Raw genomic sequence first — 56,809 nt, forward strand, 5'->3', positions numbered from 1 at the left:
TTGCCGCATCGACATCCCCGCCAATGAGGGGTGCTAGCGTCCTGAGTATGAGCACGTTACCCACAGACACATCGCTGACAAGCGCCCAGGCCCCGATCGCCGTCGTCGCCGGGGCATCGGGGTTCATCGGCGGAGAGCTGCTCGATGCGCTCAGCGCTTGGGGGTATGCGACGCGGACGATCGGCCGCTCCCCTGACTCCGCCGACGCCACCTGGGACCGTCCCGACCGAATCGCCGAACTCATCGACGGTGCCGACCTGCTTATCAACCTCGCCGGCCGGAGCGTCGGATGTCGGTACACGGATGCCAATCGACAGGTCATCTGGGATTCCCGAGTCGATACGACCCGCGCCCTCAATACGGCGGTGGCAGCCGCCTCGGTGCCGCCGCGTCTGTGGATCAATTCGAGCACGGCCACCATCTACCGTCACTCGATGGACCGACCGCAGACCGAGGACGACGGCGACATCGGCGAAGGGTTCTCAGTCGACATCGCCAAAGCCTGGGAGAAGGAGTTCTTCGCCGGGGACCTGCCCGCGACCAGACGAGTCGCGCTGCGGATGGCGATCGTGCTCGGTGACGGAGCGGCGTTGAACATGTTGGCCACCGCGGCCAGATTCGGCGTGGGAGGAGCACAGCATGAAGGGCGCTGGTTCCCGCACCGGCGCTATCGCGGGATCGGCCCGGCGGCTTCCGGGCCGACGGTCTGGCGAGGACACCCGCCGACTCACGGACGACAGCGGTTCAGCTGGGTCCATATCGACGACGTGCTCCGGGCAATCCGGTTCATCGACGAACATGAGGAGCTGAGTGGCCCGATCAACGTCTCGAACCCACAGGTCTCGGACAATCGCTCACTGATGAAAGCGCTGCGCAAGGCGGTGCGTATGCCAGTGGGGATTCCTGCACCCAGGTGGCTGCTCGAGATCGGGATGGTCGTCCTGCGGCAGGAGTCAGAACTCGTGCTCAAAAGTCGGTGGGTGCTGCCGGAACGACTCGAAGCGGCCGGATTCGACTTCAGGTGGACCGACATCGAGGCGGCGACGAAGCACCTGCTGCGCTGAAGTGTCGGTACGGCACTCCCCCACCTCGGGGGAACGCCGCCCCCACCACCGGGGAACGGCAGGATCGCACGCTCAGCCGACTGCCGCCTCGGCGGGGATTCCCTGCTCGACGCAGTCGGCGCAATAGGGCTGCAGACCCTTGTCCGTGCAATCGGCGCACCGCAGGTACTGTCTGCGGCACTCGAGGTTCGCACAGTTGACGAACTCCGGCGTCTTCCTGTCGCAGGACACGCAATGCCCGATGGATTCGACATTGTCACCGAACTCGACGTGCATGCGCTTGTCGAAGACGTACAGCGAACCGTCCCAGTAGCCGGAGCTGCCGAAGGTCTCGCCGTAGCGGACGATGCCGCCGTCGAGCTGGTAGACCTCTTCGAACCCGCGGTTCTTCATGAGCACGGACAGGACCTCGCAGCGGATTCCGCCGGTGCAGTAGGTGACGACGGGTTTGTCTTTGAGGTCGTCGTATTTGCCGGATTCGATCTCGGCGATGAAGTCACGCGTGGTGTCGGTGTCGGGAACGATCGCGTCCCGGAACTTCCCGATCTGCGCCTCCATCGCATTGCGGCCGTCGAAGAAGACGACCTCCTCGCCGCGTTCGTCGAGGAGTTTGTGCAGGGCTCCCGGTTTGAGGTGCTGACCTCCGCCTTGGACTCCGTCTTCGGTCACCGTGATCGCATCAGGAGTGCCGAAGGTGACGAGTTCGTCGCGGACCTTCACGCTCAGCCGCGGGAAGTCATCGCCTTGACCGTTCGACCATTTGATGTCCGCACCTTTGAAAGGCGCGTACGACTTCGTTGCCCGCACGTACTGCTTCACCTCGAAGATGTCCCCGCCGACAGTGGCGTTGATCCCGTCCTTCGACACGATGATCCGCCCCTTGAGCCCGAGGCTCTCGGCCAAGGTGTGCTGCCACAGCTTGACCGCTTCGGGGTCGGGCAGCGGGGTGAAGACATAGAACAGGACGATCTTGGGAGTTGCCATGGCTCCCATTCTAAGTGGGGTGCGACAGTCCGATTCCCAGCGGGGAACGGTCCCTACCCGCGCCGAGGTGGTCCGCCGGTGGACGCGCTTCGCCCCCGCGGTGAGGACACGGCTAAGATTGGCCGTGAGTGCCGTGTCGTATGAAAGGGCCCCGAAGAGGACATGACGTCTAACCTCAGCTCTGCGGATTCCACGCAGGTCGATTCCCCGCAGAATGCATCGAAGAAGGTCAAGGAGACGGTCGAGTTCGCAGCGGCGAACCCCGACGTCGAGCAGCCTTTCGCCGATCTCGGTCTCACGGCCGACGAATACGAGAAGATCAAGGCGATCCTCGGACGTCGCCCCACCTCGGCGGAATTGGCCATGTATTCGGTGATGTGGTCCGAGCACTGCTCGTACAAGTCCTCGAAGGTCCACCTGTCCAAGTTCGGCGACAAGGTCACCGAGGACATGAAGAAGCACCTGCTCGTGGGCATCGGCGAGAACGCCGGCGTCGTCGACATCGGGAACGGCTGGGCGGTGACCTTCAAGGTCGAATCGCACAACCACCCCAGCTACGTCGAACCCCACCAGGGTGCGGCCACAGGCGTCGGCGGCATCGTCCGCGACATCATCTCCATGGGTGCGCGCCCGGTCGCTGTGATGGATCAGCTGCGGTTCGGAGCCATCGACCATCCGGACACCGCCCGTGTCGTCCACGGTGTGGTCGCCGGCATCAGCAACTACGGCAATTCCCTGGGCCTGCCGAACATCGGCGGCGAGACCGTCTTCGATTCCGTCTATCAGGGAAATCCGCTGGTCAACGCCCTGGCTGTGGGTGTCATGCGACATGAGGACATCCGTCTGGCCAACGCGTCGGGACTGGGCAACAAGGTCGTGCTCTTCGGTGCGCGCACCGGTGGCGACGGCATCGGCGGTGCTTCGATCCTCGCTTCCGAGTCCTTCGACGATTCGAAGCCCTCGAAGCGCCCCGCCGTGCAGGTCGGCGACCCGTTCGCCGAGAAGGTGCTCATCGAATGCTGCCTCGAGCTCTTCCACGCCGGTGTCGTCGAGGGCATTCAGGACCTCGGCGCTGCAGGCATCTCCTGTGCGACCTCGGAGCTGGCGTCCAACGGTGACGGCGGAATGCACATCGCGCTCGACGATGTGCTGCTGCGCGATGAGACCCTCACCCCTGAGGAGATCCTCATGTCGGAGTCGCAGGAGCGGATGATGGCCGTCGTCCGTCCCGACCGCCTCGACGAATTCTTGCGCATCGTCGGCAAATGGGAGGTCGAGACCTCCGTGCTCGGCGAGGTCACTGATTCCGATCGTCTCGTCATCGAATGGCACGGCGACGTCATCGTCGATGTGCCCCCGCGCTCGGTCGCCCACGACGGCCCCGTGTACAACCGTCCGTTCACCGAACCGTCATGGACCGCCGAGGTGGCTGCGAACACCGTTGAGGCCGCTGGTCTGGCGAAGCCCCAGTCCGATGATGAGCTGCGGTCGACGATGCTCGAGCTCGCGGGGTCGCCGAACCTCGCCTCGAAGTCGTGGATCACCTCGCAGTACGACAAGTACGTCCAGGGCAATACCGCACTGGCCTACCCGGATGATGCCGGTGTCGTCCGCGTCGACGAGGAGTCCGGTCTCGGCGTGGCCATCGCCACCGATGCCAACGGCCGCTACAGCTTCCTCGACCCGGCGCGCGGTGCCCAGCTGGCTCTGGCCGAGGCCTACCGCAACGTCTCGACCTCCGGTGCCATTCCGCGTGCGGTCACCGACTGCCTGAACTTCGGATCCCCCGAGGATCCGGAGATCATGTGGCAGTTCGCGCAGGCTGTCGAAGGCCTCGCCGGCGCCTGCCAGGACATGGGAATCCCGGTCACCGGCGGCAACGTGTCCCTGTACAACCAGACTGGCGGAGTGGCCATCCACCCGACTCCAGTCGTCGGTGTGCTCGGTGTCTTCGATGATGTCACCCGCGCCACCCCGAGCGGCTGGCAGGAGCCGGGCCAGACCATCTATCTGCTCGGCACCACCGAAGCGGAGCTCGACGGTTCGGCGTGGGCCGACGTCACGGCCGACCACCTCGGCGGTGTTCCTCCGCAGTACAAGCCGGCAGCGGAGAAGGAACTCGGCGAGATCCTCATCAACTGCTCGCGCGACGGCATGATCGATGCCGCGCACGATCTGTCCGAGGGTGGGCTGTCGCAGGCCCTCGTCGAATCGTCGCTGCGCTACGGCACCGGCGCCCGGATCTGGCTCGATGAGGTCTGCGAGCGTGACGGCATCGATGTGTTCACCGCACTGTTCTCCGAATCGGCGGCGCGCGCCATCGTGGCCGTGCCGCGGTCGGAAGAGGTCCGGTTCAAGGACATGTGCACGGCACGCCGGTTCCCGTTCGTGCGCATCGGCATGACCGATGCCGGCGACGGAGCTCCTGCGCTCGAGGTCGTCGACCACTTCTCGATCAAACTCGACGAACTCGGCCGGGCCCACGAGGGTACGCTGGCTGATCGCTTCGGCGGCAGCGTCGCGGCGGTGACCGAAACCGCGGTCTGAGCCACGACCGGCGAAGACTGACGCCGAGACGGCCTCTCGGCCTCGACATGACCAGCTGCGGTTGGTCCTCTCGAGGCCGAGAGGCCGTTTCGTTGTCGCGCTGAGTCCGGACTGCCCGGCCAGGTGTGACGGTCACGAAGGTGGGTCGGTAGGTTCCTCATCTTCGCGATTGCTGCGGCGCAACCGATCGCGCAGCGGTCCGACTATGCCCCAGGCGAGAGCGGTGAAGACGGCGACGATCGTCCAATAGATCAGCCAGAAGGAATCAGCCAAGCCCGTGATCGCGATTCCGATGGACAGCAGTGCGGTGGTGATCGCCGAGGCGGTCAGGCAGCGCAACCAGTATCCGAGACTGGTTCGAGTCGGTACGGCAGGCAGTGCAGCTTCGTTGAGATCCGTATGGCGACGGGCGAATCGGCGGTCGACGCGGGCGATGGCCTCCGGACCGAAGACGACGGAGAAGCCGACGTAGAACGCAGCCATTCCGTGGCTGAAGTCCGATGCCGCTCCCCGATTGAGATCGATGTAAGTCAGGACGATGATGACGATGTCGATGAACGGGGTGGATACGAGGAGAACCGTCGAAACCGTTCTCCAGTGCAGCAGATACCTCGCGCATACTCCGGCGAGCAGAAAGATCCAGAACAGTACTTCACCGGCGATGATGAACAACAGCATCGAGCGACACACCCACTTGGATCGATGACATGTTTTTCTCGCTCGACTGTACCAAAATAGAGTTCGAGGAGGAACAGGGTGCCGAAATTCGTGGACCATGATCAGCGCCGCGCCGACATCGGTTGGGCCGTGGCACGGCTCATCGCGGCCGAGGGGATCCAGGCCGTGTCGGTTCGCGCCGTCGCCGCCGAATCGGGGTATCAGCCCTCGACACTTCGGCATTATTTCCCTCTGGCAGACGAGATGACAGCGCATGCTCTGGTCCTCATCAGTCGACGGCAGCAGCAACGACTGTCGGCGAAGAGTTGGCCGGAGGACCCACGTCTGGCAATTCGCGAAGCTTGGTGCGAAGCTCTGCCACTCGATGATGATCGCCGTCTCGAGGCACACGTCTGGCTCGCCTCAAGCATCACCGCGCGATCGGATTCGGCGCGACAGGCGCTGGGGTCGATCAACGAAGGACTCGACAGGCTATGCGCCAACACCATCGAGGTCTATACCGGACGGGTCGACGATGCCTCCGCCCGTACAGCCCTTCGTGCCTTCACCGACGGACTCGCGCTGAACGGAATCGTCGATCCCGAACGCTTCACCCCGTCCGTCGTCGAATCGAGCCTCGATCTCTATCTCGACCGGCTGCAGCGACCGGATCAGTAAGCAGGCTGTGCTGGCGCCGGGGCCGTCCCACCGTTGGCATGGGCGAGCAGGCGGAAGAGTCCGAGGCTCGCAAAGATGAGCGCGAGCCACACGGCTTGAACGAGGACTCCGGCCATGACGCCGGTCGTGGCGTTTTCGGCCAGTGGTTCGGCAACCGTCATATTGAGCACGGCAAGGATCGCGCCGATGACGACTGAGATGACGAGGACCCACCACCGACGATTGCGGGCGATGTTCCACCCGCAGAATACCGCGGCCAGGAAGAACGCGTTGAGCACGCCTTGGATGATGTTCACGGTGAGCAGTGAGCTGCCGTCTTCCGTCCCGACCGAAGTGAGAAGGATTCCTGTCAGGGGCGTGAGAATCAGCAGGGCTGCGCATCCGAGGAGGAAGATTCCGGCACCGATGAGTCTCCGCGCCCAGCTGGTGTTCTTCACGAGCAGGATCGCTGCAGTGCCGAGGACCAGCCGCAGACATGCACAGAGGACCGATCCGACGCTGAAGAGCACGACTGATGCGGTCGCCTCCCCCGACGTCGCCATCGGGGCGAACACCAACGACGGCAGCGCCCCGATGATGAGGGCCGCCCAGAACAGACTGCGGGCGAGCCAGCCCGGATTCTGCGGAACCGACACCAGCGTCGCCGCCTGGCTCCGACCGAGTCCCTGGCTCCACTGCTGACCGCTGCCTGGCCGCCCGTCTGGATCCTGACCATAATGTCTGTAGCTCATGCCCCCAGCATATGAGCCAACTCCACTTGTGATTGAACAGGACTGACACTTTCTCAGTACTGGACTGAGCTGACAGCACTGCACCGCCGGCCCACCAACCCACTCCGTCCACGTGTCCCAAGATGACGACAACCACACATGCGCCACTGCGAATGTGATTGCCTGAGAGGGAATGCTGCGGCGCGACTGCCGCAGTCGCACCACACGATCGAACCGAGACAGAGGAGCCAGTCATGGCAACGATTCGCACATCCCACGCGGGATCATTACCCCGCACTCCCGAACTCATCGAGGCCAACAAGGTCAAGCAGGCGCAGAACACCGCCCGCCTGGCTGGCGAGTCCGTGTCGCAGGAACAGGAGCAGGAATTCGACGAACTCCTCGCCGCCAGCGTCACCGACCTCGTCAAGCGCCAGAAGAACCTGGGCATCTCACTGCCCAACGACGGCGAGTACGGTCATGCCATGGCCGCCGACTTCGACTACGGCGCATGGTGGCACTACTCGTTCGCCCGCACCGGCGGGCTCGAACTCGACGATGTCGACAAGTGGGATGCACCGGCCGTGCGTTCCGAGCCCGGTAAGACGGTTCTCACCAGCTTCGGTGACCGCCGCGATCGCAATCTGTTCCCCAACGTCTACTCCGATGCCGACGCCGGCACCGACACCGGCCAGCAACCGCAGTTCCCGAAAGCTACCGGCCCGATCAGCTACATCGGTCAGGACCAGGTCAACCGTGACATCTCGAACCTCAAGACAGGTCTCGCCGCCGCCGGCTACGACGAGCGCGCCGGCTACATCAATGCGCTCTCCCCCGGTTCGGCCTCCCGCATCGCCAACGAGTACTACTCAAGCGATGAGGAGTTCATCTGGGCGTGGGCCGATGTGCTGCGGGAGGAATATCTCGCCATCACCGAGGCGGGGCTGACCGTCCAGATCGACGATCCGTCCCTGGCGGAGAACTTCGACCAGATCAACCCGGAACCGTCCTTCGATGACTACCGCTCGTTCATCCAGGTCCGCATCGACGCACTCAACCATGCACTGCGCGGAATCGACCCGGCGCAGGTGCGGGTGCACACCTGTTGGGGCTCCTGGCACGGACCGCACGTCACCGACCTCCCGTTCGTCGAGATCGTCGACCAGGTGCTCTCAATCAATGCCGCCGGCATCACTTTCGAAGCCGCGAACGTCCGCCACGAACACGAATGGCGGATCTGGGAAGAGAAGAAGCTGCCCGAGGGCAAGTACATCATCCCGGGAATCGTCTCCCACTCGACGAACGTCGTCGAGCATCCCGAGCTCGTCGCCGAACGCATCAGCCGGTTCGCTGGTCTCGTCGGACCGGAGAACGTCGTCGCCTCCACCGACTGCGGCCTGGGCGGCCGCGTCCACCCGGACATCGCCGTCGCGAAGCTGCAGTCCCTGACCGAAGGTGCGGAGATCGCCTCGAAGCGCTTCTGACTCCGTACTGCGGAAACAGCAGTAACAGCAGAAACACCGGTCCCCTCCGTTAGGCTCGTCGGCCGAGCGGAGGGGACTTCTGTATTACGCCCCGCCGCCGAGCTCCTCGTCGAAGCAGTCGCTCAAGGTCGGGTGGGCGAACTGGTATCCGGTTTCCTGCAGCTTCTCCGGCACCACGCGCTGGTCGGCCAGAGCGAGTTCCTTTGCTCCGTCTCGGCCGAGCATGATCTCTGTGATGAAACCGGGCGTCGGGATCCACGCGGGCCTGCGCAGGTGAGCGGCGAGCGCCTCGGCGAATTCCGCCTGCGTGACAAGCTCCGGCGCAACAGCGTTGACCGGCCCGCGCACATAGTCATAAAGGACCGCGTGCACATATGACCGCGCCACATCGTCAAGCGAGATCCACGCAAGTGCCTGCTCCCCGCTGCCCAATCGACCACCCGCACCGGCGAGGAACAGCGGCGCCTGCAGTTTGAGCAGACCGCCCAAGGAGCTGAGCACGACTCCGGTTCGGATCGACACACGTCTGATCCCGGCGTCCTCGACACCGGCCGCTGTCTCTTCCCACTTCTGGCATACCTCGGCGAGGAATCCGTCGCCGGCCGGTCCGGTTTCGTCGACTGGTTCGTCCGCCTTCGACCCGTAATAGCCGACTGCGGAGGCGCAGACGAAGACCGACGGACGCTTCGCCTCGGGCAGGTCGCGCATCGTCTCGACGAGCAGCCTCGTCGAATCGATGCGGGAGGACCATATCTCGTCCTTCGCATGCTTGGTGAACCGTGTGGCGATGGATCGCCCACCGAGGTGGACCACCGCATCCGCCCACGCGAGGTCGCGTGGATTGAGGATTCCCAGGTCCGGATTCCAGTGCACCTCGTAGGGGAACTTCGGGGTTTCGCGCACAAGCAGTCGCACGAAGTGTCCGGCGGTGGAGAACAGGGCGGCGACCTGGCGTCCGATCATTCCGCTGCCGCCGGCAATGAGGATGTGTTTGCCCTTCTTCCGCGTCAGCAGGGGCGCATTCGTGGATTCGAGGAAGTCGATATCCATGAGCATCCGCTTGCGGCGGGCGTCGAAGGTGGCCTCGAGGTAGTGGGTGAGGCCCCGGTCGATGACGTCGAAGCCCTGCGGGGCCATGGAGAATTCGATGTGGTCGTCGATCTTCGTCCCGCCGGCGACCGAAGTGAACTCGTGCGTGTGCCTCCACTGGCTCAGCGGCCCCTTCTTCAGCTCGTCGACGAAGGAGAACCGCGACGGCCCCTCCGAATGCACCGAGCTGAACGGCCGACGCACAAGTCCGTAAGTGCCGGGAACGCTCGTCTTCACCTGCGCCACCGAGCCCGGCGCGATCGGAGGATAGCTCTCCTCGACGATCTCCTGCGCCCAGTGGGGTGAGAGGCGGGTCAGCGCTCCCGGCCGAGCATGCCAGTCGAATGTGGTCTCCGCACCGAGCGGAACTTCAGATGTCGACTCAAAGATGGTCATGGCATCCCTCCTACCTCGAATGATGCCACCGGTTTCTGAGAATGTGACCCGCAACTCACCTAAGTCCAAGTGAATTGTTCTCGCCGAGGCGGCTCACCCTCCCAGCCCACCTGCTGTGGCCGCCCGGCAGGGGTCCGAAACCTGCTTCCGCGGGCTCGAAGTGTGAGCGCAGTGATCTCGATCAGTGCGCCCACGCTTCGAACCCGCTGGGGCAGCGCGACCGGCCGCGAGGGCAACGCGATCCGTTGGCGCTGCAGCCGGCGACTCAGTCGACCGCTGGGATCTTGCCGAAGCGGAACGCCGACCAGAAGTCACCGCGCACATATCCGTGGGACGGTTCCGGGTCGAAGTCCCAGTGGCGGACTCGACCGACCTTGAGCGCGTCGGCGACGAGTTGGCGGCTGCGCTGCGAGGCGAGCACATGGTCCTCGAGGTGTTCGAGGTCGTACCGGGATTCGAGTTCTACACGCATCGACTCATGCGCCTGGGCGTAGGCCGGATCCTCGGCGCGGTTGACCAGCTCGTCGGGATCCGCCGCCAGGTCGAAGAGCAGCTCCGGATCTCCAGGGCACACCGTGAGCTTGAGATCGCCGCGCACCAGCGTGACCTGCGGCCGGTATGTGCCCTCGGCAAAGTACTCGATGACGACGTCGCGGTCCTCGGGTTCGAGCTCGCCGGCCGCTTCCCGCCTGGCAGATTCGAGTATCGAGGTTCCGGTCAGTCCCTCATCGATCGCCGAGGCGGCTCCTGCACCTGCATCCCCCGTGCCCACGGACGGCCCGGACGAAGCCGAACCCTGCGCGATCTCGAGCAGGGTCGGCGCGAGGTCGACGAGACTGACCGGGGTCGCATACCGGCCCGGGGCGATCACCTCGGCGGGTCCGTTGATGATGAGCGGAACCCGGGAGGACTGCTCGTAGGGCGACATCTTGAACCACAGCCCCTTCTCCCCCAGCATGTCACCGTGGTCGCTGGTGACGACGATGACGGTGTTGTCCGCGAGGTCGAGCTCTTCGAGCTTGCGCCGGATCGCTCCGACGTGGTCGTCGATATAGTTCACCGCCGCATAGTAGGCACGACGAGCCCGCCGCACGTCCTCGATTCCAGGCTCGCGTTCGTCGAAGCCGCACATCGTGCGCAGACGGTGGCTGTGCGGGTCCACGGCCGGATCGGGGACCTCGGGGTGGGCCGGGTCCGGGATGGCCACCTCGGCGAATCGGTCCCAGTTGGCCTTCGGCGGCTCGTACGGGTCGTGGGGGTGGATGAACGAGGTGACCATGAGGAATGGCTGATCGCACCCGGCGGCCTGGTTCGCGCGCTTGCGGTCGTTGAGGTGGCGCAGGGTTCTGAAGATCACCTCGTCGTCGAAGTCCTGTTGGACGTTCGCGGTCGCCGCACCGGCGGTGAACACGGGGTCCGCCTCGTGGTACCACTGCAGCTTCTGCTCCAGGGGACGGTTCCAGTCGGGCACCATATCGAGATCGGCCGGGTACACGTCCGTGGTCAGGCGCTCTTCGAAACCGTGGTGCTGATCAGGGCCGATGAAGTGCATCCGCCCGATCAGCGCTGTGTGGTAGCCGAGTTTGCGCAGACGGTGAGCGAACGTCGGCACGGAGGCCGCGAAGTCGTCGCCGTTGTCCAGGCAGTCGATCTCCGAGGGCATCCGCCCGGTCATCATCGACGCCCGCGACGGCGAGCACAGCGGAGTATTGCAGTACGCACGGTCGAAGACGGCTCCGTCGGCAGCCAGGGCATCCATATTCGGTGTCAGCGCGGCCGCATCACCATAGGCACCCAGAGCCTGGGCAGCCATCTGGTCGGCTTGGACGACGACGATGTTCGGGGTGGTCATGAGTGGTCCTCTCTGCGGTCGGGGCCGGAGTCGGCTTCGGAATCGGTCGCTGAATCCGGGTCGGATTCGCTCGCCGAGGCGGTCCCGGAGTCCGCATCGGTCGTGGAGCCGGCGTCCGCCTCGGCGGCGGTGGATTCCTCAGTCGCTGCGGAATCCTCGGTGTTCGCGGAATCGTCGTCCGGGGTCCACCCGTCGGCCCATTCGCCGGTTTCGTAGTCGAAACCGACGGGTTCGCCGTTCTCGTCCGTGCGCTGGTACCAGTCGGTGTAGTCCCCGTGCTCGGAGTCGATTCCGCCGTTCGCACCGTCACCGGGTTCGGTGGGCACGACCTGGAGGGCGAAGTCGTCACCGTAGGCGTCGGCACCGGCGACCACGGCGTTGTCGACCGCGTTGAGCGCGTACTGACGGCGCAGGGCCAGCGGATCCGTGCGCAGCTCCTTGAACCAGGCGACGATGATGAAGAGCATGACGAGAGCGAACGGCACCGCGGTGACGATGACGAGCTGTTGGAGTCCCTCGAGTGCGCTGGCGTCGCCGAGGAGGAGCATCACCACGGCGATGCCGGACATCACCAGACCCCAGAACACGACGACCCACTTCTTCGGCTCCTGATCACCGCGGCTGGTGAGCATGCCCATGACCACCGAGGCGGAGTCCGCGGAGGTGATGAAGAAGATCGCCAGGACGATGATGACGACGAACGGCAGCCATTCGACATAGGGCAGGTTGTCGATGAGGGTGAAGAACACCTCGGGGGCTTCCATGCTGTCGGTGAATCCCGATGCTCCGGACCGATACATCCAGATCGAGGTTCCGCCCATGATTCCGTAGGCGACGAAGAGCAGAGTCGAGGGGATGAAGATAGTGCCGAGGATGAACTGGCGGATCGAACGGCCGCGGGAGATGCGGGCGATGAAGGTGCCGACGAACGGCGACCAGGAGATCCACCACGCCCAGTAGTAGACGGTCCACAGGGACTGGAATTCCTGGGTCTCGGCTCCCCAGGACAGAGACCGGCCCATCATGTCGAACATCGACCCGAGGTATTCCATGAACGCCGAGGGCAGCAGGTTGAGCAGGTAGAGCGTGGGTCCGAGGAACAGCACGAGCGCAACGATGCCGACGGTCAGAACGATGTTGATCGACGACAGGTAGCGGATTCCGCGCGAGACGCCGGAGACCGCGGAGATGATGAAGCCGAGGGTGAGGACGAGGATGATGACGACGAGCATATTGTTCGTCATCGGCCCCGCACCGGAGACGATGCTGACTCCGGTGCCGATCTGCATGGCCGCGATGCCCAGGGCTGCGGCCGTACCGAAGAGAGTGGCGACGATCGCGAAGATATCGACGAGCTTTCCGGCGAATCCCTCCGTCTGTCGCTTGCCGAACAGAGTCTGGAAGATCGAAGACAGCAGCAGCGAACGACCGCGACGATAGGCGGCATAGGCGATGGCACCGCCGACGAGGGCGTACATCGCCCACGCATGGAAGCCCCAGTGGAAGTAGGTCTGGGCCATCGCCCCGTGGAGCGCCTCGGTCGTCTCCGGATCGTTCGTCAGCGGCGGCGGTGAGATGAAGTAGGTCAGCGGCTCGGAGGGTCCGAAGAAGAGGACACCGATGCCGATGCCCGCCGCGAAGAGCATGGCGACCCAGGAGAAGGTGGAGAACTCGGAGGTCTCCCCGTCCTTGCCCAAAGGGATCTTGCCGTAGGGAGAGAACGCGAGGATGAGCAGTGAGACGAGGATGATGATCGCGACGAGGTTGAACAGCCACCCGACGTTGAGCGTGGCCCAGTCATACGCCGACTGAGCGACACTGGCGACGCTGGCAGGGCTGGAGATGCCCCAGATGACGAAGGCGACGGTGAGGCCGCCGGCGATCGCGAAGATGATCGTGTCCAGCGAGTACTTGCGTCGCTGTTCGTCGATGGCGATTCCGGGCACGAGGATCGGGTGGGTGTCGTGCGGGTAGTGGCCGTGCGTATCTTCGAGATCGGCCTTCACGGGACCGCGCGGGCGGCGGTAGTCGAACTGGCCGAGGTTGCGCCCGGTCTCGCGACCGACGCGTTTGGCGTCGTCTCTCATTCGGCGGGCATCGGCCATGATCCTCTCACGTGACGCACGGCGGGCCGCCTCGGTGGAGGCATCGGACTGTCGATCTGGGCCCGGATCGTGTTCGTCGGTACGGGTGGAGTCATCTGTCATGTGTCGGTTCACACTCTTTCGATAGTTGCGGAAGACTGCCGAAATCGATCGGTGCCGGACACGGAGACGAACGCATCATGGCCCGATGGCAAGAACGCACATCGGGTACGAGTGGGAAATCAGGTGATGCGACCGGTCGGCGGCCGTCGATCGGGCAGATGGTCTGCGGATCGGCGATCAGTGACTAGGGCTCTCCGCCCCACCACCCGACGGCCACGGGCTCCCAGGAATCATTGGCGAAGCCGCAGCTCGGGCGCTCTCGATTCGGGGTCGACCATCCCCAGCGGCGGAGGTCGTCGAATCGAAGAGGGGCCATAACTTCGGACGATAACAGCTTCCTTGCGGCTTCACAATAAATTCCCAGCAAAGACCGGGTCAGCCGATTTCGACGAGAATGACGCCGACGGTGATGAAGCCGATCCCGAGGAGCGCCTTCCGCGTCAGCGGATCCTTCCAGATCACTCGAGAGAGCAGACAGACCAGTGCGACTCCGCACGCCGCCCAGAGGCCGTAGGCGACGCCGAGCGGCATGCCCTCGGCGAGGGTGCGGCTGAGGAAGAAGAAGGCCGCGGTGTAGCTGATCGCCACCGGGACGAACCAGATCTTGCGCTGCAGTCCGGCGCTGGCGCGCAGGCACAAGGTGCCGGCGACTTCGCTGAGGATCGACAGGGCCAACCACATCCAGCTCATTCGGTCACCTCCGCGTCGACGGTCTCGGATTCCTCGGGAGTGCCGGATTCGACGAGGATGACCCCAATGATGATGAGGGCGATGCCGATGATGGCGCCGATGCTCAGGAGCTCACCGAAGAACACGACGCCGAGCACGGCGACGAGGGCGACTCCGCTGGCCGACCAGGTGGCGTAGACGGCTCCGAGCGGCATGCCCAGCCGCTGGGTGAGCCCGAGGATGAAGAAGGCTGTGGCGTAGAGGACGACGACTCCGGGGATCCACCTCGGATCGGCAACCGAGGCGCGCAGCATCAGGGTGGCGGCCACCTCGGCGAGGATGGCCATGACGAGCAGCAGCAGACGTTTCGCATTCATTCGCTCACCTCCGGTTCGGTGTTGTCGGATGCACCCTCGGCGGTATCGGTTGAGGTCTCAGCGGCGTCGATGAGAGCGAGGGCGTGCTCGCGCACGGCGGCGAGGTCCTCGGAGGGGAAGACTCCTGTCGCCTCTGACATCCACGCACCGTCGGCGCAGAATCGAGCCGCGGTCAGCAGAGATACCGCACGATCGTCGAGTCCGGTGGTGCCGAACCACGGACCGAGGTGCTCGCTCCATGCCCGCGACAGCTTCGGGTGGTAGAGCGCATCGGAGAAGATCCAATAGTCGGCGCGGGAGACCTCGGCAGTGGTGGCCACTGTGACATAGGCACGGTGCCGCTCGAAGCTCGACAGCTCCTGACTCGGGCGCCCGGTGTGCTCGCGCAGTCGCCGTGCCCAGTCTTCTGCGGCATGGTCGACGAGCCCGAGCATGAGCGCTTCCTTAGACGGGAAGTGATACATCAGGCCCGGCTTCGTCAGACCCGCCTGCTGCGCGACCGACTCCAGCGAGATCGTCACCCCCTGCACCGAATCATGCGATTCGGCCAGAGCCTTCGCCGCCTTGAGAATCCGCATCCGTCCATCATTCGCCATGCCTCGACTTTACCAACCGGTTGGTAAAGTACGCCAGTGCGGAAGAGAGGGCGGTCCGCACCCTGTCGGTGCGAACCGCCCCTCTCATCCGGTCTGCAGACTGTTCGCCTGCCTGCGGGCGTTCGCCTGGCTTCCGGCGAAGTCTCGGTTCAGTTCAGCAGTGCCCGGTCGCCCAGGGTCGCTCCCTTGAGTTTCGAGAATTCGCCGAGCAGCGTCTCGACGGTCAGATCCTTCTTCTCCTCGGCCGAGGCCTGGTAGATGATCCGTCCCTCGTGCATCATGATCAGCCGGTTGCCCAGCGCGATGGCCTGCTCCATATTGTGGGTGACCATGAGCGTGGTCAGCCCGTCGGCTTCGACTATCTTCTTCGTCAGAGCTGACACCAGGGCCGCGCGCTGCGGGTCGAGGGCGGCGGTGTGCTCGTCGAGCAGCAGGATCCGCGGCTGGGTGAATCCGGCCATGAGCAGGCTGAGCGCCTGCCGCTGACCGCCGGAGAGCAGCCCGACCTTCGTCTTCAGCCGGTTTTCCAGTCCGAGTTCGAGAGTGGCGAGCTCCTCCGTGAAGTGCTCGCGTCGCTCCGAGGTGGTCCCCCGCCCCAGCCCACGCGGCTTTCCGCGTCTGAGCGCGAGCGAGAGGTTCTGCTCGATCGTGAGGTCCGGAGCGGTGCCGGCCATCGGATCCTGGAAGACGCGGCCCAGGTATCTCGCCCGTTTGTACTCGGGCATCCGCGACACCTCGGCGCCGTCGATGGTGATCGAACCGGAGTCGATGGGCAGACGGCCGGAGATGGTGTTGAGCAGCGTCGATTTTCCGGCTCCGTTGGAGCCGATGACGGTGACGAAGTCGGACTCGTCGAGTTCGAGCGAGAGTCCTTGCAGTGCCTTGCGTTCGTTGACGGTGCCCGGGAAGAAGGTCTTGGAGATGTTGTCGATCTTGAGCATGGGTCTCAGATCTCCTTCCCGGTTCGGGCACCGGTCGCACCGGCGGGAATGTCTGCGATCTCGGCTGGGTCCTTCATATCGGTGGTCCCTGCCGGCACCGAGGCGGCCGCGCGGTTTCCGCGTCCGCGCAGTGAGGGGATCCGTTTGAGGAAGCCCCACCTAGGCAGCAGCAGTGCGATGACGACGAGCAGCGCGGTCGTCAGCTTCATATCGTTCGTATCCAGGCCCGCGCGCAGGGCGAGGAAGATGATCAGCCGGTAGACGACCGATCCGAGGAGCGCGCCGAGGCTGGCCATGAAGATGTTGCGGCTGCCGAAGACGGCCTGGCCGAGGATCACCGAGGCGAGTCCGACGAGGATGAGGCCGATGCCCATGCTGATGTCGGAGAACCCCTGGTACTGGGCGACGAGTGCACCGCAGAGCGCGACGAAGCCGTTCGACAGTGCCAGGGTGAGCATCGTCGAGTTGTCGGTGTTGACGCCGAGGCTGCGGATCATCTCTTTGTTGTTGCCGGTGGCCTGGATGGCCAGCCCGAGATCGGTGGTGAGGAACCAGTCGATGGCGAACTTGAGGATGAGGGCGAAGACGAGCAGGATCGCGATCGATGCCCAGGTGCCCATGAGCATGTTCTCCCGCAGCGGGGTGAACACGGTGTCTTCTCGCAGGAGCGGCAGGTTCGCCTTCCCCATGATCCGCAGGTTGATCGACCAGAGGCCGATCATGGTGAGGATTCCGGCGAGCAGTCCGTCGATTCCGCCCTTCGTGTGGAGCAGACCGGTGATGTAGCCGGCGATGAGTCCGGCGCCGATCGCCGCGAGGGTGGCCAGGAAGGGGTTGACCCCGGCGATGATGAGGGAGGCTGCGGTGGCGCCGCCCGTGGTGAAGCTTCCGTCGACGGTGAGGTCGGGGAAGTTGAGGACCTTGAAGGTCAGATAGACCCCGAGCGCCATCGCGCCGTAGATGAGCCCGAGCTCCAATGCTCCGAACATGGGTTTCCGTTCATTTCTGGTGTGTGGTTCGTGGTGGCCCCGAGGCCGTCGGTTTCAGTGCCGACGGCCTCGGGGCCGGTGACGTCGGTGCCGTCGGGGAGTCGATGACTCCGGGCACCGGGTCACGGGGTGAAGCAGGTTCCGATCACTCGATGACCTTGTCGGCCTCGTCGACGAGCTTCTTCGGAATCTCGACGCCTTGGGCCTTGGCGGCCTTCGGGTTGACGACGAGTTCGAGGTTCGAGCTGGTCTCGACGGGCAACTCGGCGGGCTTCTTTCCGTCCTGGAGGATCTTCAGAGCCATTTCGCCGGTCTGTTCGCCGAGCTTCGTGTAGTCGATGCCGCGGGTGATCGCCGCACCGGATTCGACCTGGCCGGCTTCCGACCCGACGAGCAGAGCCTTGTTCTTCTCTGCTGCCTGGACCATGGTCGACACTGCCGAGACGACGTTGTTGTCGGTGGGCACATAGTAGGCGTCGACCTTGCCGAGCGAATCCACGGCCTGAGCGAGCTCACCCGAGTTCGCGATCGTCGCTTCCTTGATCGTCACGTCGAGGTCCTTGGCGGCCTTCTTCGCGAGATCGACCTGAACCTGCGAGTTGACCTCACCGGAGCTGTAGACGATGCCGACGGTCTTCGCATCTGGCTTGACGTCCTTGACCAGCTTGAGCTGCTCTTCGACCGGGTTGAGGTCGGAGGTGCCGGTGACGTTTCCGCCTGGCTTGTCGTTGCTGTCGACGAGGCCGGCCTCTTCGGCGTCGGTGACGGCGGTGAAGAGCACGGGCTTGTCGGTGATCGCCTGGGCTGCGGCCTGAGCGGCCGGGGTGGCGACGGCGAGCACGAGGTCGAGGTCGTCGTTGGCGAACTGCTGGGCGATCGAGGTCGCGTTGGCCTGTTCGCCCTGGGCGTTCTGTACGTCCCATTCGACGTCGACGCCGGCATCTTCGAACGACTTCTTGAAGCCTTCGGTCGCAGCGTCGAGCGCCGGGTGCTGTACGAGCTGAGAGACGCCGATGGAGTACGAATCGCCCTCGCCGCCACCGCCACCGCCTTCGCCGCCTCCGCAGGCCGAAACCGCAAGAATCGAACCGACTGCCACCATCGCTGTGGCCACTTTCCTGAGACGCATTCTTCTCCCTTTCGGAATTTCGGTCCGCCGGTGCGGATCCGTCACGAATTCTGCATTCGACACCGCCGCTCCTCGCACGCAAGGAGTAGTCACGGCAATGCAGATGAATGATGCGCCGCCGTCACTCAGACCGTTCTGAGATCATGACGCGCATCACGTCGAATGTGATGATATCCACTGTATGGCCCGGCACTGACGCCGGGTGCCGAATCCGGGTTTTGGAGACAATCGTCCCAGTATCGTTATCTGCGGCGACAGTCGTCCCCTCAGGGCTCTATTTCGACATCCGATCGTCCCAGCACATCGAGGATCCACGCGTACTCGAACGCGATCTCCTTCCACGCGTCATAGCGCCCCGATGCTCCCCCGTGCCCGGCGACCATTTCGGTCTTGAGCAGGGCGTTCGCACCGACTTCACGGAGTCGGGCGACCCATTTCGCGGGTTCGACGTAGAGGACTCGGGTGTCGTTGAGCGAGGTCACGGCCAAGATCTGCGGGTAGGCCGCCTCGGTGACGTTTTCGTAGGGAGAGTACGAGCGCATGTACTCGTACACTTGCGGATCATGGAGCGGGTCTCCCCACTCCTCCCATTCGATGACGGTCAGCGGCAGCTCGGGCATGAGGATCGAGGTCAGGGCGTCGACGAACGGCACTTCGGCGCTGATTCCGGCGAAGAGCTCGGGTGCCATGTTCGCGATCGCGCCCATGAGCAGGCCGCCGGCCGATCCGCCGCTGGCGACGAGCCGGTCCGGGCTCGTCCACCCGGTGTCGATGAGGTGGCGGGCGACGTCGATGAAGTCGGTGAAGGTGTTCTTCTTCGCCGTCGTCTTGCCCTGGTCGTACCAGTGTCGGCCCATTTCGCCGCCGCCGCGCACATGGGCGATGGCGAAGACGACGCCGCGGTCGAGCAGGGACAGCCGGGAGACCGAGAAGTACGGGTCCATGCTCGCTTCGTAAGACCCGTATCCGTAGAGGAGCAGCGGTGCCGGCTCGACTTTCGCCGAGGCGGGGCTTCCGTTCGTCGCATCCCCGCCGTCGCCTACCCCCTCGTTCGCCGAGGCGGGACCGCCGTAACCGTCGGATCGGTGCAGGTCCTTGCGGAAGACGACCGAGATCGGGATATCGGTGCCATCTTCGGCCTTCGCCCACAGCAGGGTTTCGGTGTAGGCGTCCAGGTCGACGGAGCCGAGAACGGGCTGACGTTTGAGAACCGTGTCAGTGCCGTCTGCAACGCTGTGGGAATAGATCACGGCGGGCGTCGACATGGAGGTGAAATGCAGTCGGATGCTCGTCTGCACGAACTCGGGGTTGTTGCCCACGTAGAGTGACCCGGTCTCCCGGCCGAAGGGCAGCTCCTGCAGCGGTCCGAACGGAGAGGAGGAATCACCCAAGCGGATGATGCCGACGCGCGCAAAGCCGCCGCGACGGTAGCTGAGCACGATGAAGTCGGCGAAGGCGTCGACGTCTTCGATGCGCAGATCGTCAATGTCATCAAGCACCGGACGGCCCGTGGCGGTCGGATCGGCCGCTGGAACGTCGACGAGTTCGAAGTCGGCGCGATTGCGGTTGTGGGTGATGAGGAAGCGGTCCTCACCGCCGATGACGGCGTGCTCGACGTTGTATTCGACACCGTCGACGCGGGGCCAGATCTCCTGCGGTTCGGCCTCGAGGTCGTCGACGCTGATGCTCCAATATCCGGTGGTCGTCTTCGATCCGGTGACGACGAACATCATCCGGCCCGAACGTGAGAAGCCCGAGCCGACGAAGAAGCGCTCATCGGGTTCATGGAAGATGCACACGTCGTCGCTGCTGTCGGTGCCGACGACGTGGCGCCACACTTTCTCCGGTCGCCAGGCGTCGTCGACGGTGGTGTAGAAGACGAAGCGGCCGCTCGGATCGAGGGAGGCTCCTGCGAAGGTGCCGTCGACCGTGTCGGCGAGGTCGTCTCCCGTGGCCAGATCGCGAAGCCGGAGCGTATAGCGTTCGTCGCCGGTGGTGTCGACACCGTAGAGAAGCCAGCGACCGTCGTCGCTCAGCGAGAATGTACCGAGTGAGAAGAACTCCTCGCCTTCGGCGGCGACGTTTGAGTCGAAGATGACCTCTTCGCCGGACAGAGGCTCTTCGCCGACCTCCGGCGGAGTCCAATCGTCGGGACCCGAGACGGGGATTCGGACGCTGATGCCGTAGTCGAGTCCTGCTTTCGTGCGAGAGAAGTACCAGTAGCTCCCGCGCCGGTTGGGCACGGACATATCGGTTTCTTTGATGCGTGTCTTGATCTCGGTGAAGATCGAGTTCTGCAGTCCTTCGAGGTGAACGGTCTGTGCGCTCGTCCAGGCGTTCTCTGCTTCGAGGTGGGCGATGACCTCGGGCGACTCCTTCTCACGCAACCATTCGTAGTCGTCGACGAAAGTATGGCCGTGGTGCGTGCGCTCGAACGGGACCTTCTTCGCCACCGGTGCCGATGCCGGGGTCGCGGTCGTCGAGGCTGCGGAGTCTGTGCCGGAAGTTTCGCTCATGACGTCAGCCTAGCCGCCGGCCCGGAAACCCCGGGACCCGACCGATGTATCGTCGCCGACTCATTCTGAGCAGAATGCACTCAACGCGCTCAATGAGCAGAACGCGCAGAGTGAGCACAACCTCGCAGTCGACACTCAGGAACCTCTAAGGTGAGTCTCACATCACACCTGCCTTCAAAGGAGAAGTCCGTGCCAAAGGCGCCACCTCCCGGGGATTCCGTGTCGGAATCCTCCCATCCCTCGCGACGAACCTTCGGTCGCATCGCCTACGGGGCGATCGCCTTGGCGGCGATCGGAACGGCGACGACCTACTCGGTCAGGGCCGCCTCGGCGAAGGGTGACCTGTCATCGAATCTCACCCTCATCGCTCCGGCCGGCGCCGGCGGCGGCTGGGACGGATTCGCCCGCGAGACCCAACAGGCCATGCGCGTCGACCGGCTAGCCAACAATGCCCAGGTCGTCAACATCCCGGGCGCCGGCGGCACCATCGGCCTCGGCAAATTCTCGACCATGCACGGCCAGTCGGACACGATCCTCGCCACCGGCACCGCTATGGTCGGCGGGATCGCGCTGAATAAGTCGCCGGTCGGATTCGACAACACGACTCTGCTCGCCCGCGTGGCCGAGGACTATGACGTGCTCATCGCCGCAGCGGATTCCCCGCACAATACGATCGACGATGTCATCGGCGCGTGGAAGAAGGACCCGAAGGGATTCGTGTGGACGGGCGGTTCGGCCGGCTCGGTCGACCACCTGACCATTGCGCAGCTTGCTCTGCTCGGCAAGATCCCCGCCTCCGACATCACCTACATTCCGAAGTCCGGCGGCGGTGAAGCCATCCAGACTCTGCTCTCGGGCACCACCGACTTCGCCTCGTGCGGCTTCAACGAGGTCTCCGACCAGATCGAGGCCGGACGTGTCAAAGCCATCGGCGTGGCCGCGCCCCAACGCATCGAGGGCTTCGACGACGTGCCGACCATGTCCGAACAGGGATACGAGGTCACGCTGACGAACTGGCGCGGCTGGCTCGGAGCACCGGACATCAACATTGACGACTCCGCTCAGCTTCTCGAGATCCTGCAGAAGACTCGTGACAGTGCGGCCTGGAAGGACGCCCTCGATCGGAACAAGTGGACCGATGTGTGGCAGACCGGCGAGGAGTTCGCCGAATTCGTCAAAGAAGACACCTCCCGAGTGGAGAAGCTGCTGAAGGAGTTGGGACTGTGAGCGCACAGACGACAACGCACACGGACAGGACGGGCCACCTCGGCGCGGGCACCTGGTGGCAGGGACGGTCGGGGCTCATCGTCCCCCTCATCATGGGAGCATTCTCCACCTATCTGCTCATCGGCATCCTCACTATGGACGTCGCCCCGGACGCGGACAAACCCGGTCCGCAGTTCTTCCCGACGATCATCATGCTCGTCGGATACGCGCTGACGATCCTGCTGGTCATCGCCTATATCCGCAATCCGGAACCCGTCGACGTCGACGACGAGCTGCCGGCCGCGGCCGAGGAGGACAAGGCGTTCTCGACTCCGGTGACCTCAGCTGTTGCGGCCTCGCGGCTCTCCCCTCATGAGGAAGACGAGCCGGAAGAAGACCGTCAGGCTCTCGCTGCGGCTCGCAAGGCCGATGCGAAGCACCGCACGCACAGCGACTTCGTGTCCCTGGCCTGGGGTGCGGGCGGCTTCGCGGCCTTCGCGCTCATCCTCGAATTCGCCGGGTGGATCATCGCCGCCGCTCTGCTGTTCTGGTGCGTGGCCCGGTCGATGGGTTCGAAGAAGCCGCTGTTCGATCTCACTCTGGCACTGACGTTCTCGTCCCTGGTCTACATCGCCTTCTCGGTGATGCTGGGGCTCAACCTTCCTTCGGGAATTCTGGGAGGTGGCTTCTGATATGGACGCTCTCATGTCCCTCTTCGAAGGGTTCACACACGCTCTGACGCCGATGAACCTGCTGTGGGTCCTCGTCGGCTGCTTCCTCGGCACCGCTGTCGGCGTGCTGCCGGGCCTGGGCTCATCGATGGCCGTGGCCCTGCTGCTGCCGATGACCTTTGCGCTGGACCCCACGGGTGCGTTCATCATGTTCGCCGGCGTCTACTTCGGCGGGCTCTTCGGCGACTCGACGATGGCCATCCTCATGAACACCCCTGGGCAGGCCTCGGCCATCGCCTCGACGTTCGAAGGCCACAAGATGGCCAAGGCCGGGCGGGCCCCGCAGGCTTTGGCGACGGCCGCGATCGGTGCGTTCATCGGCGGGTTCATCTCCTGCTGCCTCGTCGTCTTCGTCGCTCCCGCTCTGGCGGAGCTGTCAACAAGCTTCGGCCCGGCCGAGTTCTTCGCCCTTGCCCTGTTCGCCTTCGTCGCCACCTCCTCGGTGGTGGCCGATTCGGTGCTCAAGGGGCTCACAGCCCTGGTGCTGGGCATCGGCTTCACCGTCATCGGCATCGACTCGGTCTCGGGTACCGAGCGGTTCACCCTCGGCGTGCCCGAGCTCTTCGACGGAGTCTCCCTCGTCACGGTGACCGTGGGTGTGCTGGCGCTGGGCGAAGTGTTCTTCATCGCCTCCCGCATCCGCCGTCAGACCAAGGACAATACGATCAACGCCTCTGGTCGGCCTTTCCTCTCCCGCGAGGAAGTCGGCGAAGCTCTGCCGGCGTGGCTGCGTGGAACAGCGATCGGCCTGCCTTTCGGCGTCATTCCTGTCGGCGGTGCCGATGTTCCGACGTTCATGGCCTACGGCCTGGAGCGCAAGCTCGATTCCCGTCGGAAGGATCCGCAGTTCGGCAAGGGCGCGATCCGTGGTCTTGCCGCCCCCGAGGCGGCCGGATCGGCGACGACGGGCATCGCCATGGGTGCCCTGTTGGCTCTGGGTCTGCCGATCTCGGCGACGGCGGCGATCATGCTCGCGGCCTTCCGCCAGTACGGCATCCAGCCCGGTCCGCTGCTCTTCGACCGCTCCCCCGAGCTCGTGTGGGGTCTGCTGGCGAGCTTCTTCGTCGCGATGATCGTGCTGCTCATCATCAACCTGCCGTTCGCTCCTCTGTGGGCGAAGCTGTTGAAGATCCCGGACCCGTACCTCTACGGCGGCATCGCGGTCTTCTGCGGACTGGGCATCTATGCGACGTCCGCCTCGACCTTCGAGCTGCTCATCCTGCTGGGCATCGGAGTGCTGAGCTTCGTGCTCAAGCGCTACGGTGTGCCGCTGGCTCCGCTGATGATCGGCATGGTGCTCGGCCCCCTGGCCGAATCGAACCTGCGCGACTCTCTGCTGGCCTCCGGCGGTGATGCGTCGACTCTGGTGTCCTCGCCGATCACGATCGTCATCTACGTCGTGCTCATCGCCGCTCTTGTCTACACCGGCATCGGCCGAGTGCTGGCTCGCAAACGACAGAAACAGGCTACGTCGAAGGCATCGAACTCCGCGGAGTCGGTCAACCTCTGAACTAGCGCGGCTCCCAGCCGTCGTTCAAGGCGAAGCGCGGTTCGCCAGCCAAATAACCGCCGTTCAAGGCCAAGCGCGGATATCGAGACGTCTACGTCCCGATATCCGCGCTTCTGCTTGATCGAGGGCATTGACGACCTTCGCCGACTGCCCGAATCGCTCAATTGCCCCTCGTCGAACGCAGGTATTCGCTCACGATGCGGTAGGTGAAAGTGCCGGAGTACTCGTAGACACGTCCGATCAGCGGTACGTCGACGTTGAGCTCGACTCTCTGCCGGTCGAGGGTGTCGTCGAATCGCTCACTCAATTCGATGACCGGTCGCAGCACTAACGGCATGGGCAGCCGCAACCCACCTGCCCGTAGCGCGATTCGGCGGCTGCGCAGTCGCAATCCCCCATTGACCACGTCAACAGCAAACTCCGCCTCGACGATGGACGGCTTCCCCAGCACGTCGACGACTCCGCCCTGAGAGTCGCACGGAACTTCTCCACCTACCTCGGATCGGGATCCGCGCGGGACGAACGACACCGCATCGACCATCGACCAATCACCGTCGTCGAATTTCATCGTCCGCGTCGCCGTCTGCTCACCGTCTTCCGTTCGGTTCTCTACGCGAAAAGGAACCTCGCGGTGCACACCCGGCACGATCACACCGCACCGTTTCGCAATTGCGAGGACGGGCCACAGCCACCGCCGTTGGGTGCCGAACGATTCGAAGACACCTTCACCGACACCCACCGCGCCGGGAGGGATCACCGCGAAGTATCGCCTGAGGACCGGGTGGAGTTCTGCCACTCGAGCGCCGAGCGCCCGCTCATATGCGGATCGGGAGGGAGAGCTCATGGCTGCGAGTGTAGGGCAACTCCGCCGGATCAGTGGTCAGGAACCGTCCCGGCCTCAGCGTTCGGCGTTGGCGGCAGCTCCCGGCAGCAGTCGCCCGGCGCCCTTGAGACCGAAGCTCGTGAGCACGGCGGCGATGAGGACGAGGACGACGGCCGCACCGGCGGCCCACTGCACGCCGAAGTCGAAGGCTGACACGGCCGCCTCGGTGATTCGCTCACCGGCTGCACCACTCAGCCCGGAAGCGTATTCGAGTGCGGAGCCGAGCGTATCGAACTGTGCTCTGTCCGCTTTGTCCCCGATCGCCGACTGCAGCGCGGATCCGTACATGAAGGTCGAGAGTCCGCCGAGGACGGTCGTGCCCATGACGGACCCGAATTCGTACGCGGTTTCCGATATCGCCGAGGCAGCTCCGGCCTTGTGAGCAGGGACGGCGGCGAGGATGAGGTCGTTCGTGATGACCTCGGCGGTGCCGAGTCCGATGCCGAGAATGAGGAAGGCCAGCAGCATTCCCATCACGGAGTGTTCGGAAGTGAAGGCGATGATGCCCATGCCGACCGCGTTGAGCGCGAGCGCGCAGGGCACGACGACGCGCGGTTCGAAACGGGCGATGAGCGGCACCGCAAGGTAGCCGGCCGCGACCGAGGTGGTGAGTCCCGGGATGAGCACAAGGGCGGCGTCGATCGGAGAGAGTCCGAGCACGAGCTGGAGCAGCTGGGTGCCGAAGTAGAGGAACCCGGCCAGTCCCATGATGCTCAGCAGGTTCGACACCACCGCCGAGGTGAACACGGAGTTCGTGAACAGACGGACGTCGAGCATTGGGTTCGATGTGGCGAGCTGGCGGAGGACGAAGCTGGCACCGGCGACGATCGCCACGGACAAGCTGAGCCAGAAGAGGAAGTCGGTGCCAGACGCCATGCTGTGTTTGATGGCGAAGACGAGCGGGGCCAGAGCGAGCATCGACAGGATGATGGAGAACGGGTCGAAGCGGCCGGGGTTCGGGTCGCGCGATTCGGGCAGCAGAATTGCAGCTGCGGGAATGAAGAGCGCGATGAGCGGCAGGTTGATGAAGAAGACGGAGCTCCAGTGGAAGTGCTCGAGCAGGAAGCCGCCGACGATGGGCCCGAGTGCGGCACCACCGGAGAACATCGCGGCCCAGGTGGCGATCGCGATGCGACGGTCTTTGTCATGGTCGAAGATGTTGCGGATGAGCGACAGCGTCGATGGCATGAGGGTAGCGCCGAAAATGCCGAGCAGGGCGCGGGCGAGGATGAGCATCTCGGCGGAGGTGGAGAACGCCGCGAGCAGCGAGGCCGCACCAAAGCCGACGGACCCGATGATGAGCAGCTTGCGACGTCCGACCCGATCACCGAGGCTGCCCATGGCCACCAGCAGACCGGCGAGCATGAGCGCATAGATGTCGACGATCCACAGCAGCTGCGTGCTCGTCGGATGCAGGCCGGTGCTGATTGCCGGGATCGCGAAGCCGAGGACCGTGTTGTCGATCGAGATCAGCAGCACGGGGATCATGAGCACCGCGAGTCCGGCCCATTCGCGCCGGCCGGCACGCAGCTGTGGAGTCAGTGTCGTCGTCATGGCATCAACTGTACCGTCTGGACGGTACAGTTGAAAAGCGGTTGGCGTGCTGCAACCGAGATGCTCAGGTACTGCGCAGACACAGGCCCGGCCGCGCGAGAAATCCGAGCGGTCTCATGCATGCCCAGCTGGCAGAACACCAGGCACACGTCCGTCTCGTAAGTACAGCCATGGACTAGGCTCATGGCTATGGCACGCAATCCGACCGCAACCAAGGAGAAGCTGCTCGACGCTTTCGATACGCTCCTCGACGAACACGGCACAGCCGGAGCGACTCTGGACGCAGTAGCTGCGAAGGCCGGAGTCTCCAAAGGCGGTCTGCTCTATCATTTCGGGTCGAAGGCCGAGCTCATCAAAGGCAGCCTGGAACGCCTCGACCAGCTGGTCGACCAAGATGTCGAGGAGATGAAGGCCGCCGGCGAGCGCCTCCATTACTACTACCTCGAGACCTCAGCCGAGGTCGGCACTCCCCTGGACCGCAGCCTCATCGCCGCCGGTTGTCTCGCTCTCGAGAACGAGGACGCCAAGGCGGCTCTGCGTCGCACACGCGAAGCGTGGTTCGACGCTCTCAACAACCACCTCGGCGATGCTGATCTGGCGATGACGATTCAGCTCATCGGCGACGGAATGTATTTCAATCAGAACTTCGGGCTGTCACAGGATGAGGCCCTCGATCATGTGAAGCGAGTGCTCACGCGTTTGGGGCTTTAAGACACCTACGCGCCTGGGCGGCTTGGGCTCCTGGGCCCCTAGAGCAACTTCTCCTACGATCTGCGCACCTCCCCCGGCAGATGCGCTTCCCTACTAGATGCCTTGGGTGGGCGAAATCGTCACGTCCCGAGTAACAGAACGTGACCATTTCGCCCACCTATGAGCATCCACTCGACCTCAAAGAGCCGGATTCACCCCGAGCTCAGCTCAGGTGATGAACTTCCTGCAGCCCGTACACCGGAGTCTCGATGCCTTCGTGCCGGGCCTTGAGCTGCAGCGCCAGATACAGCGAGTAGTGCCTGGCCTGGTGCAGATTGCCGCCCATGAACCACAGGTTCTCCTGCTGGGTGGGCTTCCACATATTGCGCTGCTCGCCTTCCCACGGGCCCGGGTCCTTCGTCGTCTCCGACCCCAGTCCCCAGCATTTGCCGACCTTGTCCGCGGTCTCCTGGTCGACGAGGTCCGCGACCCAGCCGTTCATCGAGCCATAGCCGGTGGCGTAGACGACGAGGTCAGCCGGCAGCTCAGTCCCATCGGAGAGGACGACGGCATCCTCGGCGAGGTGGTCGACCTGCCCTTTGGCCAGCTTCACTTTTCCGTCGGCGACGAGCTCGGCGGATCCGACATCGATGTAGTAGCCCGAACCGCGGCGCAGATACTTGAGGAACAGACCAGACTCGTCGTCGCCGAAGTCGAGGTCGAACCCGGCGGCCTCCATCCGCTGGTAGAAGTCCTTATCTGCTTCCTTGATCTGGTCGTAGAGCGGGATCTGGAACTCGTGCATGATCCGGTACGGCAGTGACGCGAAGATGAGATCCGCCTTCTCCGTCGTCACGCCGTTCTCCAACGCGCGTTCGGAGTACAGGTCGCCCATCGCGATCTCCACGAGCGAGTCGCTTTTGACGATGTGCGTGCTCGATCGCTGCACCATCGTGACATCGGCGCCGTTCTCGTACAGAGCACCGCAGATGTCGAAGGCGGAGTTGTTGCTGCCGATGACGACGACCTTCTTGCCCGCATAAGCGTCGGGGCCCGGGTGCTGCGAGGAGTGCTGCTGCTCGCCTTTGAAGATGTCCGAGCCCGGGAACGTGGGGATGCTCGGCTTGCCCGACATGCCGGTGGCCATCACCAGATGGGTCGGCCGCAGAGTGACCTTCTCCCCGTTCCGGTCGACCTCGACCGTCCACCGGCCTTCCGTTTCGTCGTATTTCGCCGAGGCAGCTGTGGTCGACGACCAGTACGGAATCTCCATCACCTTCGTGTAGAACTCCAACCAGTCCGCGATCTTGTCCTTCGGTGCGAAGACCGGCCAATTGTCTGGGAACTTCAGGTACGGAAGGTGGTCGTACCAGACCGGGTCATGCAAGCACAGCGACTTGTACCTCGACCGCCACTGATCACCCGGCCGCTCCCACCGGTCGATGACGAGGGACGGCACCCCGAGTTGGCGGAGGCGAGCGCCGAGGGCGATCCCGCCCTGTCCGCCACCGACGACGAGGATGTATGGGTCGGCAGTCGCGCCCCAGGCGGCGTCCTCCTCGGCGAGCTTCTCCGACCAGCTCTTCCGCTCGGGATCGACGCCGTGCTCGGCACCTTTGACCCGGCGGGTGCCGCGCGGCTCTTCGTGTCCGGTGATCTCCTGCAGCGAGGTGAGCACGGTCCAGGCCTTGATGCCGTCTTCATCGACGAGGCGGACGAGTCCCTTGCCACGCCCCACCGAGGTGGTGAAGGTGAACCATGCTTCCGTCACTCCGTCGGCGGTTGCCGCCGGTTCGCTGAGTTCGAATTCCTCCGGTGAGACCCGGTCGAGATTGTGTGTGAGCAGGTCGGTGACACCCTCGGGGTTCTCCACCGTTTTGAGATTCCAGGTGAAGGACACGAGGTCCCTCCAATAGCTGTCGGTGGCGAACAGTCCGGCTGCGGCAGGGATGTCCCGGCGGCTGAGCGCCGATTCGAAGTCCTGCAGCCACCTCATCGCGATGCCGTCGGCGGTCAGCTGGGGACGGTCGAGCGTCGTCGTCATGTCACTCCTCCTCATTGAGTTCAGTGACTCCAAACTAGGCCGGGCACTCCCAGCTCGGAAGAGTTGCATCGGATTGCATGGCCCACGCCGTGCCGGGATTCTCACCGACGCCTCGACCCCATGGTCAGGGGTGCGTTCCCGTCTTATACTCAAGGCATGCTTCAGCCGGATCTGGCGCATCTCGCAAGAGATCTGACACGCATTCACGATGCTGTGATCACCGGGGCTTCGCCGCCGGTGCAACCGCGCGCGCTGGTCAGGCGCTCGTGGGATCGGATGCTGCGCTTGGGGCTGGACCCGGATGGCGCGAATGCGCGGATCGTCGCCGATGAGGCTGAACTGGAGACTCGACGCCGGAAGTCCCAGTTGCGACTGGTCGTCGATGAGATGCGCTCAGTGCTGTTACGGGCTCCCGACGCCGCGCCGTTCATCCTCGTCGTCACGGATGCCGATGGAGTCATTCTGTGGCGAGATGGTGCGGCTTCCGCCAGACGGCAAGCCGATGAGCTCGGATTCGTCGAAGGAGCGCATTGGTCCGAAGCCAAGGTCGGCACGAACGCCATCGGCACGGCGCTGACCGAGGAGGCACCCGTCCAGCTCTTCTCCGCCGAACATTTTGAGGCGTCTCAACACCCTTGGTACTGCAGCGCCGTGCCCGTCCACGACCCGCATGTCGGGACCCTCTTGGGAGTCGTCGACATCAGCGGCCCGGCGATGACTCTTCATCCTGCGGTGCAGTCGTTGGTGACGACGGCGGTGCGTCTGGCCGAGGCCCGGCTGATGATCGCTCAGCAAGAAGCCCTGAACACACTCCGCGATCGGATGTCGGCGATGCTCGCCGGCACGTCCGGTGCGGCCCTCGTCGTCGATGATGCAGGATGGGTGGCGTATCAGCAGGGAGTACGCAGCCGCGACCGCATCGAGGTGCCGGCCGCCGACCGTTCGATCCTCATCCCCGGTGCCGGTCTGTGCCTGCCGGAGAAGATCACCGGTGGATGGCTGCTGCGGCCCACCGGCGATCGTCGAGCTTCGGTGACTCTGCGGACGAAGCAAGATCCGCCCGTTCTGGATATCCATTCCGGCACCGAACCTCTGGTCGTTCCGCTCACGCCACGGCGGGCACAGATTCTGGCGGCGGTCACCTCGGCGGGGGCAGCTGGGATCAGTGCCGCCGACCTCAGCCAGCGCCTCTACGGGGACGGCGACCACGTGGTCACCGTCCGCGCAGAGGTCTCGCGTCTGCGCCGATCGGTCGGCGCCCTGCTCGCCACCCGGCCCTATCGCTGGGCCGAAGGCGTCGACGCGCGGGTGGAGTGAGGGTCAGTTGCCGTGGGGAACGACGACCGCTCGACCGGAGAGCTCACCTGCCTGCAGCTTGCGATAGGCTTCCAGACCGTCGTCGAGGCTGTAGCGTTCAATTTCCGGCTTGATCTGACCTGACCGGTACATGTCGACGACCTCGTGGAGGTCCTCAATCGTTCCCCAGTAGGTGTTCGTCAGCGTTGCCTCGTAGGGATTGGTGAAGAACGACCATTCATACGCACCCCCGGCAATGCCGACGATTGTACAGCGGCCCATGCGGGCCATTGACTGCGCGGCGACCTTGACTGTCGAGGCGGCACCGACGAAGTCGAACGCGGCATCGACGCCCTTGCCGCCGGTGATCTCACGGATTCGTTCGACCTGGTCATCTCCTCCACCCACGGTGATGGCCCCGGCTGCTTGGGCCTTCTCCATCGCCTCAGGCTTCATATCTGTGGCGATGACCGTCGCACCGGTGAGGGCCATCAGGATCTGCACGCCGATTTGGCCCAATCCGCCGAGACCGATGACCAGGGCGTAGCGTCCGCCTCCCGCAAGATTCGGCAGCGAGTGCTTGATTGCGTGATAGGGAGTCAGCCCCGCGTCGGAGAGCGGTGCTGCGGCGACAGGGTCGGCGTCGCCGAGCGGGACGAGGTTGCGTGCGGGAACCGTGACGTACTCGGCCATGCCGCCGTCACGCCCCAACCCGACGCCGAGGTAGGGATTGGTCGCGGCGTTCTCACAGTAGGTGTCCTGTCCACGCGAACATGCTCGGCAGCGGCCGCAGCCGATCGGGCCGTAGACGAGGTAGGCGTCACCCTTGTTGAATCCAGATACTCCGGGGCCGAGGTCTTCGACCCAGCCCGAATTCTCGTGTCCGAGGATGAATGGCGGCGGCACTGCTCCGGGGCCGCCCTCTTCGAATTCGTTGTACACGGCAACGTCTGAGTGGCAGGCTCCTGCTCCGGCAACCTTGAGCAGAACTTCACCTGGTCCTGGTGTGGGCTTCTCGACGTCTTTGAGCGTGGGAAAGGTCTTGAAGTCTTCGAATACGATCGCCTTCATGGTGCGAGTTCCTTTCGAATGAGTTGGGGCGGCGATCACCGCTCCGAGGCCCACGTTAGGCTCGCGAAACAGATAATTGAACCCTTATATCACCTGGTGAAACCCTATTTTCCACAACCGCGCGGCCCTGAAGGACCACTCCTGCACGACAGTCAGTTTCCCGCCGCATCGAGCCACCAGCGATAGCGCATTCGCAGCGCCCTTTCGGTACTCGCCAACGCTGTCACGACGCCGATGCCGATTGTGACCCACAGAGGCATAGTGAACAGAGGCTTGATCGGACCGATCTGCTCTGCGATCGGCGGAATTCGCAGGACCGGCACGGCTATCTCCTGCAGCAGCAGCGCAACCCCGACCAGCAGCACCAGTGCTGAAACGACGCCCATGGCGCGACTGAGGCGGGGTCGATGCTCATCGAGCCGTGCCCGGCGACCCTCTGCGGATCGGTCGTTGGGCCGAAGCTGCTCCTCGGCCCCGTCGGCGGAGACGAAATGACAGCGCTTCAGCCCGAAATTGCTCGCGGCGACCTCGATATTGCCGCCCTCGACAGGGAAGACGGCGGGCACACGCGAGACCGCATATTGCCGATCATTGCGATAAAGAAAGACCTTGAGGTAGCCGTTCTCATCGGTTCTCCATTGGCGGACGTCGATCGCATAGCTGACGGGGCCACCTTCGGCGTCGACCCGCTCGAGGTGGAACAGCGAGCGCCCGAGAAGCTGCCACCACCGGAACGCCGGCAGAATCCTCCCGTCACCGGGTTCGATCCGCTCGATCGCCCGACGGCGCCTCCACTGTCGAAACATCTGGGTGCCCCCTCGGCACTCGGCATAGTACCAACACAGCGTGTTGGAATGGACACGAGTAGACTAACACGGTGTATTGGTCAGTGACAGAGGATCACGGAAGCACAAGAAGTGGAGACGACCGAAGCATGAGTGATACCGAACGCAAGGACACCCGAGAGCGCATCCTTGCCGCCGCGGCGGACATCATCGCCGAAGAGGGAGTGACGGCCAGGTTGAGCGTGCGGACGGTCGCTTCCCGGGTGGGCGTGAGCACTGGTTCACTGCGGCACCACTTCCCCACCCAGCAGCTGCTTCGGGATGAAGTCATGCGACGTATCTACGACTGGCATCTGCCGAGCGCAGACATCCACGACACTGCGGTTCCGCCCCGTGACCGCTTAGTCCAATGCCTCCGTCAGGTTCTGTCCATGACGGGGATCGGCGCCGAATCACGGGCAGCGATGACAACCGTCACCGAAAGCTTCATCTCGGCCGAACAGACCGACGACGTCCGTGAGACGTACTTGGCCATCCAGCGCGATGGACAGCGCCGTGTCGAAGTCTGGCTCCAGGTCCTCGCCGACGAAGGAGCCCTGACCGACGCCGGCAGCATCCCTCGGTCGGCGCGTTTCCTCAACACCATCCTCGACGGCCTCGCCCTCGAACGTGCTCTGCCGTCCGAGGACTCGCTGGCTCAGCTGGAGACCGAAACGCTCAATATAGCCGCTGACGCCGTCCTCGGGAGCTGACTACGACCGGGCAGCAGGTCCTACGCGGACGCCCCACGGTAGCTCCCGACCGACCACAGCACACCCTCGGGGTCTTGGATGGCGAAGTCGAGCGACCCGTAGTCCTGTTCGGTCAGTCCCATGACCTCGGTGGCACCGGCGGCGAGCGCACGCGCGTGGAGTTCGCGGACGTTGCCGGAGGCCAGATACACCGACCCCGAGGCGACTCCGGTCTTCGTCATGACCCCGCCGTCATCGCGGACGGACCCGAGCATCACTCCCCCGCCCTCTGGCCAGGCCAATTCGGCGTGATCGACGCGGTTCGGATCGTCGGCGTTCGTGTACTCGGCGATGATTTCGAAGCCGAGCGCCTCCTGCAGAAATGCGATCGCAGCTTTGGCATCGCGGTAGCGGAAGGTGGGCCAGACGTTGGCATGATTCTCGGACATGTTCACTCCTGAGTTCGTCGAAGATGGAACTCCATCGTCGCGGAGCACCTCCCTCCACGTCTTGGACAAATGGGAACAGTTCATCCCATCGCCGAGGCGACCCCCGCCGAATCTGTTCCAACCGTCCGTGACCGGGCCACGTCATCGGCGGCCAGCCACTGGCTCGGGCTGAGACCGACGAAATCCCGGAAGTCCCGGTTGAGGTGCGCTTGATCGGCATAACCGCAGCTCACAGCGATCTCCGCCAAACTGCCCCGACCGGCGGGGATGAGTCGCCGCGCTCGATCGAAGCGGACGATTCGTGCGGCATCCTTCGGCCCGATCCCGTATTCGGACCGGAACTGACTGCCCAGATGGCGTCGGCTCCATCCGACGTCGTCGGCGATGAGGGAGACGGGCAGACCGCCATGACTGTCAGTGATCCGATGCCAGGCGGCGGTCACCTCGGCGCGGGGACGATTCGCATCATCGATCGTGCGCATGAGCACGTCGTCGATGGCGGCGAAGCGGGCTGGCCATTCGGTCTCGAGGTTGACCCGCTCGTGCAGTTCCGCGGCCAGCGGCCGGGAGACCCGAGCGACGTCGACGCTGTGGTGGGCGAACTCGGCGGCGGGGATTCCGAAGAACGCGCGCGGAGCCGACGGATTGAAGTTGATCTGGATTCCGGACATCGTGCCCGGGTGAGCGATGAGCGTCGAGCGCAGGTGGAGGCCGGCGAGCAGCACATCGAAATGTTCGCGGCTGCCGGTGCCCGCGTCGACTTGGCACAGTGGTTCGTCGATCGAGACGATGAAGGTCAGCGTTCCCGAGGGTAGCCCGAGATGCGTCCCCGCGGGGACGCCCGAGATGTCATAGCCGGCGTAATCGCCCACGAACGGTCGCAGTCTCGGGTGAGGCCGGCGGGTGAGCTCGTCAGTGCGCGACGCGGACATGGCGCCAGTGTAGACCCGCAGGTGCAGGCAAAATAGATACACCTACATATGACCAGGCGGAGGAGACCAGCAAAGTCGCGTGGCCTCCTCCGCAGTGCTCAATCGGCATTGCTACTTAGAGGCCTTTTCCGACCTCAGGGTGCTTCCGGTGAAAATCGGTCACCTGCTGGAACGCATCGGCGATTCTCACCAGCTTCTTTTCGCTCAAAGCACCGCCGACTAATTGTCCAGCCACAGGAAGTCCTTCGGCCTCAGTAAAGCCGGTCGGGAACGTAATAGTCGGCATCTGACTCATTGTGAACGGAACGGTGTAGCGATGCACCTCAGCCAGCTGGTCGGCCCCCATCTTCATCATCTCTGCGGCCGGAGGCGCCTCATAGGGCAGCCCTGGGATCAGCATGGCGTCGACAGTGGAAAGCACATGCGCGACATTGCCTTTGAAATCGTCGCGCCTCCTAAGCACATCTTGATATTCAACTGCTGTGACGTTCCGCCCAATCTGGATCACCTCGGCGAGTGCGTCCCCGTACTGGTCGAGATGGGAGTCAAACCATCCGCCATGCGCACGAGCAGTCTGGACTCCGCAGACGGTAAACCAGTCTTCGTTGATCTCCTCGGGATCTGGAAAGCTGATTGGAACGATCAATGCACCTAATGCTTCGAAAGTGTCGATGGCAGACAGCAGGCTACGATGAACACTGGGAGACACGTCGGTGAGCGCCCATGAATAGTCGACGCCGATCCTCAGTCCACTCAGATCCCGGCTGGCATGGAGACCGAAGTCGTCCACGGGTGCTGATAACGAAGTCGGATCCTTTGGGTCGAATCCGGCGATAGCGTCCAGCATTAGTCCCGCATCACGTGCCGATCGTGCCATCGGTCCAACGTGGTCGAGGGTGGCCGCAAGTTCAAAGACGCCATAGCGGCTGCAGCGGCCCCAGGTGGGCTTCAGGCCCGTCACGCCATTTGCCGAAGATGGCATGCGGATCGACCCGCCAGTGTCTGACCCCAAAGTAGCAATGGCCAGTCCTCCTGCAGTTGAGGATCCGCTACCGCTCGAGGAGACCCCAACCCACCGGTCAAGCCCCCAGGGATTGCGTGGAGGTTCGAAAGGCAGCGTATGTTCGCCATACACACCCTCAGTGGTGTGAACACGACCGAGGATGACCGCGCCCGCTTCCCTAAGACGGTCCACCACGGTTGCAGTGACCGGCGCGGTGAGACCTTGCCGACTCGGCATCCCGATCTCGAATGGGCGTCCCGCGTCTCCGTAGATATCTTTGACAGCCACGGGCACTCCATGCAACGGCCCTCGCCATCTGCCGTCCACGTAGTCGCGATCCAACTGATCAGCTTCAGCTCGGGCAGAATCGGCATTGATCGATGAGTAAGCGCCGAGGATTGGGTCTACTTCGCTGATGCGGGTGAACATATGTTCAACAACTTCTCGCGAAGAGAGTTCGCGCCGAGCAATTCGGTTCGAGATCCCTTCGATAGTCTCGAAATGCAGCTGGTCAGTTGGCATTGGTTTCTCCTTCTAGAACCTGGTCACTACTGCGTGAGGTCTTCGGGGAATAGAATCTGCCCCTAGTCAGAGCGGTCAATAGAACGTGAATGATGGGTCCTGAAATCATTGCAATGAATGACGCGTAATAGATCGGGTAGAGGCCAGCGAGTCCACAGGCTCCTAGAGCCACAGCAATCGCCATTGCAATCATCCCGCAAGGATTCCAATCCCGGATGACACGCTCGTCGTACTCAATCTTTTCTGCAGGTGCCAGCTTGAGGCCCTTTCGGCAGATGAAATAGTCCGCCAGGAGTATGAAGATCCACGTATTGGTCATGATCCCGGTTACAGCCAAGAAGGTGTCGGTGTACTGAAGGACGTTGACCGGGTAGAGGACGATGCCAAGAGCCAGCAGACCGACCATCCACCAATTCCGCCGAATCGGCTTCTTCGCAAAAGCGTCCCAAGTGTTCGAGAACGCTAGGGAGCCAGAGTAAAGGTTCATGACGTTGATTCTGATCTGAGTGATGATAGCGAAAATCACGCCAAGTAGACCCATAATGAGGGCGAATACGAAACCTGGATCCGTCGAGTAGAGCACCGCGTCACCCTCGGTGATGCTCGGGTAGATGGTGAACGCAAGGAAGGAACCAAGCACCAGCACTACTGCGATCATGATCATTTCTCCGAACATGATCCCGGCAGTGCCTTTGTAGCCGATCTGCGGTCGCGAAAACCTTCCATAGTCGGTCGCAAGTAGGGCCTGGAAGACGATCTGTCCGTTCACAAGTGAGAAAGCCTGCCACATGACGGTCGGGTCATTGGGCGTCAGGGATTCCCACTGGCCGGGGCCGACCAGTGCGTGCCCCTGGGAGAGCATGAAAATGCCGGCAGCAAACAGAATCAGGAAGATTGGCATCCCAAATCTCTGAAGAATGTTCATGGAATGCATTCCTCGCCAAGCGAAGAACAACGCAGCAGCTCCGACTAAAGCAAATATTACGCTAGCGGTAACCGAGTTCTGCCCCACACCGAAGTATTGACTCAATGCATGAGAAACGATGCTTCCCTCAAAAATGAAGTAGAAGATGTAGTTAATTCCGTAGATGAACGAGGCTACGGCAGAACCTTTCGCTCCGAATCCGAGACCTCGAGTCAGAAGCACAAGGCTCAGACCTTCCCTGGACGCAATTCTCATGATCAGCGATCCGAGGACAGTCGATACGACCACCAGGTATCCGATCGGAATGAGCATCAGGGGCCAGCCAACCAGGAACCCGATTTGCCCACCGAGAGTAAACCAGAACATTGCAGTGACGTTTCCGGTCAATATCAGCAGGATTGCAAAGGCAGGCCACCTTTGCGATCGGGGAACCCTTTCCGTTGCGTAACTTTCCATCTGGTCATCCAGCGACGTTGCTGGACTCCTAAAGGCATCTTTGAGCGCCAATTGGACCTCTTTCATAGAAGGTACCTGTCAGCCTCACATCACCACATTCGCTTCACAAGAGAAATTGAAGAATTTCTCGCTGTCCAAGACTGCATTTTTACACACCAATTGTGCGGCGTATAACATTACCGGCGAGTAGATGGTCTTCGGAATTCTTCGCCAACAAGTGTCGCGAACATTTCGCGACGGGAGCGCAGTGATAGTCGGCGCAGATGGTTCGTCCCACCCTGTCAAGTCTGAAGTGCCGAACAGCTTGGCCGTTCAGGACCGCCGGACGATGCCCCAGATCGGGTCGGTGAAAGCCCGGTCGAGGTTAAGACCGAACTCCTCGCGGAGAACGCCGGCGAAGTCAGCGGCGTCGGTCACCGTCCGCTCGAGGCGTTCGAGCTCGTCACCGGGTCGCACGCTGCGCAGCTGGCGGCCCTCGAGCGACACCTTGCCGCCGTTGCCGAGCGTCCTGGCCACCACAGGTGCGCCGGTGAAGCGCGTGCCTGGCTTCGTCGCGGTGAACCAGTTCGACACCTCGAGGTCGGTCTGTTCTCGCGGGACGTCCGCGAAAGCATAGACAGTGCGGAAGGACTGGTCAGCATTGGTCCGGGACTGCAGCGCCCATTCGGCTTCCGCTCGCATTGGGGGCTCCAGCACGGTGTCAGCCGGAACCAGCCTGTGCTCTCCGTACTCGGTCACCCGCGGTGTCGACTCAGCATCGAGGGCGAGCGCAGCCTGCGGCGTCCCACCGCCGAACCCAGGATCGACGAGGAATCGTCGACCACCGAGATCGACGATCGTCGCCTGATGCGTCAGCCCTCCCGGCGCGGTCCTCCCATCGCCGAGGTGGACGCGAGCGAGGACCGGATGCGCACTCAGCCCGAGCTCTCGGAGCACGGCACGGATGAGCGTCGCGTGTTCGTGACAGTAGCCGCCGCGACCGGCGTCCAAGAACTTCGCCGTCAGAGAGCCGAGGTCAGTGGGAATGCCCCGCGACTCCCCTGCCGCGCGTGCAACGATGACGTCGAGGTTCTCGAAGCAGATCGACCGGACGTGGGCGGCCAGCAGCTCATCGATGAGGTCGATGATTTCGTCGGTCGTCCCGTGTGCCCGACGTCGCAGCACCTCCTCCGAACTGTCGAGTCCGAGTCGGTCGGCGTACCGGGCTACGAGCATTGACGATGCCATGACGAGTCCTTCCGTTCTGGGCGCAAGTTCACGCCCACAGCTGAGGTCGGAGTCCGTGGGCTCCTCGATAGTTCGGCGAGGTCGGCTCGGTCCAATCGCCGAGGAGGTCCTCGGCGAGTCGATAGACCGTGACCTTCAAAGGGTTGCAGTTCTCCACCGGGTCTGCGGCACCGTCCCCGAACATCGGTGCGGAGAGATCTCCGCCGGGGCAGGTGGACAGGGCCGCAAGCAGGTCCTGCTCGGCGAAGAACTCGAAGTGGTCGCCTTGTCGTGCAGGACAGGTCTTCATGAAGTATTCGTCGTTGTCGTTCAGCCCTGTGCATTGGAAGACGTTGAGCACATCGTGGACGTCGAATTCGGTGAGGCCGTGCGGCAGGATCGCACGGACGAGGTTCGAATGGCAGTGGTAGTCGAAGTCCACGCCGCTCAACATCTGCGAGACGTATGGGTCGCATCGCGTGCCCAAGGTGTCGTGCACCCGACCGCCTTCCGGATCGGTGCCGTAATCGGACAGTGTGTCTCCGACGACGGTGGCCATCGGCCGCAGAAACGGCAGAGTCGACCACAGGCGGTCGAAGGTGGAGACGTGGGCGGCCTGCAGCTGCCTGGTCCGTGCCGCCCAGAACCGTTCCCTGGGGTCGTGGCGATTCCACAGGTTGAGGTCGCCGACCTGCGGACCGTCGACTGTGGAGATGCGGCAGACATGGCCGGCGGGGATGTCCCACGCCCGCCCGGAACGGATGGGAATGGTGAACTCGTCGACGATGTCCCAGGATTGGGTGTCTTCACCGATCCGTGAGTAGAAGTCTCTGTCGACCTCGAGCGCGGGGCCCTGATAAGCGGCCTCTTGCAGACGGCTCTGAGTCATTGGACGTATCCTCCTCCGTAGCTGTGTTGCCTGCAACGATGCCAGCTTCTGCACGTCTGCCCAAGGGGTCGCAAGTCAGGTCTATGCTGAAGAGCAGGAATGGACGCAGTCGATTGGGCCGCGCCGTCGGATGAACCGAACCGCGTGGGCCGAGCAGTGGGAGGTCGAAATGGCTGGCGAGAAGATCGACGTCGAGATGCAGGACACGGGCGAGTTCCTGGCCCGAATCCACACGGCGACGGGAACCGACGAGATCGTTCTGATGTTCGACGATGCCGAAGAGGTCTCGGACGGAGTCTTGGGCAATGACGAAGCCTCGGTCCGCGCGACCGTGGAATTCCTCCTCACCCATCAGCCCTCAGGGGATCTGCCGGACAGGATCGACCTCGTCGACATCGCCGCCGCCTACGACGGCGCCATTGAGTCCATCAGCAGATTGCGGAAGTAGAACTACTGGGGCTCAACGCTTCAGACATCGACTCTCTTTTCAGCACTCTTCTTCCCGGTCATCCGCTTCCACGGCAGCACCGACACAAGAGCCAACGCCGCGATGATGAGGAACACCATGGCCAGCGGGTCAGTGATGATCGCCCAGAAGTCTCCACCGGTCAGACCCAGAGCCTGTTGCAGGTTGCGCTCGAGCATCTCGCCCAGCACGAGACCGATGACCAGGAGTGCCGGCGCCATTCCGACCAGCCTCATCACATACCCGAGCACGCCGAATGCCAAAGCGATGTACACGTCAGTTACAGAGTTGTGGATGCTGTAGCAGGAGATGAGCGCCAGGATGAGAATGACCGGGGCCATGAACGGCATCGGAATCGCCAGGATCTTCGCGAGCAGTGGGGACGCACCGATGTTGATGACGACGCCGAGGATAGCGCTGAATAGCAACGCCCCGATGATCGTCCACCCGAGCTCTGGGTTCGCATCGAAGAAACCGGGGCCGGGGTTGAGCCCGTACATCATCAGATAGGCGAGCAGCACTGCTGTCGTGCCTGATCCCGGGATGCCCAAGGTCAGCAGAGGCACCATCGAACCCGACACCGCAGCGTTGTTCGCGGACTCCGGGGCGACCAGTCCGCGAACGGCGCCCTTGCCCATACCTGCAGATGCCGGAGCGAGTCGCTTCTCCAACCCATATGAGAAGAAGGCAGCGATCGTTGTTCCTGCGCCCGGAAGCACACCGGCGACGAATCCGATGACCGATCCTCGCAGGCTGGGAAAAGTCGCCTGTTTGAGGTCAGATTTCGTCGGAAGAAAACGCCCCGACAGCTTCGACATCACCTGGGAGTCCTTGCCCATCGTCGTGCTTGCCAAGATCTCACCGACGCCGAAGACACCGATGATGGCGACGATTGAGTCGATCCCCTCCAAGAGGGTGAAGCTGCCGAAAGTGAAGCGAGGAAGCCCCGACTGAAGTTCGATGCCGACGGTCGAAACAGCCACCCCGATGGCGACTGCTGTCAGTCCCAGCATCGGTGCCGAACCGACGAGGGTGGCGCTGAGCACCAGCGCCATGACGACGACTGCGAAATAGGCGCCGGGGCCGAAAGCCAACCCGAGTTCCGACATCGGCCCCGCGATGAAGGCGAGTCCCAGGAACGCAAGCACACTGCCGACGAATGATGCGATGGCAGAGATGGAAAGTGCGGTGGCCGCTTTGCCTTTCAGTGCCATCGGGTGCCCGTCAAGTGTGGTCATGATGGCGCCGGGATCGCCTGGGATGTTCAGCAGGATCGCGGAGATCCTGCCGCCGTACTCTGCACCGAGATACAAGGAAACCATGAGTGGAAGAGATATCTCTGCCGGAACCGTGATCGCGACCGGAAGCAGCAGTGCAATGGCAGTCGACGGACCGATGCCGGGCAGGAGACCGGCGATAGTTCCGAGCACCACGCCGCCCAGGATGACCAACAGCAGAACCGGTGACGCCGCGATACCGCCGAGAGACGAGAGGAGATCGTTGATAGTGCTCACAGCTGCAGACCTCCGAAGACCAGGTACTCCAGCCAGCCCACAGGCAGAAGCACGTTGAGCCAGACATCGAACACGAGGAAGAGAACCATCGCAATCACAATGTTGATGACGAAGAGTCCAACGGCTCGTCCCACGCTGAGGCGAATTCCGAACACCGTCATCGAGACCAACATCGAGAAGATGGCTGAGGCTTCGACGAAGCCGATGAGGAAGATCGAGGCCGCATACAGTCCGAAGAGGAAGACACACCAGATGACGCGCAGAAACTCCTGCCCCTCGACCGGCCTGACGTCGACGCTTCCACGCAGTATCGCGATGATGCCGAGAGCGGTTGCGCAGAACAGGACGATTCCAACGACCAGGGGGAACGTCTTCGGACCGATTCCATCTTCTCCGGCTGCATCCGGCAGAAGAAAGGCATTGATGAGGTAGAAGATCGCGAGGAAGCCGAGCACAATGCTCGAAACCATCGCCGAGGTGGTCCGACTTCCAGATTCGTGGTGTCGTTCGTCGGCCGGTCGAGTTGCAGCAGAGTCTGTCTCCGCGCTCATTTCACCAACCCCACTTTCTCCAGCACTTCGGTCGATTCTTCTTGTTCGGGGCGAATCACTGTGTCGAGCCATTCGTCACCGGCGACGTATTCGGGGTTGATCCCAAGTGCCTCTGCCTGCTTTTCGAACTCATCAGTCTCCACGGCTTTCTTCAATGATTCACGCCACCAGTCGACCGAATCCTCAGGCATATCCTTCGGACCGAATACTCCCCTCCAGTGGTTGATCGTGATGTCCATTCCGAGGTCGTGCCATGTCGGAACACCTGGTGCCGAATCGACAGGTTCAGGAGCCGAGACTGCGATGACTTCGACGTCACCGCTGTCGACGAGCTCCATCGCTTCCGACATTCCCGTCGACGCCACATCGATACGCCCGCCCAGCAGTTCGTTGTTGAGATCGCCACCATCGGAAAACGCGACAAGATTGATCTTGGACAGGTCGTCGACTCCGTATTCGCTGGCAGGACGAAGCACGTTGAGCTGGTCGTCGCTGGGAACGGTGCCGATTCCGAAGTTGACCGAACCCGCATCCTTCTTGATGCCATCGAGCACTGTCTTTGCGGAGTCGTACTTCGACCCGGATTTCACGATCCACACTTCATAGTCGGTTGTCAGCTGAGCCAGTGGAGTGAAGTCGTCCAGGGACATGTCGGTGGTTCCTGTGACGTTGGAGAGGAAGATTCGGTTGGACTCAAAGACGACCGAGGTTCCGTCATTCTCTCGTTGGAGGACGGCAGCACGAGCCGGATTGCCTCCGCCGCCGCCCATGTTCTCGATCGACATGAAGGTGTCGATGCCAGCGGCTTCGAAACCATCGTTCGTGATGCGGGTCGTCAGATCGAGGCCACCGCCAGGGGAACCTGCAGCGATCGCGGTGACCCGCGGCGGAGGGAAGCCATCGTTTCTGTGAATGTCAGGCATACATGCCGTCGTGGACGCAGCGAGCGAAAGGCCCGCAGACACTGCAGCGATACGCAGAAGAGTGCGTCTCAGGGAGGATTTTCTCGCCATTGGGAATCCGAAGTGGAGCATGACCGGCACGTTACCCGCCGGCGCCCTCAAACCTCAATGAATCCTGCGAGAATGAGACGAGAACCCTGGACACCTCCTCTTGTGTTCCCATCTGGCGGGCAGACAGCGAAGGGCGGGGCCGACATGGTCTGTCAGCCCCGCCCTCAACTGTTCAGTTCTGTTGAGACCTCAGTCCAGGAGGTCGTGACGCACGATCGACTGTTCGCGATCGGGGCCGACGCCGATGACCGACATCCGGCAGCCCGAGCGCTCCTCGAGTGCGAGCACATACTTCTGCGCGTTCTCCGGCAGATCGTCGAAGGTCCGAGCCTTCGTGATGTCCTCGGTCCAACCGTCGAAGTACTCGAAGATCGGCTTCGCATGGTGGAACTCGGTCTGCGACACCGGCATTTCGTCATGACGCTCGCCATCGACTTCGTAGGCCACACAGACGGGGATCCGGTCGATGCCGGTAAGCACGTCGAGCTTCGTCAGCACATAGTCGGTGAAGCCGTTGGTGCGAGCGGCGTAGCGGGCGATGACAGCGTCGTACCAGCCGCAGCGGCGCGGACGGCCGGTATTGACACCGAATTCTCCACCGGCCTTCTGCAGGTATTCGCCCATCTCGTCGAACAGTTCGGTCGGGAATGGTCCGGCGCCCACACGAGTGGTGTACGCCTTGACGATGCCGACGACGCGGTTGATTCGGGTCGGGCCGATGCCGGTGCCCACGCAGGATCCGCCGGCAGTCGGGTTCGACGAGGTGACGAACGGGTACGTGCCGTGGTCGACGTCGAGCATGGTCGCCTGACCACCCTCCATGACGACGACCTCGCCACGGTCGAGCGCCTCGTTGAGCATGAGCTCGGTCTCGGCGACGTAGGGGCGCAGGCGTTCGATGAAGGGTTCGAAGTATTCGACGATCTCTTCGACCGACACCGCCCGACGGTTGTAGACCTTGACGAGCAGTTCGTTCTTCTGCCGCAGCGATCCTTCGATCTTCTGACGCAGGATGGACTCGTCGAAGACGTCCTGGACGCGGATGCCCAAGCGCCCGATCTTGTCCATGTAGGCCGGTCCGATGCCGCGGCCGGTGGTGCCGATGGCCCGCTTGCCGAGGAATCGCTCGGTCACCTTGTCCAGCGTCTGGTGGTACGGAGCCACGAGGTGGGCATTCGCCGAGATCCGCAGCTTCGACGTGTCCGCGCCACGGGATTCGAGGGCGTCGATCTCCTCGAAGAGCGCCTCGAGGTTGACGACGACGCCGTTGCCGATGACAGGGGTGACATTCGGTGAGAGGATGCCCGCCGGCAGAAGCTTGAGTTCGTACTTCTCCCCTCCGACGACAACCGTGTGGCCGGCGTTGTTCCCACCATTGGGCTTGACCACGTAGTCGACGCTGGTGCCGAGGATATCGGTGGTCTTACCTTTACCTTCGTCGCCCCACTGAGCGCCGACGACAACGATTGCTGGCATGAGAGTGCTTCACCTCGAAGTGAAAAGGGGATGTCATTACTCCCCAAGTCTACTGGGTCACACCGACACAGCCGCCATCGGGAGCATTCCCTCACCGAGGCGGCCGCGGACAGGAGACCCGAAGCTCCCACCCGCGGCCGCACCGAGACCGGCCCCCCGGTCTCACTCCATGCTCATCCCCTTGGCCGGGGCGATCCGCGACATCGACCTCGCCGGTATCGCCGAGGCGAGAACGGCGGCGAGCACTGCGGCGACGCCGATCAGTCCGACCTGCGCCCACGGCACGGACAGCACCGGATTCGCCGAGGCAGGCATGATCGATGCCGTTCCGACCCAGCCGAAGAACGTCCCGACCCCGGCTCCGACGATGAGTGCGATGACCGTCATGAGCAGCGATTCGATCGTGATCATCCGCGACATCGCAGCTCGGGTGAATCCCAGCGCCCGCAGCAGGGCACCCTCTCGGCGTCGTTCGATGACCGAGAGCGTGAGTGTGTTGCTCACTCCGATCACGGCGATGACCACCGCGGCCGCCAGCAGTCCGAGCACCACGCTCAGAGCGACCTGGAATATCGAGGCGAAATCCGCCCGATACTGTGCCGCAGTCGCATCGGCTGAGGCACCGACGGCGTCGAGTTCGGAGGTCAGGGCCTCGATCTGCGAGCTCGATGCGTCATCGGCGATCTTCGCCCACGTCTGTTCGGTAGCCGTGTCGCCGGCTGCACTGCCGCCAGGCCCTTCGAGGGTCTTCGCGTCGGCACCGCTGACCAGGGCCGTCCCCGCGGGGACGTCGTAGGAGGTCTCGATCGTCAGATCGAGATTCTGATCGCCGAGGCGGACGGTCGCGCTCTGACCGTCGACATCAGAATCCTCCTCGTCGAGTCCCACCGTCGTCGGGTCGAGGAGGATCGTGCCCTCATCGACGTCGTACCCCTCACTGCGCAGGACCGGGGAGTCGGCGGCCGCCTCGGCGCTGGTGATCGCCACATCACCGGAGCCGTCGGTCCCGTCGACGCTCACCGAGGCGATGGGCGCCGGAACGTTCTCGCGTTCCTCGACGATCGGCGAATCATCGAGCACGGAGGCGATCTTCGCGTCGTCGGCACCGTCCTGCCCTGCCGTGGAGACCACGAGGTCGACCGGGGTGTCCTCGGCGGTGGCGAGTTCGAGGGTTCGCTGCAGGCTCGAGGAACCGACGACCACGGCTGTGACGAGGGTGATTCCGATGAGAAGGGCACCTGTTGTCGAGGCGGTGCGTCCTCCCGCTGTGCTCGCCGACCGTCCGGCCAGCTTCACCGCCGGCGAGCGCCGGGTGAGGAGGCCGACTGCGGCGGCGAACAGCGCCACCAATGGCGGCACGAAGACCTTCGCACCGACGAGGAGAGCGACGAAGAGCGCGAAGCAGCCGACGATGCCGAACAGCACGGACTGGCTCGTGGTCCCGAGCAGGCACAGCGCGATTCCGCCGATGCCGAGCACAAGCGACAGGCTCAGTCGCACCCACCGGATGCGCGGGGCAGCCGCAGGCACATCGACCGGGCGCAGTGCTTCGATCGGGGACACCCTGGAGGCGCGGATCGCGGGGATCAGCCCTGCCGCGAGGGTGACGAGGATACCGACGACGGGCCCGACGACGAACGCCGGGACGGACGGCGACATCTGGGCGAATTCCGGCATCCAGAACGCTCGGACCACGGTTGAGAGTCCCCATCCGATGAGGAGGCCGAGTCCGACGCCCAGCACGGAGCCGACGATCCCGAGGCTGAGGCTCTCCACCACCGCGGCACCGCGCACCTGCCTGCGTGAGGCACCGATTGCGCGGAAGAGCGCGAGCACGCGGGTGCGGGAGGCGACGAGGACGTTGAACGTATTCGAGATGACGAGTGCCGCGACTCCCGCGGCCAGCAGGCCGAAGGCGATGCCGATGGTCGAGAGCATGTCGGAGGTCTTCGACAGCGACTCGATCTGCTCCTCGACGACCTGGTCGACGGTCCGGACCGACACGTCGGCGCCGGAGTCGGCAAGAGCGGATTCGACCGCCTCGGCGAGCCCTGCGCGATCGCTCCCATCGTCGGCGACGACGCGGATGGAGTCGGGCACGAGCTCGCCCGGAGCCGTGGCCAGCCCGTCGTCGGTGAGGTAGAGGTTCATCCCCGCCGAGGAGGAGCCGGGCATGATGCCCGAGACGGTGTAGCTCGGGCCGTCGGCGGCGGAATGTCCCGGCCCGTCGAATTCGCCGAGAGTGATGGTGTCACCGACGCCGACCCCAAGGGTCTTCGCATCGGCTTCGCGGAGCATGAGTTCATCATCCGAGTCCGGGACGGAGCCGTCCACGGTGTCGACCTGTCCCTGTGGGAGGTTCGTGGCCGACCCCGTCACCGAGGTGGTTCCGGCCTCAACGGCGACGAAGGCGGACTGGGTGAGCTGGGCGGATTGGACCCCGTCGACCTCGGCCGCGGTCTGGCGCATGGATTCGGTGAGCGGGGACGCCTCATCGGCTGCGGCCGGATCGTCGGGTTCGTCCGCGGTGATCGCGACGTCGGCGCCGGCCCATTCGGCTTGGACCTGGTTGCGCAGGGTGTCGCCGAAGGCCTGGGAGAACAGGAGCGCCGCGACGATGAAGGCCACTGACACGGCGATCGCGATCATCGCCGCACTCAGACGCCCGGAGGCGCTACGGAGGTTGGACCAGGCGATGCGGATCATCGGGCACCTCCGCCCGTCGGCGCGGTTGCGGTTGCCGACCCGGGCCCGGCCGAACCGCCGGCAGATGCAGCTCCCGAAGCCGCCGAGCTTGCCGTGACATTCATCAGGGCGGTGGCCACGGATTCCGGGTCCGGTTGGGCGAGCTCACCGGCCAGTCGTCCGTCGGCGAGCAGGACGACGCGGTCGGCGCGGGCTGCGGCTCGGGGATCGTGGGTGACCATGACGACGGTCTGACCGAGTTCATCGACCGAGGCGCGCAGGATGTTCAGGACCTCTTCACCGGAGTTCGAGTCGAGGTTGCCGGTGGGCTCGTCGGCGACGAGCACATCGGGCTGGGCGACGAGTGCGCGGGCAACGGCGACTCTCTGCTGCTGTCCGCCGGAGAGCTCGTGGGGCCGGTGGCCCAGGCGCTCGCGCAGACCGAGCAGGTCGACCATGCGATCGAAGATGCGGCGATCGGTCTTCTGACCCGACAGCTGCGAGGGCAGCAGGATGTTCTCTTCGGCGCTCATCGCGGGCACGAGGTTGAAGGACTGGAAGACGAAGCCGATGCGGTCGCGGCGCAGCGCCGTGAGCTTGCGGTCGTTCAGCCGTGAGATCGCCGTGCGTCCGATGAAGACCTCTCCCGAGTCCGGGGTGTCGAGGCCGGCGAGCATGTTGAGCAGCGTCGATTTGCCTGAGCCGGACGGCCCCATGATGGCGGTGAAGCGTTCGGCTTCGATGTCGAGGCTGAGGTCGTCGAGCGGCCTGACCTGCGCGTCCCCTTTTCCGTAGGTCTTGCGCAGTCCGATGGCTTGGATGGCCAGCCTCGGCGCGGGGCTCGAACCCTGGCCCCGAGTCGACCCTTGCGCGGGGGTCGGGGATGAGGTCGGGGAAGGATGGGCATCGGTGTATGTCGCTGATGTGTTCATGCCTCCAGCTTCGTCGCCGGGCCCACCTTCCCACATCGGACCTGAGGATGGTCTTCGCCGCAGAGCGCCGAGGCGGCCGTGGCCCGACCGTCATACCTGAGGATGATCTCGGATTCCCTTGAGCGACCCTGCTCGCCGACGATGAACCGGACTCGAACGGTCGACCCCCGGGCGCGTGCGAGGTGCTTCCGGCTCAGTGACCGGGCCCGACGAGACCGGCTTCGTAGGCGAACACGACGGCCTGCACACGATCACGAGCCTCGAGCTTCATGAGGATCCGACCGACGTGGGTCTTCACGGTCGGCTGGGCGAGAAAGAGCCGTTCGCCGATCTCGGTGTTGCTCAGACCGGTGGCGATGAGAACGAGGACCTCGGTCTCGCGCTGGGTCAGTGACTCCAACCGACGCATATCGGCCGCATCGAGACGGCTCGCACCGGCCCGCCCGGACGCATCCGCGCCATCGTTGCTCTGCATCCCCTGTTCGCTCAGTGCAGAGGCGCTGACCTCGGATGATGCAGGCTCACCGTCGCCGGGTGGGGTGGGCGCAAAGCCCCCGGCCGATGTCGCATCGGTTCCCGAGGCCGCCGATCTCGGGTCCGAATGGGGCGGATCCCCCGCGCCGAGGTGGGGCAGGAGCCGTGTCTCGAGCAGTCGTTTGGTGGTGGTGGGAGCGATGACGGCGCCACCGTCGACGATCGTGCGGATCGACTCGAGGAGCACCTCGGGCAGGGTGTCTTTGAGAAGGAAGCCTGACGCACCGGCGCGCAGCGCGCGCAGGGCGTAGTCGTCATCGTCGAAGGTGGTCAGCACGATGATCTTCGGGGGACGGATCGTCCCCTCGTCGGCGAGAGCAAGGATCCGCTGGGTCGCTTCGATACCGTCGATACGCGGCATCCGAACGTCCATGAGCACGACATCGGGTTCGTCCTGCCTGACGATGTCGAGACCTGCCGCACCGTCGCCGGCCTGTCCGACGACGGTGAGGTCCGGTTGGGAGTCGATGACCATGGCGAAGCCCGCCCTCACGAGGGCCTGATCATCGACGAGCACGATGCGAAGCGGTCCGCTCTCCCGAGCATCAGTCCGACCGTGCACGGTCGCCTCGCCATCGGCGCTCATCGGCTGCTCTCCTCGACTTCGGCGGACTGACTCTCTCCCGCCTCGGCGGTCTGTCCTGTTGCGGCGATCTGCCGGGGTCCGGCAGACCCATTCTCCCCATGATCGGACGAATCATGAGGGCCGGCGCCCGGGGTGAGCCCGGAATCGGATTCGGGACTGGGCACGGGAGCGGACAGCGGCAACCTGGCCTCAACGAGGAATCCCGTCGTTGTTCCGAAAGCGCTTCCCATGACCGCACCGGAAGAGAACCCGAGCTTCGCATCTGTGTGCCCTTCGGACCGGTCCTTCACTCCGGTCGAACGGATCGGCCGGGCCATGAGCGTGCCGCCGTAGAGCGCGGCGCGTTCCTGCATGCCGACGATGCCGTAGCCACGGCCGTGGGTCGCAGCCCGAGCCGGGTCGTCGGCTCCGTGGCCGTCCGTCTCTCCGCTCCCTCGCCCTGTCGTGTGTCCGGTTCCGTTGTCGCTGATGCGGGCGACGAGCTCCGCGTCCTCAGCCAGCAGCTCGACATGTGCCCGAGCACCGTCCCCGGCATGCTTGAGCACATTAGTCAGCGCTTCCTGAACGATGCGGTAGACGGCGAGCGACGCTCCTTCGGCCAAGCGGCCGCGGTCGACCTCATCCAGTTCGGTCACCGAGACCGGAAGCCCCGCCGATCGCACATCGGCGATGAGGGAGGCGATGTCCGCGACGCCGGGCAGCGGCGACGAAGAGCGCTCATCGTCCTCCTCGGCGCGGAGGAAGCCGAGCAGCGACCGCGTCTGTGCCAAGGCTTCCCGTCCGGTCTGTGCGATGGTCTCAAGGGCTCCGACCGCGACGGCCGGATCGGTCTTCGCCGCATAGCGACCTCCGTCGGCCTGAGCGATGACGACGGACAGGGAATGAGCGATGACATCATGCATTTCGCGGGCGATGCGCATGCGTTCGGCATCGGCGGCCAGCCGGGTCTCGGATTCGCGTTCGCGTTCCAGCAGGCGGTTGCGCTCGCGGATGCCCTCGATCTCGCGGCGGCGACGGAATCCGACTCCGCCCAACAGCCAGGCGGTGAGCACGATCGACGCACACAGTGCCACGACGACGACCAGCAGCACGTACTCACCGAATGTCAAGGGTCGCGGGTTCACCCCGATCGTCGCCTGCAGGGAGACGAGGTAGAGCCACCCGCCCAGGAAGAGTGCGCCGAGGAGGCCCAGGACGAGCACGGTGCGACCGTGATTGCGTGTCCCCCACGCCGTCGTCGAATACACGGTGATCGGAACGGCGACGATGCCGAAGGTCGGTCCCATCATCGTGAGCACGGTCAGCAGGCAGCCGACGGCGATGAGCGAGGAGCTCAGCAGCGGGGCAGTGCGCCGCAGCCCCAGCGGCAGCGTCTGGAGCAGAACGATGCCGACCTGCACAGCCACGGGCACCAGGGCGATCTCGCTCCGCTCGGCCTGAGAGGAGGTGAAGACGACGGTCAGATAGGTGATCGGCAGAGTCCAGAGCAGCGAGTCGACGATCCAAGGATGAGCGGTGAGGGTGCGACGGATGCGGTCGACGCGGTCGGGGGTGCGCTGCTGCGGCTCCGGGCGGTGGCCCTCGGTCCGGATCGATCGATTGCTCATGTCGGCCATGGTAGTTCCGCGCCGCCGGGGCTGACATCATACTCAGGGCTGATCCGCGCAGACGATGTCGGCCGCGGCGCTCGCCCACAGGACCGTACTCACTCGGGAGCATCAGATCGCCGAGGCGGCCCCGCCGTCACGCACCGCCCGCCGACCCGCCGAGGAGGCCCTTCCCTAGCGCGCGATCCCGGACCAGCCGCCGCGTCTCCCCCGTTCAGCGAGGATCTGCTCGCGCAGGATGTCCGCGTGCCCGCAATGTTGGGCGAGCTCCCGCAGAACGTGGAGGAGCACCCATCGCAGCGGCATCGGTCCGGCCCGATGGCCGGTGAGCACGGTGTCGAGATCCATTCCCTCAATCGCCGAATGCGAGCGCTCCACGGCGGCCTGGTAGTCAGCCGAGACGCTGGCGATCGTGTCCGAGGAGTCGAGGAGGAAGGAGTCTTTTGAGTCGTGAGGCAGCCCGTAGTCGACCCGGCTCCGGCCGGTGACTGCTTCACCGAACCAGACTGTTTCGACGAACACCGCATGTTTGAGCAGAGACAGCAGGCGGGTTCTGCTCGGTACCAGGGATCGCCTCGCTTCGTCTTCGCTCAGGTCGTCGAGGGTCCCGAGCAGATGCTGTCGGTGTTCGTCGATGAACGCTGTGAACTGTGCGGCCAGGTCGGCCTCTCGCATGGCGAAAGTGCTGTTGGCGTCGACTCCGTTGCCTGTCATGTCCCCACTGTAGAGCCGCCTCGGCGAGGGAGGACCGACCTGATCGACGACTCGCCCGAAATCGCAGGGGATCAGCATCCTTGTCCGCCACGTCCCCCACCCCTATGCTGAAGTGACCCACGTACACCGTCGTTCGGGCAGGAGCCTTGGCATTGTCGCCGGAGCCGTCGACTTCAGGGCATCACCGCTCAGAGGAGGTCGCTCATGTCCACCACGTCAATGCATCCGGCCACGAGTGCTTCGCAGAACCAGCCCGAGAACCAATCGCAGTCCCCCGCGCTGCCCTACGCCCGCCGCCGCGATCAGCTCGTCGGATCCGTCATCGATGCCTCCACCACGGTGCTCGCCCAATATCACCATGACATCGTCAAGTTCGGCATGGGTGCGCCGGCACCGGACATGCTCCCGGCCGCGGACTTCGCCCGCATCGCCTCGGACGTCTTCTCCCCGGAGAACTTCACCTACGGGGAGACGAAGGGCGAGCCCATCCTCATCGAAGCCCTCCACGACTACCTCGCCGCCACCGAACAGATCCCGCCCGAACAGCAGGGGAACCGCGACCGTCTCCTCATCACCTCCGGCGGCATGCAGGGACTCGATCTCGGGTTCAAACTCTTCGTCACCCCCGGTGACCTCGTCGCCTGTGAGTCGCCGACCTATACGAACGGTTCGGCGACGGCCATGAGCTATGAGGCGGAGATCCTCGAGATCCCCGTCGACGAAGAAGGCATGCAGATCGACGTCCTCGAGGAGCGCACACAGCGCACCGGGCGCGCCCCGAAGGTCATCTACACCGTCCCGACCTTCCAGAACCCCGCTGGCGTGACCATGTCGCTGCCGCGTCGCGAGCGCCTCCTCGAGTTCGCCCACCGCCACCGGTCGGTCATCATCGAGGACAACCCGTACGGAATGCTGCGCTTCGAAGGTCAGTCCCTGCCCGCGCTGAGCGACCTCAGCCCGAACGATCCCCTCATCTTCGGGGTGCGCACGTTCTCGAAATTCGTCGCCCCGGGTCTGCGAGTCGGCTGGATCGACGTCGATCCCGAGGTCCGCGAGCTCGCCGTCAACGCCAAACAGACGATGGACTCCTGCGCCCCCGTCCCCAACCAGCACCTCATCGCCCGGTGGCTGGCCGAAGGCGGCGCCGACTCCCACGTCGAGGTCTTGCGCAAGGCCTACCGCGAGCGGAAGATTGCGATGTCGGAAGGGTTGGAGAGACTCTTCCCCGGAGAGATCCGAGCCACCGATCCCGACGGCGGATTCTTCCTGTGGGTGACCTTCGAGGACGAATCCATCAACACCGAAGACCTCATGACCACCGCACTCGAGGAAGGTGTGGCCTACATTCCCGGTCCTGCGTTCTCACCGGCCGGGAACTTCTCGAACGCGTTGCGCCTGTGCTTCGCCTCGGCCGCCCCCGACCGCATCGACGACGGCCTGCAGCGCCTCCGCCGTGCCGTCGACCGCTACCGCGCAGAGCGCTGATCACCAGGACGACACCTTCGCCGAGGCGGCTCCGACCTCGCCCGACCACGACGTCCGAGCGCTCCCGAACCGACGACCCCGCCTCGGCCGAACAGGCGGGCGCGGCCGCCTGTTCGGCGACCGTTTTCAGACCTCGCCGAGGCGGCCGATCCATTGGATGAGGAGCTGAGTCTCCGTTTCGCCCAGGATGTCCGGATTCGCCGCAGCACGTTCGATGACAGCATTACCCAGACGACCGTCGCCCGGTTCGCTCTGTCCGGTTCCGGTGATGGCGGCGAGGACGCCTTCACGGACGCCTGCCGAAAGTTCGGGATCGTTTTTGCCTTGAATGATCAGTCGCAGGGTGACGCCGATATTCGTGGCGAGCACATGAGCGGCCGCCTGCTCGTGGCCGACGACGAGCCGTCCGTCCTGTTCCGCTTTGAGCGTCAGACCGCGCAGAATCTCGCTCGGCTTCGACTGCGCCTCGGGTGAATAGCCGGGTCTGACCTTGCCGTACATGAGGGTGTAGAAACCCGGATTCTCCAGGCCGAAGGCGACGTGAGCATCCCAGCCCAGACGCAGATCCTGAATCGGGTCGCCACTGGATTCGGTCGAGGATTTGGCCGACAGATACATGTCGAAGCCACGCTCCACGACGGCCTCGACCAGTCCCTGCTTGTTGCCGAAGAAATGGTACAGAGTGGGCATCTTGACCCCCGCCGCGTCGCAGACCGCGCGCAGAGAGAAGTCCTCTCCGGGCGTCGCGGCAATGAGGTCGGCGGCCGCTTCGAGCAGGCGGGTCCGTGTATCCGTTCCCTCAACTTCTGTCATATCGCTATATTATAGTGTACCATCGATATATTCCGATGTAACAACGATACGGAGGTTGAGACCATGACTGAACAGACTCTGCAAGGCAAGACCATCCTCATCGCAGGAGGCGGGAAGAACCTCGGCGGACTCATCGCTCGACAGGCCGCCGCAGCCGGAGCCGATATCGCCGTCCACTACAACTCGGAATCAACGCGCCCGGAGGCCGAAGAGACACTCGCTGCCGTCGAGGCCAGCGGATCGAAGGGCGTTCTGCTCACCGGAGATCTCACCAAGCCCGCCAACGTCGAGAGGCTCTTCGACGATGCCGTCTCCGCGCTGGGGCCCATCGATATCGCGGTGAACACGACTGGCAAGGTTCTGCGCAAGCCCATTGCGGAGACCACCGAAGACGAGTACGACGCGATGTTCGACATCAACGCGAAGGCCGCGTACTTCTTCATCAAGGAAGCAGGCAAACACCTTGCCGACAATGGGAAGATCGTCACCATCGTCACCGCCCTGCTCGCCGCGTTCACCGACGGCTACTCGACCTACGCCGGCGGCAAGAGTCCGGTCGAGCACTTCACCCGAGCCGCGGCGAAGGAGTATGCCGACCGCGGCATCTCCGTCACCGCCATCGCGCCCGGGCCCATGGACACTCCCTTCTTCTACGGTCAGGAGACCCCGGAACGAGTGGAGTTCCACAAATCGCAGGGCATGGGCAACCGTCTGACCCGAATCGAAGACATCGCACCGATCGTGCGATTCCTCGCCACGGAAGGCAGCTGGATCACCGGCCAGACGATCTTCGCCAACGGCGGCTACACCACTCGCTGAGGCGGACACGACACTTCCGTCCCCTGAGCACCCATCCAACAACCATCTCTCGAAACCACAGGAGCACACATGTCAGATCTGCAGATTCCCGAACCCGTCGCCGGCTTCATCGACACCGTCAACGCTCACGATGACCAGGGTTTCCTCGACGCATTCACCTCTGACGGAGTCGTGGATGACTGGGGCCGAGAGTTCCAGGGCCGAGAGGCCATCAAGGCGTGGAGCGACAAGGAGTTCATCGGCGCAACCGGCATCCTCACGCCAGAGGAGGTCACCGTCGACGGAAACGACGTCACCATCGTCGGGGATTGGCGCTCCACGCACGCCAACGGTCGGTCATCATTCGCCTTCATCATCGACGGCGACAAACTGAGCCGGATGACGATCCGCGAAGGCTGAGGCTCGGCGAGCGCTGATACCCCAGCGGGGGCCGTCGGATGCCGGCCATCCGACGGCCCTTTCGCTGCGGTCCTGTGGCACAATATTGGTGTCGCGCCTGCGCGGCACGGCGGTGGGGCTCGCCGTACCCAACCTCGGAAGCGGAACCTCGGTGTTCGCCTTCGACAACAGTCCCTACCTCGACCGGCTTCAGCATGCCCGAAAGGTAGGAGAGACCATGACCACCAGCCCCGATCCGATATACGACGGGCCGCCGCGCGCCCGCATCATCCTCGGCGTCGTCCCCGATCAGCCCGCCGAGGTGATCGCCGCCGCCGCGGACTACGCCGCCCACTTCGACGCCGAGCTCGTCTGCGCCCACGTCGACGACTCCCGCTACACCGTTGAGACTCGTCCCGACGGCTACGTGCTCTCGATGCCCATCGATCCGGACACCACCGACGAGGCGGCCACCGAGTTCGACCCCGAACTCCAGGACCGCATCGCTGTAGCCCTGGAAGGCACGAATGTTGCCTGGTCGACCCGCGCACTGGCCGGGTCACCGGCACAGGAACTCGACCGGCTCGCCGAGGCGCTCGATGCCCGCATGATCATCCTCGGCGTTCGTCGCGCAGGTGTTCTCGGCTCACTGCATGAGTTCTTCAATGGCTCGGTCGCGATCCAACTGTCAAGGCGCCAGCATCGCCCCCTCGTCGTCGTTCCGCTGGCGACAGGCACCGGCGGCATTGATCATCCCGAAGCTCCTGCGACGTCGCCGACCGCTGGCGCCTCCCCCGTTGCCGAGACTCAAGCCGGCGAGGGCGAGCAGTGACCCGGCCGGTCCACCTGCGCCTGTCCTATCTGGGGCTCGCGTTCATCGGCGGCGTACTCGGAACCGCGGCACGCGAGGCGATCAGTCTGAGCCTGCCGCCCCTCGGCGATGTACCGTGGGCAATCCTCACGGTCAACATCCTCGGGGCGTTCCTGCTCGGCCTGCTGCTGGATTCCCTGGCGCGCAGCGGTCCCGATGAAGGGTGGCGTCGCCGAACACGGATCCTGGTCGGCACCGGCTTCATGGGCGGGTTCACCACGTACAGCGCGCTGGCCGCGGATACCGCTGGTCTCCTCGGCGCGGATCCGGGCGGTGCGAGCAACCCCGGCATCGGCCTTGCCTACGCGGTGGGAACGGTACTCATCGGCGGTCTCGCCACGTTCGCCGGCATCGCCACGGCGACGACGCTGCGTCGAGGAGGTGCCCGATGACCCCGCTGGTCTTCGTCGCCCTTGCCGCCGCCGGCGGACTCGGCGCCTCATCACGAATGCTGATCGACGGACTCATCAAGTCCCGCATGAGCACGGCCCTGCCGTGGGGAACGATCATCATCAATGTCTCGGGATCACTCGTGCTCGGCCTGCTGACCGGACTGGCCGGAGCGAACCTGCTTCCGGAAGCCTGGCACCTGGTGCT

The 56,809-nt window shown here is 64.0% G+C and carries 51 protein-coding genes (1 of these 51 cut by a window edge); 17 read left to right on the plus strand and 34 right to left on the minus strand.

Features of this window, described 5'->3' with window-relative positions:
* Positions 1–47: 47 nt before the first annotated feature.
* Positions 48–1,064: an epimerase gene (locus tag KTJ89_RS17660; protein WP_259358740.1), complete on the plus strand. Its 1,017-nt coding sequence runs from the start codon at positions 48–50 to the stop codon at positions 1,062–1,064.
* Positions 1,065–1,136: 72 nt separating this feature from the next.
* Here the strand turns inward: KTJ89_RS17660 and trhO are convergent, their stop codons facing one another.
* Positions 1,137–2,048 carry an oxygen-dependent tRNA uridine(34) hydroxylase TrhO gene (gene trhO / locus KTJ89_RS17665; protein ID WP_259358741.1) on the minus strand — a complete coding sequence of 304 codons (912 nt, stop codon included), beginning with the start codon at positions 2,046–2,048 and terminating at the stop codon, positions 1,137–1,139.
* A gap of 162 nt (positions 2,049–2,210) precedes the next feature.
* Between trhO and purL the strand changes: the two genes are divergently transcribed.
* A complete protein-coding gene (gene purL, locus KTJ89_RS17670) occupies positions 2,211–4,595 on the plus strand; it encodes a phosphoribosylformylglycinamidine synthase subunit PurL (RefSeq protein ID WP_259358742.1) in 2,385 nt (794 codons plus the stop codon).
* A 132-nt stretch (positions 4,596–4,727) separates the two neighbouring features.
* Here purL and KTJ89_RS17675 read toward each other — a convergent pair whose 3' ends face one another.
* Complete coding sequence (locus tag KTJ89_RS17675; protein ID WP_259358743.1) at positions 4,728–5,273, minus strand: hypothetical protein; 546 nt, start codon at positions 5,271–5,273, stop codon at positions 4,728–4,730.
* A 78-nt stretch (positions 5,274–5,351) separates the two neighbouring features.
* On the opposite strand from KTJ89_RS17675, the gene KTJ89_RS17680 reads away from it, so the two are divergent.
* Positions 5,352–5,930, plus strand: a complete 579-nt coding sequence (locus KTJ89_RS17680; RefSeq protein WP_139906982.1) for a TetR/AcrR family transcriptional regulator — start codon at positions 5,352–5,354, stop codon at positions 5,928–5,930.
* On the opposite strand, the gene KTJ89_RS17685 is transcribed toward KTJ89_RS17680, so the two are convergent.
* Complete coding sequence (locus KTJ89_RS17685) at positions 5,924–6,661, minus strand: hypothetical protein (RefSeq protein ID WP_259358744.1); 738 nt, start codon at positions 6,659–6,661, stop codon at positions 5,924–5,926. The two genes, KTJ89_RS17680 and KTJ89_RS17685, sit on opposite strands and share 7 nt — an antisense overlap.
* Before the next feature lie 233 nt (positions 6,662–6,894).
* Between KTJ89_RS17685 and KTJ89_RS17690 the strand changes: the two genes are divergently transcribed.
* Complete coding sequence (locus tag KTJ89_RS17690; protein WP_259358745.1) at positions 6,895–8,124, plus strand: cobalamin-independent methionine synthase II family protein; 1,230 nt, start codon at positions 6,895–6,897, stop codon at positions 8,122–8,124.
* An 84-nt stretch (positions 8,125–8,208) separates the two neighbouring features.
* On the opposite strand, the gene KTJ89_RS17695 is transcribed toward KTJ89_RS17690, so the two are convergent.
* From KTJ89_RS17695 to KTJ89_RS17740, 10 genes are all read right to left on the minus strand, one after another.
* Complete coding sequence (locus tag KTJ89_RS17695) at positions 8,209–9,609, minus strand: TIGR01777 family oxidoreductase (protein WP_259358746.1); 1,401 nt, start codon at positions 9,607–9,609, stop codon at positions 8,209–8,211.
* Between the two features lie 265 nt (positions 9,610–9,874).
* Entirely contained in the window at positions 9,875–11,461 is a 1,587-nt protein-coding gene (betC, locus tag KTJ89_RS17700; protein WP_259358747.1) for a choline-sulfatase, read from the minus strand.
* Positions 11,458–13,668, minus strand: coding sequence for a BCCT family transporter (locus KTJ89_RS17705; RefSeq protein ID WP_374990295.1), 2,211 nt, complete (start codon positions 13,666–13,668; stop codon positions 11,458–11,460). The genes betC and KTJ89_RS17705 overlap by 4 nt, the downstream gene beginning before the upstream one ends.
* 375 nt (positions 13,669–14,043) lie before the next feature.
* Complete coding sequence (locus KTJ89_RS17710) at positions 14,044–14,358, minus strand: DMT family transporter (RefSeq protein WP_259358748.1); 315 nt, start codon at positions 14,356–14,358, stop codon at positions 14,044–14,046.
* Positions 14,355–14,714 (minus strand): DMT family transporter, encoded by a 360-nt coding sequence (locus KTJ89_RS17715; protein WP_172175031.1) that lies wholly within the window; start codon positions 14,712–14,714, stop codon positions 14,355–14,357. The genes KTJ89_RS17710 and KTJ89_RS17715 overlap by 4 nt, the downstream gene beginning before the upstream one ends.
* On the minus strand, positions 14,711–15,310 hold the full coding sequence (locus KTJ89_RS17720) for a TetR/AcrR family transcriptional regulator (protein WP_259358749.1): 600 nt from the start codon (positions 15,308–15,310) through the stop codon (positions 14,711–14,713). Before KTJ89_RS17720 ends, KTJ89_RS17715 begins: the two co-directional genes overlap by 4 nt.
* 149 nt (positions 15,311–15,459) lie before the next feature.
* Positions 15,460–16,251, minus strand: coding sequence for an ABC transporter ATP-binding protein (locus tag KTJ89_RS17725; protein ID WP_259358750.1), 792 nt, complete (start codon positions 16,249–16,251; stop codon positions 15,460–15,462).
* A 5-nt stretch (positions 16,252–16,256) separates the two neighbouring features.
* Positions 16,257–17,240 (minus strand): ABC transporter permease, encoded by a 984-nt coding sequence (locus KTJ89_RS17730; RefSeq protein WP_259358751.1) that lies wholly within the window; start codon positions 17,238–17,240, stop codon positions 16,257–16,259.
* Positions 17,241–17,385: 145 nt separating this feature from the next.
* On the minus strand, positions 17,386–18,369 hold the full coding sequence (locus KTJ89_RS17735) for an ABC transporter substrate-binding protein (RefSeq protein WP_259358752.1): 984 nt from the start codon (positions 18,367–18,369) through the stop codon (positions 17,386–17,388).
* A 266-nt stretch (positions 18,370–18,635) separates the two neighbouring features.
* Positions 18,636–20,885, minus strand: coding sequence for a S9 family peptidase (locus tag KTJ89_RS17740; protein ID WP_259358753.1), 2,250 nt, complete (start codon positions 20,883–20,885; stop codon positions 18,636–18,638).
* A gap of 189 nt (positions 20,886–21,074) precedes the next feature.
* On the opposite strand from KTJ89_RS17740, the gene KTJ89_RS17745 reads away from it, so the two are divergent.
* From KTJ89_RS17745 to KTJ89_RS17755, 3 genes are read left to right on the plus strand one after another with little or no spacing between them, the layout of a single operon-like run.
* Positions 21,075–22,112, plus strand: a complete 1,038-nt coding sequence (locus tag KTJ89_RS17745) for a Bug family tripartite tricarboxylate transporter substrate binding protein (RefSeq protein ID WP_172175013.1) — start codon at positions 21,075–21,077, stop codon at positions 22,110–22,112.
* Entirely contained in the window at positions 22,109–22,783 is a 675-nt protein-coding gene (locus KTJ89_RS17750; RefSeq protein ID WP_172175010.1) for a tripartite tricarboxylate transporter TctB family protein, read from the plus strand. Before KTJ89_RS17745 ends, KTJ89_RS17750 begins: the two co-directional genes overlap by 4 nt.
* 1 nt (position 22,784) lies before the next feature.
* Positions 22,785–24,332, plus strand: coding sequence for a tripartite tricarboxylate transporter permease (locus KTJ89_RS17755; protein WP_139469908.1), 1,548 nt, complete (start codon positions 22,785–22,787; stop codon positions 24,330–24,332).
* Between the two features lie 160 nt (positions 24,333–24,492).
* On the opposite strand, the gene KTJ89_RS17760 is transcribed toward KTJ89_RS17755, so the two are convergent.
* Both KTJ89_RS17760 and KTJ89_RS17765 read right to left on the minus strand, forming a co-directional pair.
* Positions 24,493–25,176: a DUF4166 domain-containing protein gene (locus KTJ89_RS17760; protein ID WP_259358754.1), complete on the minus strand. Its 684-nt coding sequence runs from the start codon at positions 25,174–25,176 to the stop codon at positions 24,493–24,495.
* Positions 25,177–25,230: 54 nt separating this feature from the next.
* The gene (locus tag KTJ89_RS17765; protein ID WP_259358755.1) at positions 25,231–26,769 is read right to left on the minus strand and encodes an MFS transporter; all 1,539 of its coding nucleotides are present in this window, start codon (positions 26,767–26,769) and stop codon (positions 25,231–25,233) included.
* Positions 26,770–26,958: 189 nt separating this feature from the next.
* On the opposite strand from KTJ89_RS17765, the gene KTJ89_RS17770 reads away from it, so the two are divergent.
* Positions 26,959–27,480 carry a TetR/AcrR family transcriptional regulator gene (locus KTJ89_RS17770; protein ID WP_259358756.1) on the plus strand — a complete coding sequence of 174 codons (522 nt, stop codon included), beginning with the start codon at positions 26,959–26,961 and terminating at the stop codon, positions 27,478–27,480.
* Between the two features lie 202 nt (positions 27,481–27,682).
* Here the strand turns inward: KTJ89_RS17770 and KTJ89_RS17775 are convergent, their stop codons facing one another.
* Entirely contained in the window at positions 27,683–29,503 is a 1,821-nt protein-coding gene (locus KTJ89_RS17775) for a flavin-containing monooxygenase (protein ID WP_259358757.1), read from the minus strand.
* Between the two features lie 156 nt (positions 29,504–29,659).
* Between KTJ89_RS17775 and KTJ89_RS17780 the strand changes: the two genes are divergently transcribed.
* Positions 29,660–30,820 carry a GAF domain-containing protein gene (locus tag KTJ89_RS17780; RefSeq protein ID WP_259358758.1) on the plus strand — a complete coding sequence of 387 codons (1,161 nt, stop codon included), beginning with the start codon at positions 29,660–29,662 and terminating at the stop codon, positions 30,818–30,820.
* A 3-nt stretch (positions 30,821–30,823) separates the two neighbouring features.
* On the opposite strand, the gene KTJ89_RS17785 is transcribed toward KTJ89_RS17780, so the two are convergent.
* On the minus strand, positions 30,824–31,870 hold the full coding sequence (locus tag KTJ89_RS17785; protein WP_259358759.1) for an NAD(P)-dependent alcohol dehydrogenase: 1,047 nt from the start codon (positions 31,868–31,870) through the stop codon (positions 30,824–30,826).
* Positions 31,871–32,022: 152 nt separating this feature from the next.
* Positions 32,023–32,676 carry a hypothetical protein gene (locus KTJ89_RS17790; RefSeq protein WP_259358760.1) on the minus strand — a complete coding sequence of 218 codons (654 nt, stop codon included), beginning with the start codon at positions 32,674–32,676 and terminating at the stop codon, positions 32,023–32,025.
* A gap of 128 nt (positions 32,677–32,804) precedes the next feature.
* Between KTJ89_RS17790 and KTJ89_RS17795 the strand changes: the two genes are divergently transcribed.
* Complete coding sequence (locus KTJ89_RS17795; RefSeq protein ID WP_259358761.1) at positions 32,805–33,407, plus strand: TetR/AcrR family transcriptional regulator; 603 nt, start codon at positions 32,805–32,807, stop codon at positions 33,405–33,407.
* A 20-nt stretch (positions 33,408–33,427) separates the two neighbouring features.
* Here the strand turns inward: KTJ89_RS17795 and KTJ89_RS17800 are convergent, their stop codons facing one another.
* The 6 genes from KTJ89_RS17800 to KTJ89_RS17825 all read right to left on the minus strand — a co-directional run bounded on the left by KTJ89_RS17800 (position 33,428) and on the right by KTJ89_RS17825 (position 39,768).
* Positions 33,428–33,835, minus strand: a complete 408-nt coding sequence (locus KTJ89_RS17800; protein ID WP_259358762.1) for a VOC family protein — start codon at positions 33,833–33,835, stop codon at positions 33,428–33,430.
* Positions 33,836–33,915: 80 nt separating this feature from the next.
* Positions 33,916–34,767, minus strand: coding sequence for a helix-turn-helix domain-containing protein (locus KTJ89_RS17805; RefSeq protein ID WP_259358763.1), 852 nt, complete (start codon positions 34,765–34,767; stop codon positions 33,916–33,918).
* Positions 34,768–34,882: 115 nt separating this feature from the next.
* On the minus strand, positions 34,883–36,292 hold the full coding sequence (locus KTJ89_RS17810) for an amidase (protein ID WP_259358764.1): 1,410 nt from the start codon (positions 36,290–36,292) through the stop codon (positions 34,883–34,885).
* Positions 36,282–37,739, minus strand: coding sequence for a purine-cytosine permease family protein (locus KTJ89_RS17815; RefSeq protein WP_259358765.1), 1,458 nt, complete (start codon positions 37,737–37,739; stop codon positions 36,282–36,284). The genes KTJ89_RS17810 and KTJ89_RS17815 overlap by 11 nt, the downstream gene beginning before the upstream one ends.
* Before the next feature lie 246 nt (positions 37,740–37,985).
* Positions 37,986–38,900 carry an arylamine N-acetyltransferase family protein gene (locus tag KTJ89_RS17820; RefSeq protein WP_259358766.1) on the minus strand — a complete coding sequence of 305 codons (915 nt, stop codon included), beginning with the start codon at positions 38,898–38,900 and terminating at the stop codon, positions 37,986–37,988.
* Between the two features lie 28 nt (positions 38,901–38,928).
* Complete coding sequence (locus KTJ89_RS17825) at positions 38,929–39,768, minus strand: urea carboxylase-associated family protein (protein WP_259358767.1); 840 nt, start codon at positions 39,766–39,768, stop codon at positions 38,929–38,931.
* 169 nt (positions 39,769–39,937) lie between these two features.
* Here KTJ89_RS17825 and KTJ89_RS17830 point away from each other — a divergent pair, with 169 nt between their 5' ends.
* Positions 39,938–40,216: a hypothetical protein gene (locus tag KTJ89_RS17830; protein WP_259358768.1), complete on the plus strand. Its 279-nt coding sequence runs from the start codon at positions 39,938–39,940 to the stop codon at positions 40,214–40,216.
* A 20-nt stretch (positions 40,217–40,236) separates the two neighbouring features.
* On the opposite strand, the gene KTJ89_RS17835 is transcribed toward KTJ89_RS17830, so the two are convergent.
* The 9 genes from KTJ89_RS17835 to KTJ89_RS17875 all read right to left on the minus strand — a co-directional run bounded on the left by KTJ89_RS17835 (position 40,237) and on the right by KTJ89_RS17875 (position 51,846).
* Entirely contained in the window at positions 40,237–41,748 is a 1,512-nt protein-coding gene (locus KTJ89_RS17835) for a tripartite tricarboxylate transporter permease (RefSeq protein ID WP_259358769.1), read from the minus strand.
* Positions 41,745–42,299, minus strand: coding sequence for a tripartite tricarboxylate transporter TctB family protein (locus tag KTJ89_RS17840; RefSeq protein ID WP_259358770.1), 555 nt, complete (start codon positions 42,297–42,299; stop codon positions 41,745–41,747). The genes KTJ89_RS17835 and KTJ89_RS17840 overlap by 4 nt, the downstream gene beginning before the upstream one ends.
* Positions 42,296–43,222, minus strand: coding sequence for a Bug family tripartite tricarboxylate transporter substrate binding protein (locus KTJ89_RS17845; protein ID WP_259358771.1), 927 nt, complete (start codon positions 43,220–43,222; stop codon positions 42,296–42,298). Before KTJ89_RS17845 ends, KTJ89_RS17840 begins: the two co-directional genes overlap by 4 nt.
* A 279-nt stretch (positions 43,223–43,501) precedes the next feature.
* Positions 43,502–44,788 carry an adenylosuccinate synthase gene (locus KTJ89_RS17850; protein ID WP_259358772.1) on the minus strand — a complete coding sequence of 429 codons (1,287 nt, stop codon included), beginning with the start codon at positions 44,786–44,788 and terminating at the stop codon, positions 43,502–43,504.
* A 162-nt stretch (positions 44,789–44,950) separates the two neighbouring features.
* Positions 44,951–47,494: an ABC transporter permease gene (locus KTJ89_RS17855; RefSeq protein WP_259358773.1), complete on the minus strand. Its 2,544-nt coding sequence runs from the start codon at positions 47,492–47,494 to the stop codon at positions 44,951–44,953.
* Complete coding sequence (locus tag KTJ89_RS17860; RefSeq protein ID WP_259358774.1) at positions 47,491–48,405, minus strand: ABC transporter ATP-binding protein; 915 nt, start codon at positions 48,403–48,405, stop codon at positions 47,491–47,493. The genes KTJ89_RS17855 and KTJ89_RS17860 overlap by 4 nt, the downstream gene beginning before the upstream one ends.
* Before the next feature lie 193 nt (positions 48,406–48,598).
* Entirely contained in the window at positions 48,599–49,525 is a 927-nt protein-coding gene (locus tag KTJ89_RS17865; RefSeq protein WP_259358775.1) for a response regulator transcription factor, read from the minus strand.
* Positions 49,522–51,132 (minus strand): sensor histidine kinase, encoded by a 1,611-nt coding sequence (locus KTJ89_RS17870; RefSeq protein ID WP_259358776.1) that lies wholly within the window; start codon positions 51,130–51,132, stop codon positions 49,522–49,524. Before KTJ89_RS17870 ends, KTJ89_RS17865 begins: the two co-directional genes overlap by 4 nt.
* A 174-nt stretch (positions 51,133–51,306) precedes the next feature.
* Entirely contained in the window at positions 51,307–51,846 is a 540-nt protein-coding gene (locus tag KTJ89_RS17875; protein WP_259358777.1) for a DinB family protein, read from the minus strand.
* 204 nt (positions 51,847–52,050) lie between these two features.
* On the opposite strand from KTJ89_RS17875, the gene KTJ89_RS17880 reads away from it, so the two are divergent.
* Positions 52,051–53,331, plus strand: a complete 1,281-nt coding sequence (locus KTJ89_RS17880) for an aminotransferase-like domain-containing protein (RefSeq protein WP_259358778.1) — start codon at positions 52,051–52,053, stop codon at positions 53,329–53,331.
* A 126-nt stretch (positions 53,332–53,457) separates the two neighbouring features.
* On the opposite strand, the gene KTJ89_RS17885 is transcribed toward KTJ89_RS17880, so the two are convergent.
* The gene (locus tag KTJ89_RS17885; RefSeq protein WP_259358779.1) at positions 53,458–54,144 is read right to left on the minus strand and encodes a TetR/AcrR family transcriptional regulator; all 687 of its coding nucleotides are present in this window, start codon (positions 54,142–54,144) and stop codon (positions 53,458–53,460) included.
* Positions 54,145–54,207: 63 nt separating this feature from the next.
* Here KTJ89_RS17885 and KTJ89_RS17890 point away from each other — a divergent pair, with 63 nt between their 5' ends.
* From KTJ89_RS17890 to crcB, 5 genes are all read left to right on the plus strand, one after another.
* Positions 54,208–54,963, plus strand: coding sequence for an SDR family oxidoreductase (locus tag KTJ89_RS17890; protein WP_259358780.1), 756 nt, complete (start codon positions 54,208–54,210; stop codon positions 54,961–54,963).
* Positions 54,964–55,032: 69 nt separating this feature from the next.
* A complete protein-coding gene (locus KTJ89_RS17895; protein WP_259358781.1) occupies positions 55,033–55,362 on the plus strand; it encodes a nuclear transport factor 2 family protein in 330 nt (109 codons plus the stop codon).
* Between the two features lie 217 nt (positions 55,363–55,579).
* Positions 55,580–56,173, plus strand: coding sequence for a universal stress protein (locus KTJ89_RS17900; RefSeq protein WP_259358782.1), 594 nt, complete (start codon positions 55,580–55,582; stop codon positions 56,171–56,173).
* Positions 56,170–56,604 carry a fluoride efflux transporter FluC gene (locus KTJ89_RS17905; protein ID WP_259358783.1) on the plus strand — a complete coding sequence of 145 codons (435 nt, stop codon included), beginning with the start codon at positions 56,170–56,172 and terminating at the stop codon, positions 56,602–56,604. Before KTJ89_RS17900 ends, KTJ89_RS17905 begins: the two co-directional genes overlap by 4 nt.
* Positions 56,601–56,809, plus strand: partial view of a fluoride efflux transporter CrcB gene (gene crcB / locus KTJ89_RS17910; RefSeq protein ID WP_259358784.1) — the 5' portion only. 169 nt of this gene lie beyond the right edge of the window; 209 of the gene's 378 nt are visible here — the first part of the coding sequence; its start codon is at positions 56,601–56,603; its stop codon lies beyond the right edge, outside the window. Before KTJ89_RS17905 ends, crcB begins: the two co-directional genes overlap by 4 nt.

The sequence above is a fragment of the Brevibacterium sediminis genome (genome assembly GCF_024895295.1).
GTDB classification, from domain to species: domain Bacteria; phylum Actinomycetota; class Actinomycetes; order Actinomycetales; family Brevibacteriaceae; genus Brevibacterium; species Brevibacterium sediminis.

Bases quoted from the DNA above. Each gene is read 5' to 3' on its own strand.
- KTJ89_RS17660 (WP_259358740.1), top strand. From the start codon at position 48: ATGAGCACGTTACCCACAGACACATCGCTGACAAGCGCCCAGGCCCCG.
- trhO (WP_259358741.1), bottom strand. From the start codon at position 2,048: ATGGCAACTCCCAAGATCGTCCTGTTCTATGTCTTCACCCCGCTGCCC.
- purL (WP_259358742.1), top strand. From the start codon at position 2,211: ATGACGTCTAACCTCAGCTCTGCGGATTCCACGCAGGTCGATTCCCCG.
- KTJ89_RS17675 (WP_259358743.1), bottom strand. From the start codon at position 5,273: ATGCTGTTGTTCATCATCGCCGGTGAAGTACTGTTCTGGATCTTTCTG.
- KTJ89_RS17685 (WP_259358744.1), bottom strand. From the start codon at position 6,661: ATGAGCTACAGACATTATGGTCAGGATCCAGACGGGCGGCCAGGCAGC.
- KTJ89_RS17690 (WP_259358745.1), top strand. From the start codon at position 6,895: ATGGCAACGATTCGCACATCCCACGCGGGATCATTACCCCGCACTCCC.
- KTJ89_RS17695 (WP_259358746.1), bottom strand. From the start codon at position 9,609: ATGACCATCTTTGAGTCGACATCTGAAGTTCCGCTCGGTGCGGAGACC.
- betC (WP_259358747.1), bottom strand. From the start codon at position 11,461: ATGACCACCCCGAACATCGTCGTCGTCCAAGCCGACCAGATGGCTGCC.
- KTJ89_RS17705 (WP_374990295.1), bottom strand. From the start codon at position 13,668: ATGACAGATGACTCCACCCGTACCGACGAACACGATCCGGGCCCAGAT.
- KTJ89_RS17710 (WP_259358748.1), bottom strand. From the start codon at position 14,358: ATGAGCTGGATGTGGTTGGCCCTGTCGATCCTCAGCGAAGTCGCCGGC.
- KTJ89_RS17715 (WP_172175031.1), bottom strand. From the start codon at position 14,714: ATGAATGCGAAACGTCTGCTGCTGCTCGTCATGGCCATCCTCGCCGAG.
- KTJ89_RS17720 (WP_259358749.1), bottom strand. From the start codon at position 15,310: ATGGCGAATGATGGACGGATGCGGATTCTCAAGGCGGCGAAGGCTCTG.
- KTJ89_RS17725 (WP_259358750.1), bottom strand. From the start codon at position 16,251: ATGCTCAAGATCGACAACATCTCCAAGACCTTCTTCCCGGGCACCGTC.
- KTJ89_RS17730 (WP_259358751.1), bottom strand. From the start codon at position 17,240: ATGTTCGGAGCATTGGAGCTCGGGCTCATCTACGGCGCGATGGCGCTC.
- KTJ89_RS17735 (WP_259358752.1), bottom strand. From the start codon at position 18,369: ATGCGTCTCAGGAAAGTGGCCACAGCGATGGTGGCAGTCGGTTCGATT.
- KTJ89_RS17740 (WP_259358753.1), bottom strand. From the start codon at position 20,885: ATGAGCGAAACTTCCGGCACAGACTCCGCAGCCTCGACGACCGCGACC.
- KTJ89_RS17755 (WP_139469908.1), top strand. From the start codon at position 22,785: ATGGACGCTCTCATGTCCCTCTTCGAAGGGTTCACACACGCTCTGACG.
- KTJ89_RS17760 (WP_259358754.1), bottom strand. From the start codon at position 25,176: ATGAGCTCTCCCTCCCGATCCGCATATGAGCGGGCGCTCGGCGCTCGA.
- KTJ89_RS17765 (WP_259358755.1), bottom strand. From the start codon at position 26,769: ATGACGACGACACTGACTCCACAGCTGCGTGCCGGCCGGCGCGAATGG.
- KTJ89_RS17770 (WP_259358756.1), top strand. From the start codon at position 26,959: ATGGCACGCAATCCGACCGCAACCAAGGAGAAGCTGCTCGACGCTTTC.
- KTJ89_RS17775 (WP_259358757.1), bottom strand. From the start codon at position 29,503: ATGACGACGACGCTCGACCGTCCCCAGCTGACCGCCGACGGCATCGCG.
- KTJ89_RS17780 (WP_259358758.1), top strand. From the start codon at position 29,660: ATGCTTCAGCCGGATCTGGCGCATCTCGCAAGAGATCTGACACGCATT.
- KTJ89_RS17785 (WP_259358759.1), bottom strand. From the start codon at position 31,870: ATGAAGGCGATCGTATTCGAAGACTTCAAGACCTTTCCCACGCTCAAA.
- KTJ89_RS17790 (WP_259358760.1), bottom strand. From the start codon at position 32,676: ATGTTTCGACAGTGGAGGCGCCGTCGGGCGATCGAGCGGATCGAACCC.
- KTJ89_RS17795 (WP_259358761.1), top strand. From the start codon at position 32,805: ATGAGTGATACCGAACGCAAGGACACCCGAGAGCGCATCCTTGCCGCC.
- KTJ89_RS17800 (WP_259358762.1), bottom strand. From the start codon at position 33,835: ATGTCCGAGAATCATGCCAACGTCTGGCCCACCTTCCGCTACCGCGAT.
- KTJ89_RS17805 (WP_259358763.1), bottom strand. From the start codon at position 34,767: ATGTCCGCGTCGCGCACTGACGAGCTCACCCGCCGGCCTCACCCGAGA.
- KTJ89_RS17810 (WP_259358764.1), bottom strand. From the start codon at position 36,292: ATGCCAACTGACCAGCTGCATTTCGAGACTATCGAAGGGATCTCGAAC.
- KTJ89_RS17815 (WP_259358765.1), bottom strand. From the start codon at position 37,739: ATGAAAGAGGTCCAATTGGCGCTCAAAGATGCCTTTAGGAGTCCAGCA.
- KTJ89_RS17820 (WP_259358766.1), bottom strand. From the start codon at position 38,900: ATGGCATCGTCAATGCTCGTAGCCCGGTACGCCGACCGACTCGGACTC.
- KTJ89_RS17825 (WP_259358767.1), bottom strand. From the start codon at position 39,768: ATGACTCAGAGCCGTCTGCAAGAGGCCGCTTATCAGGGCCCCGCGCTC.
- KTJ89_RS17830 (WP_259358768.1), top strand. From the start codon at position 39,938: ATGGCTGGCGAGAAGATCGACGTCGAGATGCAGGACACGGGCGAGTTC.
- KTJ89_RS17840 (WP_259358770.1), bottom strand. From the start codon at position 42,299: ATGAGCGCGGAGACAGACTCTGCTGCAACTCGACCGGCCGACGAACGA.
- KTJ89_RS17845 (WP_259358771.1), bottom strand. From the start codon at position 43,222: ATGCCTGACATTCACAGAAACGATGGCTTCCCTCCGCCGCGGGTCACC.
- KTJ89_RS17850 (WP_259358772.1), bottom strand. From the start codon at position 44,788: ATGCCAGCAATCGTTGTCGTCGGCGCTCAGTGGGGCGACGAAGGTAAA.
- KTJ89_RS17855 (WP_259358773.1), bottom strand. From the start codon at position 47,494: ATGATCCGCATCGCCTGGTCCAACCTCCGTAGCGCCTCCGGGCGTCTG.
- KTJ89_RS17860 (WP_259358774.1), bottom strand. From the start codon at position 48,405: ATGAACACATCAGCGACATACACCGATGCCCATCCTTCCCCGACCTCA.
- KTJ89_RS17865 (WP_259358775.1), bottom strand. From the start codon at position 49,525: ATGAGCGCCGATGGCGAGGCGACCGTGCACGGTCGGACTGATGCTCGG.
- KTJ89_RS17870 (WP_259358776.1), bottom strand. From the start codon at position 51,132: ATGAGCAATCGATCGATCCGGACCGAGGGCCACCGCCCGGAGCCGCAG.
- KTJ89_RS17875 (WP_259358777.1), bottom strand. From the start codon at position 51,846: ATGACAGGCAACGGAGTCGACGCCAACAGCACTTTCGCCATGCGAGAG.
- KTJ89_RS17880 (WP_259358778.1), top strand. From the start codon at position 52,051: ATGTCCACCACGTCAATGCATCCGGCCACGAGTGCTTCGCAGAACCAG.
- KTJ89_RS17885 (WP_259358779.1), bottom strand. From the start codon at position 54,144: ATGACAGAAGTTGAGGGAACGGATACACGGACCCGCCTGCTCGAAGCG.
- KTJ89_RS17890 (WP_259358780.1), top strand. From the start codon at position 54,208: ATGACTGAACAGACTCTGCAAGGCAAGACCATCCTCATCGCAGGAGGC.
- KTJ89_RS17895 (WP_259358781.1), top strand. From the start codon at position 55,033: ATGTCAGATCTGCAGATTCCCGAACCCGTCGCCGGCTTCATCGACACC.
- KTJ89_RS17900 (WP_259358782.1), top strand. From the start codon at position 55,580: ATGACCACCAGCCCCGATCCGATATACGACGGGCCGCCGCGCGCCCGC.